The sequence below is a fragment of the Myxococcota bacterium genome, assembly GCA_040387835.1.
Taxonomy (GTDB): Bacteria; Myxococcota; UBA727; order UBA727; family JABDBI01; genus JAZKCZ01.
On the sequence record JAZKCZ010000001.1, the window covers coordinates 377,751 to 433,936 of the forward strand.

The 56,186-nt window shown below is 48.1% G+C and carries 60 protein-coding genes (2 of these 60 cut by a window edge); 42 read left to right on the plus strand and 18 right to left on the minus strand.

The features are described from left to right. The 4 genes from V4534_01850 to V4534_01865 all read left to right on the plus strand — a co-directional run. A protein-coding gene (locus V4534_01850) for an AmpG family muropeptide MFS transporter (protein MES2503599.1) crosses the window boundary here: on the plus strand, positions 1 to 1,101 show its 3' portion. It extends 162 nt beyond the left edge of the window; the window shows 1,101 of its 1,263 coding nt (coding positions 163–1,263); its start codon lies off the left edge, out of view; its stop codon occupies positions 1,099 to 1,101. Positions 1,102 to 1,104: 3 nt separating this feature from the next. Continuing rightward, on the plus strand, positions 1,105 to 1,593 hold the full coding sequence (locus tag V4534_01855) for a CbiX/SirB N-terminal domain-containing protein (protein ID MES2503600.1): 489 nt from the start codon (positions 1,105 to 1,107) through the stop codon (positions 1,591 to 1,593). 435 nt (positions 1,594 to 2,028) lie between these two features. Continuing rightward, a complete protein-coding gene (locus V4534_01860) occupies positions 2,029 to 3,285 on the plus strand; it encodes a pyridoxal phosphate-dependent aminotransferase (GenBank protein ID MES2503601.1) in 1,257 nt (418 codons plus the stop codon). A 70-nt stretch (positions 3,286 to 3,355) separates the two neighbouring features. Further along, on the plus strand, positions 3,356 to 3,709 hold the full coding sequence (locus V4534_01865) for an endonuclease domain-containing protein (protein ID MES2503602.1): 354 nt from the start codon (positions 3,356 to 3,358) through the stop codon (positions 3,707 to 3,709). 48 nt (positions 3,710 to 3,757) lie between these two features. Here V4534_01865 and V4534_01870 read toward each other — a convergent pair whose 3' ends face one another. Next, entirely contained in the window at positions 3,758 to 4,708 is a 951-nt protein-coding gene (locus tag V4534_01870; GenBank protein ID MES2503603.1) for an SDR family NAD(P)-dependent oxidoreductase, read from the minus strand. Positions 4,709 to 4,712: 4 nt separating this feature from the next. Beyond that, positions 4,713 to 5,981: a nucleotide sugar dehydrogenase gene (locus tag V4534_01875; GenBank protein MES2503604.1), complete on the minus strand. Its 1,269-nt coding sequence runs from the start codon at positions 5,979 to 5,981 to the stop codon at positions 4,713 to 4,715. A 57-nt stretch (positions 5,982 to 6,038) separates the two neighbouring features. On the opposite strand from V4534_01875, the gene V4534_01880 reads away from it, so the two are divergent. The 3 genes from V4534_01880 to V4534_01890 are packed head-to-tail and all read left to right on the plus strand — an operon-like array spanning position 6,039 to position 9,309. Continuing rightward, a complete protein-coding gene (locus V4534_01880) occupies positions 6,039 to 7,106 on the plus strand; it encodes a P-loop NTPase (protein ID MES2503605.1) in 1,068 nt (355 codons plus the stop codon). A gap of 12 nt (positions 7,107 to 7,118) precedes the next feature. Further along, the gene (locus tag V4534_01885) at positions 7,119 to 8,171 is read left to right on the plus strand and encodes a glutamine synthetase beta-grasp domain-containing protein (GenBank protein MES2503606.1); all 1,053 of its coding nucleotides are present in this window, start codon (positions 7,119 to 7,121) and stop codon (positions 8,169 to 8,171) included. Continuing rightward, on the plus strand, positions 8,158 to 9,309 hold the full coding sequence (locus V4534_01890; protein MES2503607.1) for a pyridoxal phosphate-dependent aminotransferase: 1,152 nt from the start codon (positions 8,158 to 8,160) through the stop codon (positions 9,307 to 9,309). Before V4534_01885 ends, V4534_01890 begins: the two co-directional genes overlap by 14 nt. Before the next feature lie 57 nt (positions 9,310 to 9,366). Here V4534_01890 and pheT read toward each other — a convergent pair whose 3' ends face one another. From pheT to infC, 5 genes are read right to left on the minus strand one after another with little or no spacing between them, the layout of a single operon-like run. Further along, positions 9,367 to 11,457 (minus strand): phenylalanine--tRNA ligase subunit beta, encoded by a 2,091-nt coding sequence (gene pheT, locus V4534_01895; GenBank protein MES2503608.1) that lies wholly within the window; start codon positions 11,455 to 11,457, stop codon positions 9,367 to 9,369. 4 nt (positions 11,458 to 11,461) lie between these two features. Beyond that, the gene (gene pheS / locus V4534_01900; GenBank protein MES2503609.1) at positions 11,462 to 12,481 is read right to left on the minus strand and encodes a phenylalanine--tRNA ligase subunit alpha; all 1,020 of its coding nucleotides are present in this window, start codon (positions 12,479 to 12,481) and stop codon (positions 11,462 to 11,464) included. Next, positions 12,471 to 12,821 (minus strand): 50S ribosomal protein L20, encoded by a 351-nt coding sequence (rplT, locus tag V4534_01905; GenBank protein ID MES2503610.1) that lies wholly within the window; start codon positions 12,819 to 12,821, stop codon positions 12,471 to 12,473. Before rplT ends, pheS begins: the two co-directional genes overlap by 11 nt. A 23-nt stretch (positions 12,822 to 12,844) precedes the next feature. Then, positions 12,845 to 13,078 carry a 50S ribosomal protein L35 gene (gene rpmI, locus V4534_01910; protein MES2503611.1) on the minus strand — a complete coding sequence of 78 codons (234 nt, stop codon included), beginning with the start codon at positions 13,076 to 13,078 and terminating at the stop codon, positions 12,845 to 12,847. A gap of 49 nt (positions 13,079 to 13,127) precedes the next feature. Next, positions 13,128 to 13,676 (minus strand): translation initiation factor IF-3, encoded by a 549-nt coding sequence (gene infC, locus V4534_01915; GenBank protein MES2503612.1) that lies wholly within the window; start codon positions 13,674 to 13,676, stop codon positions 13,128 to 13,130. Positions 13,677 to 13,776: 100 nt separating this feature from the next. Between infC and V4534_01920 the strand changes: the two genes are divergently transcribed. The 9 genes from V4534_01920 (at position 13,777) to V4534_01960 (ending at position 19,151) form a co-directional block, all read left to right on the plus strand. After that, complete coding sequence (locus V4534_01920; GenBank protein ID MES2503613.1) at positions 13,777 to 14,349, plus strand: SCO family protein; 573 nt, start codon at positions 13,777 to 13,779, stop codon at positions 14,347 to 14,349. A 29-nt stretch (positions 14,350 to 14,378) separates the two neighbouring features. Beyond that, positions 14,379 to 15,053 (plus strand): hypothetical protein, encoded by a 675-nt coding sequence (locus V4534_01925; protein ID MES2503614.1) that lies wholly within the window; start codon positions 14,379 to 14,381, stop codon positions 15,051 to 15,053. 5 nt (positions 15,054 to 15,058) lie between these two features. Beyond that, a complete protein-coding gene (locus V4534_01930; protein MES2503615.1) occupies positions 15,059 to 16,165 on the plus strand; it encodes a hypothetical protein in 1,107 nt (368 codons plus the stop codon). A gap of 14 nt (positions 16,166 to 16,179) precedes the next feature. Then, positions 16,180 to 16,470, plus strand: a complete 291-nt coding sequence (locus tag V4534_01935; protein MES2503616.1) for a hypothetical protein — start codon at positions 16,180 to 16,182, stop codon at positions 16,468 to 16,470. A 33-nt stretch (positions 16,471 to 16,503) separates the two neighbouring features. Then, positions 16,504 to 17,046 (plus strand): hypothetical protein, encoded by a 543-nt coding sequence (locus V4534_01940; GenBank protein ID MES2503617.1) that lies wholly within the window; start codon positions 16,504 to 16,506, stop codon positions 17,044 to 17,046. 63 nt (positions 17,047 to 17,109) lie between these two features. Continuing rightward, on the plus strand, positions 17,110 to 17,625 hold the full coding sequence (locus V4534_01945) for a hypothetical protein (GenBank protein MES2503618.1): 516 nt from the start codon (positions 17,110 to 17,112) through the stop codon (positions 17,623 to 17,625). Then, a complete protein-coding gene (locus tag V4534_01950; protein ID MES2503619.1) occupies positions 17,622 to 18,281 on the plus strand; it encodes a hypothetical protein in 660 nt (219 codons plus the stop codon). The genes V4534_01945 and V4534_01950 overlap by 4 nt, the downstream gene beginning before the upstream one ends. A gap of 128 nt (positions 18,282 to 18,409) precedes the next feature. Continuing rightward, positions 18,410 to 18,841, plus strand: a complete 432-nt coding sequence (locus tag V4534_01955) for a hypothetical protein (protein ID MES2503620.1) — start codon at positions 18,410 to 18,412, stop codon at positions 18,839 to 18,841. Between the two features lie 13 nt (positions 18,842 to 18,854). Next, positions 18,855 to 19,151 (plus strand): hypothetical protein, encoded by a 297-nt coding sequence (locus V4534_01960; GenBank protein MES2503621.1) that lies wholly within the window; start codon positions 18,855 to 18,857, stop codon positions 19,149 to 19,151. Between the two features lie 9 nt (positions 19,152 to 19,160). Here V4534_01960 and V4534_01965 read toward each other — a convergent pair whose 3' ends face one another. Continuing rightward, positions 19,161 to 19,868, minus strand: coding sequence for an MBL fold metallo-hydrolase (locus tag V4534_01965; protein ID MES2503622.1), 708 nt, complete (start codon positions 19,866 to 19,868; stop codon positions 19,161 to 19,163). Further along, positions 19,865 to 21,157, minus strand: a complete 1,293-nt coding sequence (gene asnS, locus V4534_01970; protein ID MES2503623.1) for an asparagine--tRNA ligase — start codon at positions 21,155 to 21,157, stop codon at positions 19,865 to 19,867. The genes V4534_01965 and asnS overlap by 4 nt, the downstream gene beginning before the upstream one ends. 27 nt (positions 21,158 to 21,184) lie before the next feature. On the opposite strand from asnS, the gene V4534_01975 reads away from it, so the two are divergent. From V4534_01975 to tatC, 10 genes are read left to right on the plus strand one after another with little or no spacing between them, the layout of a single operon-like run. Then, positions 21,185 to 21,757 carry a thymidine kinase gene (locus tag V4534_01975; GenBank protein MES2503624.1) on the plus strand — a complete coding sequence of 191 codons (573 nt, stop codon included), beginning with the start codon at positions 21,185 to 21,187 and terminating at the stop codon, positions 21,755 to 21,757. After that, positions 21,748 to 22,566, plus strand: a complete 819-nt coding sequence (locus V4534_01980; protein MES2503625.1) for a uracil phosphoribosyltransferase — start codon at positions 21,748 to 21,750, stop codon at positions 22,564 to 22,566. The genes V4534_01975 and V4534_01980 overlap by 10 nt, the downstream gene beginning before the upstream one ends. Further along, positions 22,553 to 23,074 carry a hypoxanthine phosphoribosyltransferase gene (gene hpt, locus V4534_01985; protein ID MES2503626.1) on the plus strand — a complete coding sequence of 174 codons (522 nt, stop codon included), beginning with the start codon at positions 22,553 to 22,555 and terminating at the stop codon, positions 23,072 to 23,074. Before V4534_01980 ends, hpt begins: the two co-directional genes overlap by 14 nt. 12 nt (positions 23,075 to 23,086) lie before the next feature. Further along, a complete protein-coding gene (locus V4534_01990; protein MES2503627.1) occupies positions 23,087 to 23,956 on the plus strand; it encodes a GGDEF domain-containing protein in 870 nt (289 codons plus the stop codon). Between the two features lie 18 nt (positions 23,957 to 23,974). Next, positions 23,975 to 24,517, plus strand: coding sequence for a DJ-1 family glyoxalase III (locus tag V4534_01995; GenBank protein MES2503628.1), 543 nt, complete (start codon positions 23,975 to 23,977; stop codon positions 24,515 to 24,517). Then, positions 24,511 to 25,353 carry an aldo/keto reductase gene (locus tag V4534_02000; GenBank protein MES2503629.1) on the plus strand — a complete coding sequence of 281 codons (843 nt, stop codon included), beginning with the start codon at positions 24,511 to 24,513 and terminating at the stop codon, positions 25,351 to 25,353. Before V4534_01995 ends, V4534_02000 begins: the two co-directional genes overlap by 7 nt. Further along, positions 25,354 to 25,542 carry a hypothetical protein gene (locus V4534_02005; GenBank protein ID MES2503630.1) on the plus strand — a complete coding sequence of 63 codons (189 nt, stop codon included), beginning with the start codon at positions 25,354 to 25,356 and terminating at the stop codon, positions 25,540 to 25,542. 16 nt (positions 25,543 to 25,558) lie between these two features. Then, on the plus strand, positions 25,559 to 26,344 hold the full coding sequence (gene truA / locus V4534_02010; GenBank protein MES2503631.1) for a tRNA pseudouridine(38-40) synthase TruA: 786 nt from the start codon (positions 25,559 to 25,561) through the stop codon (positions 26,342 to 26,344). Then, the gene (locus V4534_02015) at positions 26,338 to 26,553 is read left to right on the plus strand and encodes a twin-arginine translocase TatA/TatE family subunit (GenBank protein MES2503632.1); all 216 of its coding nucleotides are present in this window, start codon (positions 26,338 to 26,340) and stop codon (positions 26,551 to 26,553) included. The genes truA and V4534_02015 overlap by 7 nt, the downstream gene beginning before the upstream one ends. Next, complete coding sequence (tatC, locus tag V4534_02020) at positions 26,537 to 27,256, plus strand: twin-arginine translocase subunit TatC (GenBank protein ID MES2503633.1); 720 nt, start codon at positions 26,537 to 26,539, stop codon at positions 27,254 to 27,256. The genes V4534_02015 and tatC overlap by 17 nt, the downstream gene beginning before the upstream one ends. Here tatC and V4534_02025 read toward each other — a convergent pair. After that, on the minus strand, positions 27,200 to 27,553 hold the full coding sequence (locus tag V4534_02025; GenBank protein ID MES2503634.1) for a response regulator: 354 nt from the start codon (positions 27,551 to 27,553) through the stop codon (positions 27,200 to 27,202). The two genes, tatC and V4534_02025, sit on opposite strands and share 57 nt — an antisense overlap. A 62-nt stretch (positions 27,554 to 27,615) precedes the next feature. On the opposite strand from V4534_02025, the gene V4534_02030 reads away from it, so the two are divergent. From V4534_02030 to V4534_02055, 6 genes are all read left to right on the plus strand, one after another. Further along, entirely contained in the window at positions 27,616 to 28,470 is an 855-nt protein-coding gene (locus V4534_02030) for a PstS family phosphate ABC transporter substrate-binding protein (protein MES2503635.1), read from the plus strand. Next, positions 28,439 to 29,317 carry a phosphate ABC transporter permease subunit PstC gene (gene pstC / locus V4534_02035; GenBank protein MES2503636.1) on the plus strand — a complete coding sequence of 293 codons (879 nt, stop codon included), beginning with the start codon at positions 28,439 to 28,441 and terminating at the stop codon, positions 29,315 to 29,317. Before V4534_02030 ends, pstC begins: the two co-directional genes overlap by 32 nt. After that, positions 29,314 to 30,141 (plus strand): phosphate ABC transporter permease PstA, encoded by an 828-nt coding sequence (gene pstA / locus V4534_02040; GenBank protein ID MES2503637.1) that lies wholly within the window; start codon positions 29,314 to 29,316, stop codon positions 30,139 to 30,141. Before pstC ends, pstA begins: the two co-directional genes overlap by 4 nt. Continuing rightward, the gene (gene pstB, locus V4534_02045; GenBank protein ID MES2503638.1) at positions 30,138 to 30,902 is read left to right on the plus strand and encodes a phosphate ABC transporter ATP-binding protein PstB; all 765 of its coding nucleotides are present in this window, start codon (positions 30,138 to 30,140) and stop codon (positions 30,900 to 30,902) included. Before pstA ends, pstB begins: the two co-directional genes overlap by 4 nt. Further along, positions 30,899 to 31,576 (plus strand): phosphate signaling complex protein PhoU, encoded by a 678-nt coding sequence (gene phoU, locus V4534_02050; GenBank protein MES2503639.1) that lies wholly within the window; start codon positions 30,899 to 30,901, stop codon positions 31,574 to 31,576. Before pstB ends, phoU begins: the two co-directional genes overlap by 4 nt. A 350-nt stretch (positions 31,577 to 31,926) precedes the next feature. Beyond that, the gene (locus V4534_02055) at positions 31,927 to 32,847 is read left to right on the plus strand and encodes a hypothetical protein (GenBank protein MES2503640.1); all 921 of its coding nucleotides are present in this window, start codon (positions 31,927 to 31,929) and stop codon (positions 32,845 to 32,847) included. 19 nt (positions 32,848 to 32,866) lie between these two features. On the opposite strand, the gene V4534_02060 is transcribed toward V4534_02055, so the two are convergent. Beyond that, positions 32,867 to 33,820, minus strand: a complete 954-nt coding sequence (locus V4534_02060; protein MES2503641.1) for a hypothetical protein — start codon at positions 33,818 to 33,820, stop codon at positions 32,867 to 32,869. An 89-nt stretch (positions 33,821 to 33,909) separates the two neighbouring features. Here V4534_02060 and V4534_02065 point away from each other — a divergent pair, with 89 nt between their 5' ends. Next, a complete protein-coding gene (locus V4534_02065) occupies positions 33,910 to 35,073 on the plus strand; it encodes an acetyl-CoA C-acyltransferase (protein ID MES2503642.1) in 1,164 nt (387 codons plus the stop codon). Then, entirely contained in the window at positions 35,070 to 35,654 is a 585-nt protein-coding gene (locus tag V4534_02070) for a FliG C-terminal domain-containing protein (GenBank protein MES2503643.1), read from the plus strand. Before V4534_02065 ends, V4534_02070 begins: the two co-directional genes overlap by 4 nt. Here the strand turns inward: V4534_02070 and V4534_02075 are convergent. Genes V4534_02075 through mnmG form a run of 3 tightly spaced genes read right to left on the minus strand, consistent with a single transcriptional unit; the run spans position 35,635 to position 39,304 of the window. Continuing rightward, on the minus strand, positions 35,635 to 36,261 hold the full coding sequence (locus V4534_02075; GenBank protein MES2503644.1) for an L-threonylcarbamoyladenylate synthase: 627 nt from the start codon (positions 36,259 to 36,261) through the stop codon (positions 35,635 to 35,637). The genes V4534_02070 and V4534_02075 overlap by 20 nt on opposite strands. A 12-nt stretch (positions 36,262 to 36,273) precedes the next feature. Next, the gene (mnmE, locus tag V4534_02080; protein ID MES2503645.1) at positions 36,274 to 37,578 is read right to left on the minus strand and encodes a tRNA uridine-5-carboxymethylaminomethyl(34) synthesis GTPase MnmE; all 1,305 of its coding nucleotides are present in this window, start codon (positions 37,576 to 37,578) and stop codon (positions 36,274 to 36,276) included. Continuing rightward, positions 37,571 to 39,304 (minus strand): tRNA uridine-5-carboxymethylaminomethyl(34) synthesis enzyme MnmG, encoded by a 1,734-nt coding sequence (gene mnmG, locus V4534_02085; GenBank protein MES2503646.1) that lies wholly within the window; start codon positions 39,302 to 39,304, stop codon positions 37,571 to 37,573. The genes mnmE and mnmG overlap by 8 nt, the downstream gene beginning before the upstream one ends. 71 nt (positions 39,305 to 39,375) lie before the next feature. On the opposite strand from mnmG, the gene V4534_02090 reads away from it, so the two are divergent. Both V4534_02090 and V4534_02095 read left to right on the plus strand, forming a co-directional pair. Then, on the plus strand, positions 39,376 to 39,957 hold the full coding sequence (locus V4534_02090) for an outer membrane beta-barrel protein (GenBank protein ID MES2503647.1): 582 nt from the start codon (positions 39,376 to 39,378) through the stop codon (positions 39,955 to 39,957). Positions 39,958 to 39,963: 6 nt separating this feature from the next. After that, complete coding sequence (locus V4534_02095; protein MES2503648.1) at positions 39,964 to 42,162, plus strand: serine protein kinase PrkA; 2,199 nt, start codon at positions 39,964 to 39,966, stop codon at positions 42,160 to 42,162. On the opposite strand, the gene V4534_02100 is transcribed toward V4534_02095, so the two are convergent. Together V4534_02100 and V4534_02105 are read right to left on the minus strand one after the other, a co-directional pair. Beyond that, entirely contained in the window at positions 42,159 to 44,210 is a 2,052-nt protein-coding gene (locus tag V4534_02100) for a hypothetical protein (GenBank protein ID MES2503649.1), read from the minus strand. The two genes, V4534_02095 and V4534_02100, sit on opposite strands and share 4 nt — an antisense overlap. 13 nt (positions 44,211 to 44,223) lie before the next feature. Further along, entirely contained in the window at positions 44,224 to 44,484 is a 261-nt protein-coding gene (locus tag V4534_02105) for a hypothetical protein (GenBank protein ID MES2503650.1), read from the minus strand. A gap of 165 nt (positions 44,485 to 44,649) precedes the next feature. Between V4534_02105 and V4534_02110 the strand changes: the two genes are divergently transcribed. Then, positions 44,650 to 45,525, plus strand: coding sequence for a DNA-binding protein (locus V4534_02110; protein ID MES2503651.1), 876 nt, complete (start codon positions 44,650 to 44,652; stop codon positions 45,523 to 45,525). After that, on the plus strand, positions 45,522 to 46,601 hold the full coding sequence (locus V4534_02115; protein ID MES2503652.1) for a tyrosine-type recombinase/integrase: 1,080 nt from the start codon (positions 45,522 to 45,524) through the stop codon (positions 46,599 to 46,601). Before V4534_02110 ends, V4534_02115 begins: the two co-directional genes overlap by 4 nt. On the opposite strand, the gene V4534_02120 is transcribed toward V4534_02115, so the two are convergent. Together V4534_02120 and V4534_02125 are read right to left on the minus strand one after the other, a co-directional pair. Then, positions 46,590 to 47,297 carry a hypothetical protein gene (locus tag V4534_02120; GenBank protein ID MES2503653.1) on the minus strand — a complete coding sequence of 236 codons (708 nt, stop codon included), beginning with the start codon at positions 47,295 to 47,297 and terminating at the stop codon, positions 46,590 to 46,592. The two genes, V4534_02115 and V4534_02120, sit on opposite strands and share 12 nt — an antisense overlap. 9 nt (positions 47,298 to 47,306) lie before the next feature. Beyond that, positions 47,307 to 50,843, minus strand: coding sequence for a multifunctional oxoglutarate decarboxylase/oxoglutarate dehydrogenase thiamine pyrophosphate-binding subunit/dihydrolipoyllysine-residue succinyltransferase subunit (locus V4534_02125; GenBank protein ID MES2503654.1), 3,537 nt, complete (start codon positions 50,841 to 50,843; stop codon positions 47,307 to 47,309). A gap of 492 nt (positions 50,844 to 51,335) precedes the next feature. On the opposite strand from V4534_02125, the gene V4534_02130 reads away from it, so the two are divergent. The 4 genes in view from V4534_02130 to V4534_02145 are tightly spaced (each overlapping or abutting the next) and all read left to right on the plus strand, a layout consistent with a single transcriptional unit that may run on beyond the window. Next, positions 51,336 to 53,276, plus strand: coding sequence for a hypothetical protein (locus V4534_02130; protein MES2503655.1), 1,941 nt, complete (start codon positions 51,336 to 51,338; stop codon positions 53,274 to 53,276). Continuing rightward, positions 53,266 to 54,705 carry a hypothetical protein gene (locus tag V4534_02135; protein MES2503656.1) on the plus strand — a complete coding sequence of 480 codons (1,440 nt, stop codon included), beginning with the start codon at positions 53,266 to 53,268 and terminating at the stop codon, positions 54,703 to 54,705. Before V4534_02130 ends, V4534_02135 begins: the two co-directional genes overlap by 11 nt. Further along, on the plus strand, positions 54,693 to 55,796 hold the full coding sequence (gene rffA / locus V4534_02140; protein ID MES2503657.1) for a dTDP-4-amino-4,6-dideoxygalactose transaminase: 1,104 nt from the start codon (positions 54,693 to 54,695) through the stop codon (positions 55,794 to 55,796). The genes V4534_02135 and rffA overlap by 13 nt, the downstream gene beginning before the upstream one ends. After that, positions 55,762 to 56,186 carry the 5' portion of a 5-deoxy-glucuronate isomerase gene (locus V4534_02145; protein ID MES2503658.1) on the plus strand. The gene runs 160 nt beyond the window's last position, so 425 of the gene's 585 nt are visible here — the first part of the coding sequence; it begins with the start codon at positions 55,762 to 55,764; its stop codon lies beyond the right edge, outside the window. The genes rffA and V4534_02145 overlap by 35 nt, the downstream gene beginning before the upstream one ends.

The following is a 56,186-nucleotide window of genomic DNA, read 5'->3' on the forward strand; positions in this document are numbered from 1 at the left end:
TTCAAATTTCTGTGGTCACCTCTGATTGACCGGATGCCTCTCCCTTGTTTGACGCGTCTTTTGGGTAGGCGTAAAGCTTGGATGTTTTTGTCTCAGGCGTTGTTGGCAGGGGCATTGTTTGGTCTGTCTTTGAGTAGTCCGTCCGAAAATATTATTTGGACCGCTTGGCTTGCATTGGCTGTCTCTTTTTTATCCGCGACCCAAGATATTGTTATTGATGCTTACCGCGTAGATATCCTGGATGAGAAATCCTACGGCGCTGGCGCAGCCACCATCGTATTTGGCTATCGCATCGGCATGCTGGTCGCCGGCGCCGGTGCCCTCTATTTGGCAAGCTATTTCACCTGGGCAGTCGTCTACCAAACCATGGCTGCTCTCATGAGTGTCGGCCTAATCGCCACCTTACTATGCCAAGAGCCCAAGTCCCCTCTCCCACTCGTGGGAGAGGGAGATTTTGACTCGTCAAAATCGGGAGAGGGCTGGTTCTACGAATCCGCCATCGCCCCTTTCGCCGACTTCATCACCCGCCAAAACTGGGCCCTAATCCTGATCTTCGTCGTCTTCTACAAACTAGGCGACGCCTTCGTCTCGAACATGACCAGCCCTTTCTACTTAGCGGCGGGCTTCTCCAAAATAGAAATCGCCAACATCACGAAAGTATTCGGTGTCATCGCCAGCCTTTTCGGCGCCTTCCTAGGCGGCTGGATGGTATCCCGTGCTGGCATTTTGAAAGCCTTACTAATCTGCGGCCTGGTGCAAATGCTGTCAAACTTGGCGTTTATAGCGCAAGCTTACGTTGGCCATGATTTGGGCCTCTTGGTATTCACCATTGCCGCTGAAAACATCACTGGGGGAATGGGAACGGCAGCCTTGGTGGCTTATCTGTCCGGCCTTTGCCATGCTTCGTTTACGGCCACGCAATACGCCCTGCTATCATCGTTAACCGCTGTGGGACGAACTTTCCTAGCATCACCCTGCGGGATCTTGGCGGACATGGTGAGCTGGCCAGTCTATTTTGGCATTTCAACATTAATTGCTATTCCAGGGATGCTCATGCTGTTGTTTTTAATGCATGGTTCACGTTTTGCTGATAAATCCTGACGCATGAAAAAATCAGTCGTTCTAATTGGTCACGGTGGTATCCCTAAAGATTTTCCAAACGAAAAAGTAAGTCGGCTGAAAATACTAGAAAGTCAGCGGCAACGCGCTAAAACACCCATGACCGAAGAAGAAAGCACGCTCGATCATGAGATTCGAACTTGGCCCAGAACTCGCGAAAACGATCCTTTTTGCTTTGGCGTGCAGGCGATTGCGAAGCATCTAGCGCCCAAGCTGATGCCGACCAAGCTGGTTTTGGCCTATAACGAGTTTTGCGGCCCCAGCATTGATGAAGCGGTTGATCAACTGGTCAATGAGGGCTTTCAGCATATTACGTTGCTCACAACCATGTTTACGCCGGGTGGTGTGCACTCGGAAGTGGAAATTCCTGAGATAGCAGAGGCTTTGCAGGCTAAATACAGCCATGTGCAGATTGAATACCCTTGGCCATTCGATCTCAATCACGTCGCTGAGTTTTTGGCGGCACAGCTATAATATACCTTTTGGGTTGACGGAACGCTATCATTTCCGCTGGGCCAGACTCGTCCGATGATCGCGGGCTTAGAGCTGGCTCAGGTAAAGAAGGCATTAACGTGCTTATGATCCGGGTCACCTCCGCAAGCCCATTCCCATTTCTCTGAGTTCTATAGTAATTTTGTAAAACTCTGCCTGCGCTAACGCGAAGGCGAACATTTAATCTGGCATTTTGCAAGCGTGACTTAAACAATTCAACTTGATAGATAATATCTCCGCTTTCTTGATCTGGATTGATGTCGTCCCATGCTGCGAGCGTGGGTTGGGTCATACATAAAATTATGAAGTAAAACACGATTTGATGGAAGGCCATTATTTCTCCATCTTCCAGCAACAATCAATTTGAGCAATGCGTTCCTGCGGGATTAATTTGCTTTGGTACGGGTTGAAACGCTTATGACATCTGCTTTTCGTAATGTTCCTTTGACAGGCGTCATCTACGTTTCCTCCGAAGCGGAAAGGCGGGGATTTTCGCTGGCGTCTAAAGACTGGTGTAACTTAGGGCAAGGCCAGCCTGAGACGGGGCTGTTGCCCGGTTCACCCGCTCGATTAACGCAGATTGCTATTTCAGCTGAAGGTCAGGAGTATGCGCCCGTGGGTGGGATTAAGCCGCTGAGAGAGGCAGTGGCGGCATTCTACAATCGCCGGTTTAGGCAGGGCATGAAAAGCCAGTATACTGCAGACAACGTGGCCATTTCAGCGGGTGGAAGGCTAGCTGTGACGCGTGCGGCGGCTGCTTTGGGGCCTGTCAATCTTGGGCATTTTTTGCCGGATTATACGGCTTATGAAGAGCTGCTCGATGTGTTTCATGTGTTTTCACCCATTCCGATGTTGCTTCGGGCGGAACAGCACTATCAGTTTTCATTGGATAAGTTGGAAGAAGAAGTTCTAGGCAGGGGGCTGAGTGCCCTGCTCTTTTCGAACCCGTCCAATCCTACAGGTACAGTGCTTCAAGGTGATCGCCTTAAAGACTGGTTGAAGGTGTCTAAGCAGCTTGATTTGGCGCTGATTATTGACGAGTTTTATTCGCATTATATTTGGACGCCGGCTGCAAAGATTGTTTCAGCTGCGGCATATGTGGAGGATGTCGAAGAAGAAGCGGTGCTGGTCATTGATGGACTGACAAAGAATTGGCGCTACCCTGGCCTGCGTCTATCTTGGACATTGGGTCCGAAGTCGGTGATTGAGGCGATTAAATCCGCGGGATCTTTTCTGGACGGAGGCGCAAGCAGGCCTACGCAGGAGGCAGCGATTGAGCTTCTGGATGATAGCTATGTAGACGCAGAGAGCCGGGCGATTCATAATGTATTTAAAGCAAAACGTGATTTTTTGCTGCGTGAGCTGATGGCCATGGGAATTACCGTGGAATCGCCGCCTGAGGGCGGGTTCTACATTTGGGGTAAGCTGGATCAGCTGCCAAGCCATCTGCAAGGTGATATGAATTTCTTCCAAGCGGCTCTCGAGCACAAGGTGATCGTAGTTCCAGGGCGGTTTTTCGACATTAATCCGGGGAAAAAGCGACATCCTAGGCCATCGAGATTTGAAAACCACATACGCTTCAGCTTCGGCCCATCTATGGCAGTGCTGGAGGAAAGTTGTAGGCGACTGAGGCACATGATGGTTTCTCCTCCCCCTTTGAAAAAGGGGGATTGAGGGGGATTTTTCCAAAATGCTTCACTACGAACCACGTTTAATAACTAGTTCCCGCCAACTACGAAGCTCAATGACCGACTGCGAAGCATTGATCTGGTCAAGAATAAGACGAAAGCAACTTCTAGGCGTCCAGTTTTATCGTCAAAAGCCCATCGGTTCGTATATCGTTGATTTCTATGCGCCGAGTGTAAAGCTCGTGGTGGAATTGGACGGGTCTCAGCATTTTGACCCGAAGAGCCTCGACTACGACGCTAGGCGCGACGCCTTTTTAGGTTCTCAGGGTTTATCGGTTTTGAGGTTTAATAATATGCAGGTCCTGAAGGAAACCAGGGGAGTTTTAGAAACTATTTATGCGTATATTGAGGGAGCGGGAAAAATCCCCCCTGCCCCCCTTTTTCAAAGGGGGGGAATAAAGGGAAATTGATTTCTCCTCCCCCTTTGAAAAGGGGGATTGAGGGGGATTTTTCCCTTCTTACCCAAAATACTCTCTATACCAATCGACGAATTTCTTAACGCCTTCTCCAACTGATATTTGAGGCGTAAACCCTGTGGCATCTGTTAGTCGGTGCGTATCGGCGGGATTTTGGGCGACATCGCCGGGTTGCATGGGCAGATAGTTCAAGATGGCTTTTTTGCCAGCATTTTTTTCAATTTCCTGAATATAATCCAGTAAAGAAGTGCTCACTGGGCTGCCCAGGTTGAATACTCGGTAGTCTTCACCGGGATGTCTGATCAACCGAACTAAACCTTCAACGACATCATCTATATAAGTGAAGTTTCGAAGCATGTGCCCTTTGTTGTAGACGTCGATGGGTTTGCCTTCGAAGATGTTTTTGGTGAATTTGAATAGCGCCATGTCGGGCCTGCCCCAGGGGCCGTAGACGGTGAAGAAGCGCAGGCCCGTGGTGGGAAAGCCGTATAGATGTGTGTACGAATGCGCCATAAGTTCGTTGGCCCGCTTGGTGGCGCCGTATAGCGAGACTGGCCGGTCTGCGGAGTCATCTTCTGAAAAGGGATAATTGGTGCTGGAGCCGTACACGGAGCTGGTGGAGGCGTAAATCAGATGTTTTACCTGAGTTTGACGACAGCCTTCTAGAATATTCAAAAAGCCGACTAGGTTTGAGCTGACGTAATCGTGCGGATGACTGACCGAGTGGCGCACGCCTGCTTGGGCGGCAAGATTGATAACTTGGTCGAAGCCGTGCTTGGCAAAGAGAGACTCCATAGCCGCTCTATCGCTGATGTCGGCTTTTTCGAACTGCCAACCTTGGCCCGATAAGCGTTCTAGCCTGGCTTGCTTCAGCTTTGGGTCATAATAATTGTTAAGATTGTCCAGGCCTACCACTTGGTGGCCTTCTTTTAATAGGCGCTCACATAATGCTGCACCGATAAATCCGGCTGCGCCAGTTACCAAAATGGTCATGAACTTATAGTCTCCAAATTTTATAGTCGTCGCTTGGTGCTAAAATGCCTTTAATGTCCATCACTAAGCCCTTTTGTATCAGCTTTTCTGAAAAAGCCTCTGTAAAAAAGTGACGGTATTTATCATGCGCGACAGCGATAACGGCGGCTTCGACTCTAGGCAGCTGCTCCCAGTCTAATAGCTCGATGCCGTACTCGTGCAGAACCTCGCCCCGATTGGCCATGGGATCGTGGACCAGGGTCTGGATGCCGTAGCGATTAAGTTCTCGGATAATATCAATCACCCGACTATTTCTGATATCGGGGCAGTTTTCTTTAAAGGTAATGCCTAAAATGGCCACTTTGGCATTTTTGATCGAAATGTCTTGGTGAATCATCTGTAGGACGGTTTGTTGCGCGATATACGTGCCCATTTGGTCGTTGATTCGTCTGCCAGCTAAGATGACTTCAGGGTGGTAGCCCAACTGCTCTGCCTTATGGGTGAGATAGTATGGGTCTACGCTGATACAATGGCCGCCAACCAAACCAGGTTTGAAATCCAGGAAGTTCCATTTGGTGCCTGCGGCTTTGAGCACTTCGCCTGTGTCAATGGAGAGGCGATGGCATATTAACGCCAGCTCGTTCATCAGTGCCACGTTGACATCACGTTGAGTGTTTTCAAGCACTTTGGCTGCCTCAGCGACTTTGATACTAGGTGCCTCGTAGACGCCCGCTTCGATTATTTTTGCGTAAACCGAGGCGATTGTGCTCAAGCTGGCTGCGTCGAAACCCGATACAACTTTAATAACGCTTGCCAGCGTATGTTGTTTGTCGCCTGGATTAATGCGCTCGGGTGAATAGCCCAGGTAGAAATCAGTCCCTGCTTTGAGGCCAGATAGCGCCTCCAGTACAGGCAGGCATTCTTCTTCGGTTAGGCCAGGATAGACCGTGGATTCAAAGACTACGGTATCGAATCTTTTTAAATAGGCGCCTAGCAATTTGCAGGCCGATAGCAGATGGCTCAAATCAGGCTTTTTGGCAGAATCGATGGGCGTTGGTACGGTGACAATGTGAAAATTAGCCTCAGATAGCAGGCTGGATTCAGCGCTTAAAGTTATATTGGCATTTGAAAAATCAGCGCTTTCGGCTTGCTCTGTTCGGTCGAATCCATTTTGCAGCTCCGAGACACGATTGGCATTCGTGTCAAAACCAATGACTTTGTAGTGTTTTGCGAATGCCACCGCCAAAGGAAAGCCGACGTAGCCCAAGCCGATGACTGAAATAACAGGAACCATCGCCAAAAGGCTACCGGGGCCTTTGACTTCTTGCCTATACGACGATAGTCGGAAGCGATGTTGAAAGACCAGCTTCTAGACGCTTTTTCCAAAATCATTGTGCCTGAATTCGAACAAGATGTTGTCAAACTTGGCTGGGTTAGAGCCATTGAAATTGAAGGTCAGAAATTACGCATCGATTTAGTTTTGCCGAGCTTCGCGCTCAAATCGGAGCGCCAGTGCGCTTCAGCAGTCAAAGAAGCGGCTATTTTATTAGCCCCGACAGGCACAGCGGTCGACTTGAATGTTTTCGCGGAAGTTCAGCCAGCGGTTGAGCAAAGCGTGAAGAAAGAAGGCATTGCTGATGTTAAAAATATTATTTTGGTCCTATCGGGTAAAGGCGGCGTCGGCAAAAGCACAGTCGCATCCAATCTGGCTTTAGCGCTTTCGGGGATGGGATGCCGCGTGGGCCTTTTAGATGCTGATGTTTATGGACCGTCCATCCCGACACTGTTTGACGTTCCTAAAGATGCTGAAGTTTTTGGCATTGCCAAAGAAGGCAGCACTGAAAACTACATGATTCCCTTGGAAGCCAAGGGCATTAAACTGATGAGCATCGGCTTTTTGGTAGACACCAGCTCAGCCATGATCTGGCGCGGGCCTATGATAGCTTCAGCCGCCATGCAAATGTTCAATAACACCGCTTGGGGTGACGTGGATTACTTGATCGTGGATATGCCACCAGGAACCGGCGATATTCACTTGACGATTTCGCAGAAAGTCACTGTGGCAGGCGCATTGGTGGTCTCTACCCCTCAAGATTTAGCCTTAGCAGATGTAACCAGGGCCAAAGCGATGCTTGATAAAGTGAATATTCCGACATTCGGTTTGGTTGAGAATATGAGCTATTTCGTGTGCGACGGTTGCGATAAGCGTCATGAGATATTCTCTCACGGCGGCGCGCGTCAGCTGGCAGGCCAGTTAGGCGTGCCAGTGGTGGCCGAGATTCCGCTGGATGCGACTTTGAGCTTTCAGCATCCGGCCTACCAGGATTTGGCTCATGATTTGGCAACCCGGGTTGTCAAGGCAGCGATGGCGAAGCCTGCTCCGAAGAAAGAAAAAACGCGTTTGGCAATATTGGGATAGGAAGGAGTAAACATGTTCAGCTTTGTAGAATATATTTGGATCGACGGCGCGAAACCTTCTCAAGGTTTAAGATGTAAGACTCGAATCTTAGATTTTGGCGATTCAAGGCCTAACCTGTCTCTGTTTCCTGTTTGGGGCTACGATGGCTCATCTACCAACCAATCGACCGGCCATTTTTCGGACCTGGTGCTAAAACCAGTCAACTTTGTCAAAGACCCGATTCGAGGCGATGGGCACTATCTGGTTTTGTGTGAAGTTTTCAACGTGGATGGCACGCCTCACGAAAGCAACACCAGAGCCAAGCTGCGTGAAGAAATGCAGCGTGGTGCGCCTGATGAAGACGCATGGATTGGCTTCGAGCAAGAATACACCATGTATGAGCCAGATGGCAGAAGACCCTATAAATGGCCCGAGCACAAAGAACCAGAACCCCAAGGCCCTTACTATTGCTCCGTGGGCGCAGACAGAGCCTGGGGACGTAGCCTTTCGGAAGGCCACGCGGGTGCCTGTGTGATGGCTGGCCTTGCCATTTATGGAACGAACGCAGAAGTGATGCCTTCTCAATGGGAATTTCAAATAGGCTATCGAGGCGTCAAATCCGAAAGCGCGGACCCGCTCACCATCTCCGACCATTTGTGGCTAGCCCGTTGGCTGTTGCACCGCATCGGTGAGGATATTGGTATCAGTGTCAGTCTGTCGCAAAAGCCGATGAAAGGCGATTGGAACGGTGCCGGCATGCATACCAACTTCTCCACCAGAGCCATGCGAGATGAAAAGACTGGTTGGGGCGAAATCACCAAGCTGGTCGAAGGGCTTTCAACGCATCACAAAGAACATATTGCTGAGTACGGCGCTGGTTTGGAAGAACGACTGACAGGCCACCACGAAACCTGCGACATCAACACTTTCAAAATGGGCGAATGTGATCGAGGCGCCTCGATTCGAATTCCAGAGCCTGTGGTCCAAAAGCGCTGTGGCTATATCGAAGACCGGCGCCCAGGTGCCAATGCTGACCCTTATCGTATCTCAACTCGTTTATTGAAGACTTTGCATGAAATTAAGTAACCGCGTTTTAAACTTAGGCTCCTCCCCAACTTTGGCAATGAAAGCGCGAACCAAAGCGTTGCACGATCAAGGTATCGAAGTTATCTCGTTAAGTGCGGGCGAGCCTGATTTTGAAACACCCGCTTGTATTGTCGAAGTGGCGCACCGGGCACTCGATAAAGGCGTGAGCCGCTATACGGGCGTTCGGGGAAATGACGAACTGATTTCAGCCATGCGGCTTAAGTTTAAACGAGATCAAGGTTTGGACTACGCACCAGCGCAAGTGCTGTCTTCGGTCGGGGCGAAAGCGTGTTTATCGTTGGCTTTTGATGCGCTATTAGAGCCAGGTGATGAAGCGATTATCTTGGTGCCTTATTGGGTAAGTTACCCAGAAATGGTCAAGCTTTCCGGTGCAACGCCTGTTTTTGCAAAACCAACACTTGAATCTATCAACGCGGCGATTACGCCTAAAACCAAAGCAATTGTAGTCAACTCTCCGAACAACCCTGACGGGGCGGTGTATTCGAAAGAATTCTTCCAAGGCATGATGAAGCTTTTAGAAGGCACCGGCGTTTGGGTAATATCAGACGAGATATACGAGCACTTGGTATTCGATGGTTTGAAACACGTATCTCCGGCATCGGTGTCTGAAGACGCCTATGCTAGAACGATTGTGATTAACGGCGTATCCAAAGGCTACGCGATGACTGGCTGGCGCGTTGGTATTATCGGCGGGCCTGAGCCGGCGGTTTCGGCGATGGTTAAACTGCAAGAACAACGTATCAGCTGTATCCCTACGATCTGTCAGATGGCTGCTGCGTATGCGCTGACAGAGCCGGCGGAGCTGAAGGTTGAGATTGAAAAGATGCGCTTGGCGTATCAAGAACGCCGCGATCGATTCATGGAAGCGATTGTGCAGATTCCAGGTGTAACTTGTGAAAAGCCGCAAGGTGCGTTTTATACGTTCCCGAACTTCAGCGCTCGCTTTCCGGATGATACGGCGCTCGCTAATGCGTTACTGGCTGACGCTCACGTAGCAACCGTGCCCGGCACCCCCTTCGGCATGCCAGGGCATTTAAGGATCAGTCTAGCGTCAAAACTAGAAGAAATTCTAGCAGGCGTAGATAAAATCAAGCAATTCCTGTCATCCCGGCCTTGAGCCGGGATCCAGCGCTGTGTAAAACCCTGGACCCCGGGTCCGCGCCCGGGGTGACAACTAAGCGCGTAGTGTTGCGCCTAACGATTTTTCAAGCTCTTTGGTCAACTTTTCAATCAAAGGCTGCACTTCACTTTCAGTCAATGTCCGTTCAACGTCTCGCAAAGACAGCGATACGGCGACGGATTTCTTCCCAGCTTCAATGCCCTTACCTTGGTAAACGTCAAATATCCGAGCATCTTCCAATATCAACGCGAGCGGCTCAAACTTCCGAATGGCACTGAGCAATTCACCAGCCAAAATCTTTTCATCCAAAATCAGCGCCAAATCGCGTCCGATGCCTGGGAACTTCGGCAATACCTTCGCCTGAATCACTTGGAAGCAATGCGCTTTTAACGCTTCTAAATCAATTTCGAACACCGGCGATTGACCATGGTCACTCAAATCGGGGTGCAGATAGCCCATCTGGCCCACAAGTTTGTCCCCGACCAAAATATCCGCTGACTGCGCGGGATGCAAATAACTTGCAGGTGCCTGGGCCGGTATAAACTCAGCCTTAAGCTTTAAAGATTCAAGCAGCCCTTCCAAAATACCTTTAAGCACATAGAAATCCGCACCCTGCATCACACCTGCAAGCATCAGCTTTTCGGTCGCGTACGAATCAGCGCTCATATTGTCCAGCGTCAAACCATCCGTCTGTGGCTGAGCACCTGCCTTATTGAGGCCTAAAAAGACGCAGCCAATTTCGAAAAATGCAGGCCGTTGCGCTTGTTGTCGCAAATTATAGCCGACGTTTTGCATGAGGCCCGGCAACAGATTTGTTCGCATCGCCGACAACTCTTCGCCCAGAGGATTTTTAAGTTTTAGAGCTTCGACATTAGAAAAGCGTGCTAGCTCCGAAGGGGAGCTAAAAGCGTAATTAACCGCTTCGAAAAAGCCAGAGTTCGCCAGATGCGTTTTAATATGCCGTTCGAGCTTGTCTAAAGACTTATCAATTGAAACACCTTCAGCCTGCTTTTTAAAAGTTAGCTCTGACGGAATCGCATCAAAGCCTATCAAGCGCATGGCTTCTTCAATCAGATCGATTTCGCTGGTGATATCGGGCCTAAAAGTTGGCACTCTGAATTTTAAAGCATCATGAGCAGCGCGGCCAGCAGTCTCAATGCCGAGCGCTAAAAAGCGTGCTCTGATTTGCACTGGGTCCATCTGAGACTCTGAAAGTCCCGAAAGTGCTGCGAGCCTGGCGGGTCTAAGTGAAATTTCCAATGGCTGAATGGGGTTTGCGTAGATATCCACAACTTCACGTCGAATACGCCCGCCTGCAATTTCCTCAATTAGGCTGGCGGCTCTATCTAAAGCACCAATGACGCCATTGGGATCACAGCCGCGCTCGAAGCGATAACTTGAATCGGTGCTCATTTGTAAGCGTTTGGCTGTCTTGCGGACGCCAGATGGTTCAAAATAGGCTGACTCCAACAAAATATTTTGTGTGGTATTGGTCACTTCGCTGTTTTTACCGCCCATGACACCAGCAATGGCCAAGGCTTGTTCGTCGTCAGCGATGACCAGGTCAGTGCTCGTTAGGATGCGTTCTTTGCCATCCAAAGTCACTAATTTTTCGCCTTCTTCGGCAAAGCGTACTTTCACGCCAAAGCGCCCTTTGGCTTTGGATAGGATATCTAAATCAAACGCATGCAGCGGCTGGCCTCGCTCCATTAATACCCAGTTGGTGATATCAACCACGTTGTTGATGGGTTTGATATTAATTGCGAGCAGTTTTTTTTGCAGCCATTCGGGGCTTTCGGCGATTTGAACGCCTTCGATAATGCGAAGCGCATATCTTGGGCACGCTTCTTTAGCCTGCACATGCACTTGGATCAGATCATGAATCGATGCACCGAGCTCTTTGACTGAAGGCGCCAAGAAAGTTGTTCTAGACAGGTAGATCGCCGCTAATTCACGAGCAACGCCAAAGTGGCTTAAAGCATCGGGGCGGTTCGGAGTCACTTTGAGCTCTAAAATCGTGTCGTCTTCAAAGCTTTGAACTGACTCGATTTCAAGGCCAGCAAAAGTGAGTTTGCGGGCAAGTTCATCCGGCGATGCCCCGGTTAAATCAACGAGGCTGTGCAAAGTTTGAATGCTGACGTACATAATTTTAAAACTGTTTTAAGAATCTAAAGTCGTTTTCGAAAAAGAGCCGAATGTCTGAAATTCCATGGCGCAACATCGCAATGCGCTCAACGCCCATCCCGATGGCAAAGCCTGAGAACTTTTCCGGATCAACGCCCGCGGTTTTCAGCACATTGGGGTGCACCAGGCCGCAGCCGAGGATTTCAATCCAGCCGGTTTCTTTGCATAGTCTGCAACCGGTGCTGTTTTCGCCTTGGCAGGCAAAGCAGCTCATGTCTACTTCGGCAGAAGGTTCTGTAAAAGGAAAGAAGCTGGAGCGCAGTCTAACTTTCGATTTTTCTGAAAATAGGCGTTTGACCAAAAGCGTCAAAGTGCCTTTCAGGTCGGCGAAAGAAATGCCCTGGTCTACACAAAGTACTTCGATTTGGTGAAACATCGGGGAATGCGTGGCATCTTGGTCATGCCGGTAAACTTTACCGAAGCAAGCGACTCTAAAGGGCGGCTCTTTGAGCGCAAACATCGCGCGCAGCTGTACTGGGCTTGTCTGCGTTCTTAAAACCACATCGGGCGCCAGATGGAAGGTATCTTGCATCTCGCGTGCAGGGTGATCTGCCGGGAAGTTTAAGGCTTGAAAGTTATAAAAGTCGTGCTCGATTTCAGGGCCTCTGACCGACTCAAAGCCTAAATCGGATAGAATATCCAAGATCTCATAGGCAGTCTGGGTCAAAGGATGAATGGCGCCTAAGGCAGGCTTTTTGCCTGGTAAAGTGACATCGATGCTTTGTTTAAGAATCTCTTGCTTAGCCGAATCCTGGAGCCGAAGTTTGGCGGCTGCCAAGAGCTCTTCGAGTTCATCACGCAAAGCATTGGCTTCTTGCCCAAGAACTTTACGTTCTTCAGGTTTCAAAGAGCCCATGCTTTTTAAGATTTCGGAGAGCCGACCTTTTTTGCCTAAAAAGGCAACGCGCAAAGACTCTAGTTGTTCGAACGACTGAATGGCCGTCAAACTCTCCAGAGCGTTTGCGCGAATGTCTTTAAGCTGCATTGACCTTGGCCACCAAGCTTGCGAATGCAGAACTGTCCGCGATGGCCAGCTCCGACAAAGCGCGCCGGTCCAAGGTGATGTTTGCTGCTTTCAGTTTAGCCATCAAAACGCTGTAGCTTAGGCCATTTTCTCTGGCAGCTGCGTTTAGACGGGTAATCCAAAGACGTCTAAATTGTCTCTTCTTCGCTTTACGATCTCTGTATGCATACACCAAACCACGCTCAACGCTTTCTACCGCAGTACGGAAGAGGCGGTTACGGGTTCCAATGTGACCGGAAGCAAGCTTTAAAATGCGCTTACGACGATGACGGGCTTTAAAGCCTCGAGTTACACGTGCCATAATTCAAATCCTTCTTATACAAACTAAAATAGGTAGGGAATCGAGCGTTCTGCGCGAGCGGAATCGCCTTTATTCATATAACCAGCTTTCAATAGCTGACGTTTACGTTTGCGATTCTTATTGCTCAAACAATGTGACTTGCCCTTGGACGGAACTTTAATTTTTCCCGTACCAGTAACGCGAAGGCGTTTAGCTGCCGCACGATTCGTTTTCATTTTGGGACTGTTTTTGCCCCTTGCTTTGTTACAACCTGCCATAAGACCTTCCTAATTCCTTTCTTTTTGCAAAAACACAAGAGGGGCCGTGTTATTTCTTCTTGCCCGGACCCACGATCATTACCATTTGCCGGCCTTCCATACGGGCTGGCGATTCTACAACGCCTTCTTCCTGAATTCTCTCGGCAACGCGCTTAAGCACATCAAAGCCGATTTCAGGATGAACGATTTCCCGTCCTCTAAACATCACGGTCACTTTGCCCTTATTGCCTTCAACCAGAAAGCTTCTCAGGCGAGCGACTTTAACTTCAAAGTCATGGATATCCGTTTTAGGGCGAAATTTAACTTCTTTAAGCTCAATAACCTGCTGCTTTTTCTTAGCTTCATTGGCTTTACGCTTTTGCTGATACTTGAACTTACCGTAGTCCATGATCTTGCAAACAGGCGGTTTTGCCATCGGAGATACTTCTACCAGATCGAGTCCCATCGACTCTGCACGCCTTAGAGCGTCTATCGTTTGAAGAACGCCAAGTTGTTCGCCATCTTCAAGGATTACTCGAACTTCCGGAACTCTAATACGACGATTAACGCGTGGTTCCATTTGCTTGTGTCTAGGATTGTCCGGGGAATCGGGATTCATGCGTGGGGGGGGCTTTGGGAAAACGATGGCTATATCTCCTGGAGTAAATAAGTTAGACCGTCTTGCCTTAAAATAGAAGTTTTGACAAGAGAAACATACTTTGAAAAAAACATTCATTAATCCATTCTTGGTAGCATTTTTGTTCGGCATTTTAGGTTTGCACCTAGTTAGAGAATTCAACGCCCGCAGGCTTACTGCGCCCCCTGCCCTTGTCGAAGTGCCTGACTGGGAACTCACCAGTCATGAAAACAAGCCTTTTGGCAGCAAGGATCTGAAAGGCAAAGTCGTCATCACCAGCTTCTTCTTCACCAGATGCCCCACCATCTGCCCTAAAATGACCCAAAGTATGCTGGAGGTTCAAAAGCGATTTACCAAATTAAAAGATAAGTCGGCATTTTTAACCATTACTATAGATCCAGAGTTTGACACCCCTGAAGTGTTATCTGACTTCAGACTTAAATATGATACTAATTGGACTTATTTAACCGGCGCAAAAAAAGATATTTTAAGTGTAGTTGAAGGAAAAATGAAGCTACCAATGGGGGATGGGCACCATGTAGCTGAATTGGTCTTATTTGACCAAGTAGGCGATCTAAGAGGCAAATTCGGTACGGATCCAACCTCGTTGGCCGCCTTAGAAAGGGCAGCTAAGCACCTTATTGACAATCCATAAAAACAGGTTACTTTTACACAAGGTTTTAAATGAAAATATTATCTATACTATTTGCGACTGCTTCCTGCTTGGCTTTTGGCCAACCTGAGATTTTAATTGAAGCAACGGGTAAAAATCCAAACGAGCGTCACGTCAATGCAACCCCCGACTTGATTGAATTGCTTGTTGATATTGACCCGAAAGCATACGGCTATCGCGCACAATCACACGACATGGCTGTGAATATGACTGCGGATCCACTGCTGAACGGTCGCTTTACTTTGGACTATAACTATAAATTGAGCTCACACTGGAAGCTGGTATTCCCCGTATCGTTTGAGCACACGAGCCTGGTGCTGCCCTTCGCCCTTCCAGTAGGCATTAGCTCTAATAATAGGATCGACAGCCAATGGTCCCTATTAGCAGGAGTTGGCGCGAAGCTACGCCTTTCCGAATGGATGCAAAAATCCAGCTTCTTTATCGAAGGCTGGCTCCAATCCGGTGTATATGCCCAAAATGCCAAAGGTTTTAGCGACACCCGCTATGCCGCCCGCATCCGCCCTTCCCTATATGTAGGCTGGGAACGCATTTTTGAAAGTGGTCTAGTATTCGGTATTAAGACAGGAATTGAAGCGAATTTAAACATACTAACAGGCACCCCTCTTGCGTATTCAGACAATAATGTTAACTTTGTGCCTGCGATTAACTTAGGATTTGCTTGGTAACTAATATGAAATTAAATCTAATCATAGCAACCGGCCTTTTAAGCCTCATAAGCGCCTGCGGCGGTCGTAGTCTAAACATAGACGCGATTGACCTAAGCCGCTACACGCTAAACTTGAGCGAATCACAGGACCAGTTCCCGGCTTATGTAAAGCTGATGACGCGTACCAGCGCTGCCGCCAAATTCTGTTCGACGGTGAACACCCCTGTTTGTCGTTCAGAGCAAGATATCTGGACAAACAAGGTCGCTGAGATTTGCGTTGAGCATCTGTCCAACGTTTGCCATATGGCCAGCCAGGTAATACCTGGTGAAGTAGAGGAAATAGCGAAATTTTTTGCTGATAAAGAGCACGCAAAGCACTTATATGTTGTGGGTAAATCTAACGCAGATGTAGACGCCCGTATGTTCGCCATGGCCCGACAAGATAAGGGCTCTCACATTGTTAAGATCCTCTCAGATAGAATGACTGATGATGCGAAAGCGCAAGGTTGGACAGAGTCTGAATACAGCGCCGTATTGGCTGCGGTATTGAAAAAGTATCACACCAAGTCAACTATCTTTTATATTAAAGGCCACAGTACTGACTATGCTTCTTATAACGCGGTTATAAATGCTGAGTATTCAGAGAGTCAAGGACGGGAGCGCTTGTTGCTTCAGTTTGTGCCTTTACCGGAGCTAGTTGGGTATGCACAGGAGCTTGCTAAAGCTAAAGGTATTTCCCCATTAGATGCTTTCAGGGCTTCTCTACTGGTATTCGCTTTCCTTCCGCATTATGCGTTTTTAACTGAGATTGATCAGGTTTTAGAATCAAGTAAGATGATTAGAGGCGCCTCGGATGCAATCCTCGAAGCTGCTTTTGCTCAATATCAGTTAAAAGATCGATTGCAGAGAAACAACTTCGATGTGAAAAATAAAATGAAATTATTTGCATCAGAATATTCTCAGTTTACTTACGGCAAGATGAATACCGTCAGTGAAATGGTGAAAGAATACTCCGCTGCGTTTACTGATGAAAGCGCTCGTAATGTGAGCGATTTATATGAAATGATAATGTCACTAGACAAAACCATTGATGACATGGGAACTAGATTCCGAAAATTTGAAATTATTTAAAGGGAGAACTAAAAATGAAAACGATGAACTGGATGTTGCTATTAACTTTAACTGTTGCTGGATTCGCGGACGCTAAAACTTGGGCAGAAAGAAAAGCCGAAGCAAAGACCAAAATGGCTTTGACTGATACTAATCTTATGGCTGCCCTCGATGCCTTCGGCACACAAATGATTAATCTGAAAAACAGCAGGGAAGCGCATATGGACCAAACCGCTGAGAACGGAGTTATGGCGGAGCATGCGGTAGATGGCGTTCGCAAAATAGCTGCCAAACTGGAAAGTGTTGACCTAAGCGAAAGTAAATAGTCGTTACAATGATTTGACTTAAAATAGGACTTTATGAGAAAACTGGCTGTAACATCTTTAACATTAATAATGCTGACGAGTACTCTTTCTTTTGCTGCTACTTGGGAAGAAAGAAAAAGTGCGGCTAAAGCTAGATTAGCTTTGAGTAACAAGCCACTTGAGGATGCTTTGCAGCAGTTTTCCGGTTCTATGACTACCGAATTTGGTAAGGTCAAAGGCGAGTTTGATAAGAAAGTGAACGTTTTAACTAAAGAAAATGAAGATTTACGCAAGAAAATAGGACAGCTATCTTCTTCCTTTGATGTTCAAGTGGGTAACACGCCGCTTGCTAGGACTATTATTTCTGATGAGGAAAAGGTCGGGCGCCCTCGGCCCGAGTTTCTGGATAAGAATATATGTAGTACTTTGAGCGCAAGGTATCTTTCTTCGTTGCCTTCCGGCAAATTTCTAGTCCAATGCACTACTGAAACTGACACAGCATGTCTGAAAATTGAAAACAATTTTTTAGATCAGGATTGGCCGGCAGTGCTAGAAATTGACTTGCCCTATCATTGTATACGTTTTGAATCTCAATAGAATTTTTAGCTAATAGACTTTTTGCAAAGCCTAATTGTTTTGCATTCGCACAATTACAATATTATGAAATATATATTTATTATCAACCTAGTTCTAATGTCATTTTCTGCAGACGCCATTAAATGCGCGAAAGGCTACGAGCCTTACGAACATTTGGGTAAGGAAAAGTGTCGGTCGAAATGCGAATCTGGCGAACGCAATGCTGAGGGAACTTGTGTTTCACCAGTAAAAGAGAAAGCCTGCCCGCCTTCGCAGCATTTGTCCGGCAGTGAGTGTGTTGACAGATGCCGTGCGCAGTCAAATCAAGTATTTGATGCAGATAGTAAATCATGCGTCTGCTCGACTGGTTTTGAACGAATCGAAGGGGACTGTTTGGTTCTTTGCCCTGCGGGCACGAAGCGCCATCTAAAGGATTGTGCATTAATTCCCGTGGAAACGAGAGCTATTTCTGCCACAACGATAGGTGTTGTCGCAGCTGCCGCTACTGTTCTTAGTTTTATAGGGGCTGCAGTTTGGGCTGATATTGCGCGGGCAAATAAAATTGAAAAGGCTTTGCAAAATATGGGGAAACAACAATGAAATATTTATTATTAATCACCTGCTTAACTTCTTCCTCCTTTCTATTTTCTAATCCAGACGAAGCGAGGCGCCTGGCTGAGCGAGCTAGTGGTGCCATGGAAGATGGCGATGTCGAATCAGCTATGGATATGTGGGCTCAGGCGGTTAGTTTAGACCCCACGATCGCTGGAGCATTTCCCTTGCTTGCTTCGACCACACAGATCTTGCCAAAAGGCGGCAGTGCCTTTGCATATTTAGGCGGCATAATCCGCAAATTGGTAGGACGAAAAAATTCGCGTGATGCGGCTAGAAGACTAGGCGCTGCCTACAAAGAAAGAGTTGGTAAACATAGAACTGTGAGCGGGTTCTTAAGCCAATTCGTGTCAGGTTTGCAATTACCTGTCAGAAGAGCGGCCGTGGATTCTGCAAATATGCATTTGCCAATGGGGTGGCAAATTAGCGCAGCGCAACAAAGAGGTGGCCAGCGAACGCCTTTCGTTTTAAGTGGAGATAGCCAACTAGACCCAGTGTTATGGAGCCAGATTCAAGCTGCTCTTGCTGCCGGTAGCACTACAGGCGCTAGAGCCTCAACTGGTTCAAATCAAGATGCTCAATCAACTCGTGCTTTAAATAGCACCGACTCGGGTGAGGACTCTGACGAAGATCATACACGTTAAGAGTTGAGCCCCACTTGTGGGGCTTTTTTGAATCCGCAAAAAACTTCTTGTAAAGCCGTTTTCAACGCTCTATCTTTTGGGAAGAAGTCGAGATGTATTAGTTCACTTAAAAATCGATGGAGATTTATATGAAAAATTTACTGTTCAAAGTTATCCCTTTCGCACTAGTTGCAACTGCTGGTTATTCTCAAACTCAGTTGGAAACTCATCTAGATCATGCTTTGAAAGATGCGCAAGAGTTAACAAAAACTGCGCAAACTGCTCAAGCCGATCTTGCTAAAGCGCAAAAAGAGATTGCTGAGTTAAAAAAGCAAAACCAGTCTTATGGAGACGAAGTTAAGACACTTAAGTCAAAATCGGCTAGATCGAAAAAGGAAGCTGCCGAATTTGAGCAATTACGTCGGCAAAATGAAGCTTTGACTAATCATAATGAATCTTTGAAGCAGAAGTTAAGCAAAGCGAATGAATTTTTTAAAAGTTTTAATTCAGACGCTGTAGAAGCACAAGATAACGCTCAGGAAGCTGTCAAATCTACTGAAGACAGTTCGGTGGAAAAGTAATAAGAGAGTTGAAATGAAACTTAATTTATTCTCGTCACTTGTGCTAATTGCTTTCGTCTCTTCAGTTTCGGTTGCGGATAACAATCTGCCCAAAACAGAACCTGAGGTGACCGAGGTATCTGCCAAAGAGTGGAAAAAGTCGGCGGCAGAAACTAAAGATGCTCTCGCGCATTTGGGCGGTACGCTGCGCGTGCTTGCCCAAAATGTTTACCAAGAAGAAGTCAAACCTGCCGGCCACGCGGTTAAAGAAACCGCTTTAAAGTTCTGGAAAAAGGTTGAGAAGATATTTGGTAAAGACGCAGAGCTCTAAGGGCTATCTTTAAAAACCCCTTACACGTTTCCAGGTGGGCAGATCTTTGATGCTCATCATGGGGTTATTCGCGCGCACTACCCCAAGAGATGCCTGTTCTCCTCCGTAGGCGTGACCTGGGTAAAGTGTCATATTGTCTGGCAGCGAGCTAAAGCGCTGCGTTAAAGTCTCATACATTTGTTCAGAGTTGCCGCCGGGTAGGTCTACTCGGCCGCAGCCTTCTAGAAATAACGTATCACCTGAAATTAGACTGTCTTTTAGCCGAAAGCACATGGAGCCAGGCGTATGGCCCGGGGTGTGTAGTAGCTCGATGGAAATGCTGCCTACCTGAACGACATCGCCGGATTCATGCAAAGCGAGATCCGATTTAGACATTCCGGTGATTTGGGTGATGCCAGGCGCTTCTAGTTTATGAGCGTGGCATTTGCACGGATTTAAGCGCATGAGCTCAGCCAGACCTTCGATGTTCAGGCCGTAGGCGCTGCCGCCGATGTGATCGGGATGATAATGGGTGGCCAATGCGCCGGTGATTTTCATGCCGTCGGTGGCTGCGATGTCTAAGATTTCTTGGATTTCCCAGGCTGGGTCTACCACCACGCATTCGCGGGTGGTTTTATCACCTATCAAATAGATGAAGTTCTCCATTTGAGCAGCGAAGGGGTTGTTCTGGCCAAAGTCTCGGCCACCTAAGAGCTGCTTAAAGTAGAGCTCGCTCACGGGCTAAGCCTGTCGAGCGTTCTAGCAAACGGGATGGTCTCTCGCACGTGATGCAGGCCGCAGACCCAGGCGACGCAGCGCTCGATGCCCATGCCAAAGCCTGCGTGGGGGACGGAGCCGTAGCGGCGCAGGTCTAAGAACCATTCAAAATCAGATTGATTGAGGCCATGGCGCTTGATTTCGGCTAGGAGCAGCTCAAGGTTGTCTTCACGCTGCCCGCCTCCGATGATTTCACCGTAGCCTTCAGGGGCTAAGATATCCATGCATTTGGCGTAGGTTGGATTTTCCGGGTCTTTCTTCATATAGAAGGCTTTGATCGCAGAGGGGAAATGGGTCACGACCAAGGGTCTATCGTATTGTTTGGTCAGCTCGGTTTCATGCGGAGAACCAAAATCGCCGCCCACGTCGATTTCCATGCCGAGTTCTTGGATTTTCTTGCAGGCATCCAAGTAATGCAGGCGTGGGAACGGCTTTCTTGTGTTTTTTAAGATCGTTAGGTCGCGTTCTAGGATGGTCGTTAGGTCTTTTTCGTGCTGGTTTAATACCCTGTCCACCACGAAGCATAGAAAGTCTTCTGCCAGGTTAATATCGCCTTCTAGGTCCATGAAGGCGGCTTCGGGCTCGACCATCCAGAATTCGTTTAAGTGGCGCCTGGTTTTGCTTTTTTCAGCTCTAAAGGTTGGGCCGAAGCAATAAGTTTTACCGAAAGCCATGCAGGTGGCTTCTTGATAAAGCTGGCCGGATTGAGACAAAAAGGCTTTTCGGTCATCGAACCATTTGGTCTCAAACAAAGTTGAAGTGCCTTCACAGGCATTAGGCGTGAAAATTGGGCTGTCGACTAACAGATAGCCATTTGAGTCGAAATAATCGCGGGTGGCTTTCACGATGGTGGCACGAATTCTTAAAATAGCGTGCTGACGCATGGAGCGTAGCCATAGGTGCCTGTTATCCATCAAGAAGGCATCTCCATGGTCTTTTTTGGAGATGGGGTATTCTTCGGAGCGGCTAACTACCTGAAAGCCAGTGACTTGCAGTTCATAGCCGCAAAAGGGCGCCCGGTCGTCTTTTTTGACCATGCCGGTGATGGTGAGCGAAGATTCTTGGCTGAGGCCTTTGGCAGCTTCAAATTCGGCTTCAGAAACGTCCGCTTGGCTCATGACAGCTTGGATAAAACCAGAGCCATCCCGAATTTGTAGAAACAGAATTTTTCCCGAGCCACGCTTATTGTAAAGCCAGCCATTTAGGGTTACCTGCTGCCCTTCACTATTTGAAATATCTGCAATTGTCATAAAAGGACTTATTAAACCATGGAAAGAATGCGTCAACTCAATACTGGAATCATCGAAGTTATTTGCGGCCCTATGTTTTCGGGGAAAACCGAGGAGTTAATTCGCCGCCTTCGCCGCGCTAAGATTGCTAAACAGAGAGTTGTCGTTTTCAAACCTTCAATCGACAAGCGATTTGATGAAGTTCAAATTGTTTCTCATTCAGCGCAAAAGATTCCGTCTATCCCTGTTGAGGACGTTGAATCGATTCAGCACTGCCTGGATCAATTGGATGCACCGCCTGATTTAGTGGGGATCGATGAAGCGCAGTTTTTTGATGCTTCTTTGGTTAACTTCGTGGAAGGTTTGGCCGATTCAGGTGTTCGCGTGATCTTATCTGGTCTGGATCAAGATTCGACCGGAAAGCCTTTTGGTCCGATGCCTGAACTATTGGCTGTTGCTGAGATCGTGACAAAGCAGTATGCCGTGTGTGTGGTGTGTGGAGCATTTGCCAGTAAGAGTTTCCGTTTAAAATCCGAGGCTACCCAAGTTTTGGTTGGTGCGAGCGACAGCTATGAAGCGCGCTGCAGAGCTTGCTACCACCAAGGGACTTCATGCCAGTAGACATCGCTTACCAAAAAATTCCGCATCGCCAGAGTGAAATTGAGCACCTCTACGGTCCTCAGGTGCATATTTTAGCGGACCCTTTTTTGCTCTCTCATTTGGCTTTTTTGTGTGAACAGCACACGGGCCAACCGGCCATCAATAGCGTGGTGAGAGATCTTTATCAGTATTTGATTAAAGCTGTTTTAAACGGCGAGTTTCCCCGGGCGCAAACTCAGGTGAACACCCGCATGATCGAGCATTCTCCTTTGGGTGTTTGGTGCGGAGAAGTGTTAGAGCGGCAGGTTAAAACTGTAACGGTTAATATCTTGCGCGCGGGTACCATGCCGAGCCAAGTATGCTTTGATTATTTGAATAAGACTTTGGAGCCCTCAGGCGTCCGCCAGGATCATGTGGTGATGTCGCGGGTAACTGACGGTAAGAACCAGGTAACGGGCTCGCATTTGGGCGATAGCAAGATCGGTGGCACGGTAGATAATGCGATTGTTATCTTCCCAGACCCGATGGGCGCTACAGGCAGCTCGCTGAGCACCGTGATTTCGCATTACAAAAAAAATGTCGTTGGCAATGCGGCCAAGTTCATTGCGGTGAACTTGATTGTTACGCCGGAATATTTAAGGCGCTTAAAGACCGATCATCCGGAAGTTATCGTCTATGCGCTTAGACTCGATCGGGGCGCTTCTTCGGAGCGAATTTTAAATGAAACACCAGGTCGGTTTTGGGACGAAGAAAGCGGCCTCAGTGAAAATCAATACATCTTGCCGGGCGGCGGCGGATTTGGGGAGATAATGAATAATGCCTACTGTTAATACACTGTTGTCAGCTGAAGTAATTGCTAATCGCATTGCAGAGCTTGGGAAGGAAATTTCCGAGCGCTATGCACATTTGGAACAGCCTTTGATGCTGGTTGGCGTTTTAAAGGGCTCGTTTATCTTTTTAGCGGATTTGTGCCGGCAGATATCCATCCCTTTGGAGGTCGAGTTTATCGGTGTTTCTTCCTATGGCGAGGCGACAAAATCTTCAGGTGTGGTCCAAATCACTCAAGATTTGACTAAGCCTATCAAAGAACGCGCTGTGCTTTTGGTGGAAGATATCGTAGACACCGGTTTAACCGCTCGGTATCTGCTGGATAATTTTAAGACCCGGGAGCCATCTAGCATTGCGCTTTGCTCTTTGCTTGAAAAGCCGACCCAAAATCAGGGTACAATACCGGTAGACTTTTGTGGGTTTCAAATACCTGACCAGTTTGTCGTCGGCTACGGACTAGATTGGGCGCAGAAAATGCGCAACCTCCCATATGTTGGAGTGGTGGAGTGATGCTTGAAAGACGTGCTGCTATTTTCGAAGGTCGGTCGAAATAAGAACGGCTTCAATGAGAAAAGCCTAACGGTTTACCTCTTGGAGCTAAGCTTACTGATCGCCCAGTCACGGTTACCAGAAGCAGCCAATTTAGTTGCTCAAATTACTGGATCCGATGCCGTTTTATTAAAGCTGTCGCCCGAGATCTTTTCGACGAGTTTAAGCGAAGTCGATCAGTCCTTTCTAAGGGGTGAAGTTAAGCCCAAAGTCGGGCAGCTCAATAAGCTTAACTCCCTTTTGGAAACTGACTTGATGAACCTGGGTAGGCTTGAAGTCGGCGCTTATGCAGAAAACGATGTTTTGATTGCGGGTAAAATCGAACGGCATTTGAGCGAAGATCTTGCCAGGCGAGCGCGTTATGAAGAAGCGATTAAAGACGCGCAAACTGGTTTCTTTGGACGTGAACTGTTTTTTGATTTTCTGGAACACGAGTTTAACCGCTCGCTTCGATACCAGGCGCCCATGTCGCTGATATTGATGGATATCGATGGTTTTTCCAAGGTCTCCAATGCTGATCTTGTATTAAGTAAAACGGCGATGAGGATTCGGGCGGAAACCCGGCAGGGTGATTTTATTGCGCGGCTTTCGGAAAAGACGTTTGCATTGATTGAACCTATTACGACCATTCAAAATGCGAGTGAAGCGGCTTCTAGAATTCTGGCTAAATTCAAGCACTTACCGGTGCTTATTCAAGAGACACCTTTGCAAATCCATCTGTCGATTGGCGTTGCCAGTTTGTCTCCTCAAGATGAATCACCAGTTGCCTTGATTGAAAAAGCGGATGTGGCATTGCAGGCCGCCAAACGCCTGGGCGGAAACCAGATTGTGGTTTTCGACTAATGCGTTATGACGACGAGAATGACATCCATCTTGATCCCTATCGCAGACGGCAGCGAAGAAATAGAGGCCGTCACTTTAATTAACGTCCTTCGCAGAGCCGGCTTTGACGTGACCGTTGCCAGCGTCTCTCAGCTTGAAATCAAAGGCGCTCGGCAAATCAAATTAACCGCAGACAAGAAGTTGGAGGAATGCCAGCACGAATCTTTCGATGGCATCTTTTTGCCCGGCGGAATGCCTGGAGCCACCAACCTTGCTGCCTGCGAGCCTTTAATCGCCATGCTCAAAAAGCATGCGGGTGCAGACAAATATTATGGGGCTATTTGCGCCTCCCCCGCGGTGGTCTTAGCTGCCAATGGCCTTTTAGATGGAAAGAAAGCGACCACATATCCTGGCTTTGAAGCAAAGTTGCCTGACCAAACTTGCGCACAGGAACGCGTTGTCGCTGATGGCAACTGCATTACGGCGCAAAGCCCAGGTTCAGCGCAGGAATTCGCCCTGCGTATCATCGCTCACTTGGCCGGTGAAGGTAAATCAAAGGAAATTAGAGGCGATTTGTGCTGAACGTCAGCCGAATTGGCCTAGGTGGCATGCCGCTGTCTATCAGTGGCAGGCCTTTTGAAGCAGATGCCCTGGCTGTCATTCGAGCCGCTTTAGAGCTGGGCGTTGATTTTATCGATACGGCCAATGTCTATTGTCAAAGCGATGAAGATATTGGTCACAACGAACGATTGATTGCTAAAGCTTTGAAAAACTGGCGGGGCGACCACACAGTTTACATTGCCACCAAGGGTGGCCTGGAGCGCCCAGATGGCGCCTGGACCCAAAATGCCAGACCGAAGGCATTGCGCCTCGCTTGCGAGAAGAGCTTAAAAGCTTTGGAGGTCGAAAGGATATTTCTGTATCAATTGCATGCGGTTGATGCGCAGGTGCCTTTGGAAGATTCGGTTGGTGAAATCATGAGACTGCAAGAAGAAGGCAAAGTTCAGCATATCGGCCTATCTAATGTAGTTGTGGATGACATTAAAAGGGCGTTGGCCATGACACCTATTATGAGTGTTCAAAATCGTTTTAACCCACTTTGTCAGCGTGACATTGAAAATGGCGTGATTGAAACCTGTTTAAAATATAAGTTAACTTACCTTGCTTATAGCCCGGTTGGAGGCGGAAACTGGCATAAGGCCTTGGGAAATCACCCGACCTTACTTGATATTGCCAAGAAATATGGTATTAGCTCCTTCCAGGTCATGTTGGCTTTTGCCTTAGGTCAGGGACCTCATGTCGTAGCCATTCCGGGCGCCAGTAAGATTGCGAGCATAAAAGATAGCGTTCAAGCGTTACAAGTAATCATAGAGCCGACGGATATGAAACGAATCAGTGACTTGGAAATGGTGGTTTAGATGACAGACAAAAAAAAGAACGATCCGCTACAATTCGACAAACGTGTGATGCACAGATTTGTGCAAAATCATAAAATGACTGCCGCTGAAGTTCAGCAGCATTTGACCAAATTACCTGATTTGGAAAGTCAAAGTGAAGACATTGCTTCGCGAATTTTTACTGAGAAAAAGGGGCATGGAAGCCGTTAAGACGTGGCGATTGTGGGTGTCCTATCTCGGCACCCCATTTGCTGGCTTTCAAGCTCAGGCCGGCGTTAAAACCGTTGAGTCGGCTTTTCACGATGCCTTCGCCAAATTAGTTCCTGAGCCGCCCGATATCACGGGTGCAGGTCGCACCGATGCGGGCGTTCATGCAAAAGGCCAAGTCCTATCTTGCCGCTTTGCCAGTCGCTTTGAGGCTAACACGCTTCCTAAAGCGCTGTCGCATTTTTTGAATCCCGAAATCATTGTCTATCGCGCAGATGAAATGCATGCTGATTTTGACGCTCAAAGGCAGTCTATCGGTAAAAGGTACGTTTATCGCCTGGCACTATCCGCGCGGGAGCAGCCTTTTAAGCACCTATACACTTGGCGCATCAAGAAGCCGCTCGATATTCAGGCCATGCGACTGGCTGCGCAGTGCTTGGTGGGTGAGCACGATTATGAGAGCTTTCGTTCATCCCAATGCGGCGCCGCACATGCCAGGCGCTATATCTGGCAAATTTCTATCAATGATGATTGGGAAATCGATATTAGGGGCAATGCTTTTTGTCATAATATGGTGCGCATTATCGTGGGCTCCCTTGTCGAAGTGGGTTTGGGTAAGCTAAAGGCTTTGGATATGCAAAGCATTCTAGATGCCAAAGACCGAACGCGCGCCGGGCGCACTGCCCCGCCTCACGGTTTAACTTTAGAAGAAGTTTATTATCCTGACGATTTAACTCAGGCGGGAATTCCCGAAGGTGCGAAATTTCCTAGATACCCGGTGAGCCTTGAGACTTGGCCATGTTAGGGGTCGGGATATTTGAACTTTTGATGATTTTCACCGTTGCGTTGTTGGTGCTTGGACCAGACCAGCTGCCTAAGGCGGCCCGGGGCCTGGCCAAAATGTTATTTGAATTTCGCAAAGCCAGCGAAGATTTGCGTCTGACCGTCATGGGCGTGAGCGAAGAGAAACAAAATGGACCCGATAAGCTACCCCTTCATGACTCATCTATCTGATTTGCGCCGCATGCTGGTGCGTGCCCTGTGGGGCGTACTGGTTGGCCTTATCGCTTGCTTTTGGGCCGCTGAGCATCTGCTCGCTTGGCTACTGGCGCCGATACAAAAGTCGATGGGCGAGAACGCTCGATTAATCGTTTTGAGCCCTCACGAATATTTTTTCACGGAAATGAAAGCGGCATTTATCGGGGGTGTTCTGCTTTCCAGCCCTTGGATATTTTATCAAATTTGGCTTTTTGTGGCGCCTGGGCTTTATAAGACCGAAAAGAAGATGGCGGCGGTTTTTGTTGGCGTGACCGCGTTTTGTTTTGTTGGCGGGGTGATGTTCGCGCAGTATTGCGTGTTTCCATCCATGTTTAGTTTCTTCTTGGGAACTTTGCCTGCTTATATTGAAGGGCAATACTCGATTGGGCTTTTGTTCGCGTTTTCCAGTAACTTGTTGCTGGTTTTCGGGCTGGTATTTGAAACACCGGTGTTGGTATTTATGCTGGCGTTCATGGACTTGGTGGCGCTGAGCACGCTCAAATCGGTCAGGCGTTATGTGATTGTGGTGGCGTTTATTGTGGCAGCCATTTTGACGCCTACGCCTGATCCGATGACGCAGACCATGATGGCCGTGCCAATGATTCTACTTTATGAGCTGGGCTTATTTTTGGCGCGGCTCGCCAAAATGCGTCTTAATCAGGTCGCTGACCTCGTTTAGGCGATAGGGCTTACGCACATGGTGATAGCTGGCATCAACCGCTTCGTTATCCCCAAAGCCGCTGGTTAAGATGATGGGAATCTCAATTTTTTTCTCTTTAATTACCGCGATAGTGTCGTAACCGCCCAGCTTCGGCATTTTGAGGTCCATGAGAATTAGATCTGGTAAGGTCTGGCTCAAAAATTCAACGCATTCGACGCCATTTTCGACTTCGCTTACTTCATACTGCAAGGCTGCCAGGTGCTCAGCTAAAGCACGCCGGATAAAGTGCTCATCCTCGCAGATTAAAATATGCATATTATAAGTCTATTATATTTTATATAAAAATCCAATTATCTTGGCCTGAGGATAGAGGAAACATGCGGCAAATCATGGGCCTGGGAGCGATCTTGCTTCTAGCTGGGTGTTATTCTTCTGAAAAATCGATCCAAATAGACGGATCTAGTACTGTTTTTCCAATTTCGGAGGCGGTCGCTGAAGAATTTCAGAAAATCGATAAAGCCAAAGTCACCATCGGGGTGTCTGGAACAGGCGGAGGCTTCAAGAAGTTTTGCGCAGGCAAATTAGCCATTGCCATGGCCTCTCGGCTGATTTCGGTCTCCGAGAAGGCACATTGCTTAGAGCAAGGCATTCGATATCGGGAACTGAAGATTGCCATGGATGGCATTGTCATTGCCGTTCATCCTAAAAATAGCTGGATTTCGGCCATTAGCTTGGATGAGCTGAAGGCGTTATGGGAACCGGAGGCTGAGTACAAAGTAACTAAATGGCAGCAAATCAACCCCTCTTGGCCAGCAAAACCTGTGCATTTGTTTGCTCCGGGTGTGGATTCTGGGACCTATGACCACTTTACCAAGGTGGTTGTTGGCAAGGAGCATGCGTCCAGGGGGGATATAACTTCAAGCGAGGATGACAACGTGTTGGTACAAGGCATTTCTACCGATCCGCTAGCCTTGGGATTTATGGGATTTGGATATTATTTGGAAAATAAGGACAAATTGAAGGCCCTATCCGTCAACGGGGTGATGCCAACCTATGAGTCAATCCTTAATAAGACCTATGTGCCTTTATCAAGACCCCTGTTTCTGTACGTGGCTGAAAGGGAGTTTGCCAACCCTAAAGTGCTTCGACTGATCAAATTCTACTTAAATGACAGCGATGGTTTAATCAAAGAGGTAGGTTATGTTCCACTGCCACAAAAAACTATGCTGTGAAAATTTCTTCTTGGCCTTCTTGATGGCATCTGCGCTAATTAGCGTGGGCATTACGCTTGGCGTTTTGGTGGTCTTATTCACTGAGACGTTTATCTTTTTTGAGCAAGTATCTTGGCGAGATTTTTTGTTCGATACGAAGTGGACGCCGCTTTTTGCCAGCAAGCATTTTGGCATTTGGCCGCTGCTAGCAGGCACTTTTCTCACTTCGGCTATTGCGATGGCGGTGGCATTGCCTTTTGGTATTTTGGCGGCCGTTTATTTAAGTGAATTTGCCACCAGCAAGACCCGGCGTATTTTAAAGCCGCTTTTGGAAATTCTTTCTGGGGTGCCAACGGTCGTTTATGGGTACTTCGCGTTGGTATTTTTAACGCCTCTGCTGCAGCAGTTCGTGCCGGGATTGTCCGGATTTAACGCTTTAAGCCCTGGGCTTATCATGGGGATGATGATTATCCCTTTAGTATGCTCTTTAAGCGAAGATGCTCTCTATGCCGTGCCAATGCATCTGCGAGAAGCTGCCTACGCGTTAGGAGCGGGTAAAGTGACAACAATTTGCAGGGTGGTAATTCCGGCGGCTTATTCGGGGATTAAGGCTTCGGTTGTATTGGCGATTTCTAGAGCCATCGGGGAAACCATGATTGTAACACTGGCAGCAGGTCAACAGCCGCAGCTGACGTTGGATCCGCGTGTGCCCATAGAAACCATGACGGCTTATATTGTCCAGGTGAGTATGGGCGATACGCCCAGGGGTACGATTGAATATCAAAGTATTTTCGTTGTGGGGGCCACGCTTTTTGCCATTACCTTTATAATTAACTACCTGTTGGGCGCTAAGCGGAGAACATCGTGAGAGCGCAAACGATATTTCGTTGGGTATGCCTGAGTGCCCTTTTGCTGCCGCTGGTGGTTTTGCTGCTTTTACTTGCTCAGTTGCTCTTTCAAGGGAGCGGCAGACTTGGTTTAGATTTTGTGACCAGCTTTCCCTCGCGCAAGGCTGAGCTGGCAGGCATCTATCCAGCGCTGGTAGGCAGCGTGATGCTGATGGCTATTGCAACTGCGGTGGCGATTCCGTTGGGCATCGGTGCAGCCATCTATTTGGAGGAGTACGCAAGCCATAATCTTTTTGCCCGCATGGTTGAGCTCAATGTGAGTAACTTGGCAGGCATTCCGTCGGTTATTTATGGACTTTTAGGACTCGAGTTATTCGTCCGGTTGATGGGCCTCAAACAAAGCCTGCTCGCTGGCGCGCTCACGCTTGCTCTACTCATGCTGCCGATTATTATCACCGCGTGTCGGGAAGCTTTGAAAACGGTGCCAAGATCTTATCAGGAGGCTTGTTACGCCTTAGGCAGCACAAAATTTGTAGCCATTATTAAAGTAATTATCCCGTTGGCGATGCCAGGCATATTAACCGGATCAATCTTAGCGATTTCCAGAGCCATCGGGGAAACGGCGCCTCTCATCGTTTTGGGTGCAGCCACTTATATTGCCTTCGTTCCGGATGGATTGGATTCGGAATTTACCGCCTTGCCCATTCAAATATTTAACTGGGTATCGAGGCCGCAAAAAGCCTTTTGGAATGATGCGGCCGCTGGGATCATTGTACTGTTGCTAACTTTATTGATTTTAAACCTTTTGGCCATTTTCCTCAGAAACCGGTTCGAGCGCCGATGATGCAAGTAAAACAATTTGAAGTTCAAAAGTTATCTGCTTGGTTCAACGATACCAGGGTCTTGAACGAAATTTCGCTCGATATCTGTGCGCGGCAAGTAACGGCCGTGATTGGCCCATCAGGCTGCGGCAAATCAACCTTCGTTCGCTGCTTGAACCGCATGCATGAGCTATCCGAAGGTGCCAAACTCGAGGGCAGCATCTTTTTAGACGGCCAAGATATCCATGACGACCGCATCGATCCAGTGCTATTAAGACGCCGCGTCGGCATGGTCTTTCAAAAGCCAAACCCTTTCCCTCATTGGTCTATCTTAGACAACGCGCTGAGCGGGCTCAAACTGACCCAACGCTTAAACCGCTCCAAAGCCATGGAAATCGCCGAATCTGCATTGACCAAAGCCGCTCTATGGGACGAAGTCAAAGACAGACTCTCCAAACCCGGTATCAGCCTTTCTGGTGGCCAACAACAGCGTCTGTGCATTGCCAGAGCCTTGGCGGTTGAGCCAGAGGTGATTCTAATGGACGAGCCCTGCTCTGCCTTAGATCCCATTGCCACGGCCAGAATCGAAGACTTGATACATGAACTCAAGAAAAATTATACCATTGTGATTGTGACGCATAGCATGCAGCAAGCCGCCAGAGTCTCGGACCAAACGGCATTTTTCTTGAGCGGTGTTTTGGTTGAATACGCAGACACTCGCCAACTGTTCACTTCGCCCAAAGACAATCGAACGGAAGATTACATTACAGGTAAATTCGGATGAGCAAACTCCACACTGACCGCGGCTACGAAAACGAATTAATCGACCTCAAATCAAGGCTTGCCGCCATGGCCTACGATGTTCAAAAGATGATCCAAAAATCGATACTCTCTTTGGAAACTAAGGACACGAAGCTGGCCGAAGAAGTCATCCTGAAAGACCATGAAATCAACCGTGAAGAAATCGAAATCGACGAGCTATGCCTGTTCCTCCTAGCCAGACGTCAGCCCCTAGGTATGGATCTAAGATTCGTAACCATTCTGCTCAAAATGGTAACCGACCTAGAGCGCATCGGAGATTTAGCCGCGAGCATTGCTAATAAAACACTGAAGCTACAAAAGATGCCGAGCATTGACATGCCGCCCTTAATCTTCGATTTGGCCAAAGGCGTCCAAAAAATGCTGCAACTAGCCATCGAAGCTTTCTTGGATGGCGATGCTGTCAAAGCATCAAGCATTCTGAAAAAAGACGACGACATAGACGAGCTCTACCATCAGGTGTTTAGAGCCCTATTAAAAGATATGGCCAAGAACGAAAATCTGATTGAGCCGCTAGTACAAGTGCAATCAATAGCCAAATGGTTAGAGCGCATTGGTGACCACTGCACAAACTTGGCCGAATTCGTAGTGTTCATGGTAAGCGGCGAAAACATCCGGCACCTAGCGAAACTAAAATAACCAAGACCGTCGTCATTGCGAGGAGCGCAGCGACGTGGCAATCCATCCCCCACCCGCCGCATCGCGTCCGCCCGGGCAAGAACGTCCGCCTCCGGCGTACAAAGCCCGGGCTGTCTGCGCTTGTGCGCCAAAATGGCGCGTGGAATCAACGGCCTCCCCTTTGTCATCCCGGGGTGACATGGTTTCTCGGCCCGAAGGGCAGATAATACCCAGCAGCCCAGGTCAGAGTGAGCGTAGTGAACGTCGGCCTGGGTAGGCACGTCTCCCCACCAATTGAGCCCTGAAGGGGCGCCCCAGCTCCGCGTCCGACCCGTTGACCGATCCTCTTATTTAATACATATTATCGGCCAATGTTAACACTTCGTATAGTATTTATAACTGCATTTGCGTTAATCTCTGGCTGCGGTGGGCAAGATCCCGGAACGCCTTTTGAAATCGGGCAACCATACGTTCGTGCTGTGTTTGAAGACAACAGCTCTGGAAGGCTAAAGATGTCCGCTAAAACTTTCGTGCCCCTAAGTGGCGAAGGACCCAAAGTCACCCTGATGGGAATGATCCATATTGGTGAGTCCGATTTCTATAAAAATGTTCAAGACAAGATCGATGGCGCCGATTTGGTCCTATTTGAAAGTATCGGAAATCCTTATGGTGATTCTTATAGCGCAACTGCGTTCTTTGCGCCCGCATGTAGAACGCTATTTGGGATGACCGATTATACTACAACGGCTAGCGCTCTCAGGCTGTCAAACCAATATTTACAATACCCTCATGAGAGATCCATATGGGCTGATTTGAGTTTAGAGGGTTTCTTAGACCAGTTCTTACGAACAGAATTTGCTAATGGGCTGCGCCGTGAACTACCGAACGGCATTTGGGATTCTAAATGTTATCAACTTCTATGGTTAATTAATAAAGGAATTAAGGCACAGCCAGACCACGAGTTTAAAGATATCGATTTTTTAGCCGATCCATCTATCGTTGCCTCGAAACTTCGAAATATAACTCTATCTGAACTCACGCGAAGAGCCATCGCTGAGGGCGTAGCAACTCTAAGCGAACGTTCGGAGTATTTTCCCGGCTTTAGAGAAGTATTAATTGAACGCCGCAATGACGTGGTGCTACACAGATTAAGAGACCACTTAAATTTTGGTGGCGGTGAAATCCTGATCGTATACGGAGCCGCTCACATGCCCGACATTGAAGCGCGCTTTACGAAGCAATTTAACTACGTGCCCGATAGAGAACGTCTATTAACCGCATTTGAGTTTTAAGAGCCCGTCTTAGACCAATCTATCGTCTTCCAGAATTAGTCCCTGCCCCTTGTGAGCCGGACTGACCGACTACTGTACGATTTCGTCGTTCCTCAGCCTTCAAAGCAGCAATTTGCTGTTTACAGTTGGCTATCTGTTTCTGCAAATTAGGATCATTTTGCCCTTGCGGCGTGCTAGCCATTGCCTCTAAGCGGTCTAGAATATTCGTTAATCGATCGAGCCTCACAGCAATGGGAGCTGGAGGTGAATTTTGGATAGCGCTCAATATCGCCTGGGCGTTTTGTGTAATCACAGGCAACATGCGGCGTATGGAATCTGCCGTTTTAGCCTCTTGAAGCGTCGTTTCAGCTTTTTTAACACGCTGTTCTGCATTCTGTGCAACTTGCTCCCACTCGGGGTCGCCCTGGTGCTGTGCCGCATCGCTTATCTGGCGGGCAGCATTGTTCTTTTGATACAAAACTTCCAACAGGGCTTTATCTGAATCTGAAAGACCTTTAGTTAACTCAGCCAGGTCCTTCTCATTCGGTTTCATAATAAGCGCGCCCAAGCTCTCTTCTTTAACTTCCGCCATACTTTCTTTACCGGTCAAAGCTTGCATGCTTTCTTTCGACTTCAGGTATCGGGCATTTAATGCTTCAGGAATCTGCTCGCCGTACTGCTTTTGAATTGCCGCGTGTGCCGCCTCTAGATTTTGTGCATGTTTGTCGATTTGAAAAGTTAAGCCAGCTTCATCAGGCGACCTTGCCTTAAGGGACAACAACTTATTTGTTCTACCTTCAAGTTTATCCAAAAGCGCGATCTGCGAGGCCAAAGTTTCAGGCACCTTCGTCACTTCAGTTCGGCTTGGGGGGTCCATTCCCAAGACATTTAACCCTTTTGGTGAATCATCCTTTGGTTCACCCATTTTCGGCGCATCATCTGGTGCGTTAACCTGGCGGTGAATGGACGCATTAGGCAGTTCAAATTCTGGCATGCATTGCTCCTATTTATATATAATATCATTCTCAAGTTCTGATTTTCAAGTTCATTTACTTTTCCCTAAAATCATTTATAAATAGCCCCATGCTTCACGACGTAGTCATTCTTTCTCGCGCTCGGACGCCTATTGGTAGTTTCAATGGCGGCTTGAGCCGGTTTTCGGCGCCCGAGTTAGGGGCCGCGGCTTTGAAGGTGGCGGTTGAACGGGCGGGTCTAAGTGGAAATGATATCGGCGAAGTCTTGATGGGTCAGGTGCTAACGGCTGGTGTTGGGCAGGCGCCGGCTCGGCAGGCGGCTTTGCGGGCGGAGATTCCTGCCTCGGTTCCCTGTACGACTGTTAATAAGGTCTGTGGTTCGGGGCTTAAAGCAGTCATGTTGGGTGCGCAGGCGATTTTATTGGGAGAGGCGCAAATTGTGGCGGCAGGGGGCATGGAGTCTATGACTCAGGCGCCTTATCTTTTACCTAAGGCCAGGTTTGGATATCGACTTGGCAGCGGGCAGGTTTTGGATGCCATCTTACAAGATGGCTTGTCGGATCCTTATACGCAGGCTCATATGGGAACTTTTGGGGACCAATGCGCGGCTGAATTCGCATTCTCGCGCGCGGACCAAGATGATTTTGCAAAGATTTCTTATGAAAGAGCTTTGAATGCTCATAAGAATGGCTATTTCAAGAACGAACTTGCTTTCATTGGTATCGAAGAAGATGAAGAGCCCAAGAATTACAAGCCGGAAAAGATGCCAGTATTAAAGCCCGCTTTCGGACCAAGCGGCACGGTTACGGTCGCAAACGCTTCAAAAATAAACGATGGTGCGGCAGCGTTGGTGCTTGCTAGCGGCACAGAAGCTCAAAAGCGTGGTTTAAAGCCCCTGGCTAAGATTATTGGCACAGGCACTTTCGCGCAGGAGCCAGCTAGATTTACAACCGCACCGATTGGGGCGATTCAAAAGGCCGTTCAAAATGCCGGCATATTGCTGAGCGATATTGAATATTTTGAGATTAACGAAGCGTTTTCAACTGTCACCATGGCCTGCACTAAAGAATTGAATCTTAGCGCAGAGCGAGTCAATGTTTGGGGCGGCGCGGTGGCTTTGGGGCATCCTATTGGGAGCTCTGGGGCACGAATTTTATGTACTTTGATTTCTGTTTTGCAGCACCATCAGGCAAAATATGGCTGTGCGGCCATTTGCTTAGGCGGTGGTGAAGCGGTCGCGGTTATTGTTGAGAATATGCTGTTATCAAAATGAGTCAGACCCTTTTACACGACCAGTCTTTCGAAATTGTTGAGCCGCCTCAGGCGGTGGCGATACCTATGGTTCACCCTCAGATTGATCAAGATTTGACCTGGTGGATTGCAGGCGGCGCGGCTGGTTTTTTTGTATTGCTGGCGCTTTTGCTAATGCTGCGGCCTAAAAAGCGCCCAAAAAAGCCCGCTCCAGTTAAGCAGGCCGATATACTGCCGCTGCCTAAGGCGCCGGAGCCAATGCCAATTACCGCCATGCCAAGACCGCCAGTGGTTAAAAAGCCGAATTCGAAAGTTCAGTCTTTGTTAGATAAATACGATTTTAATTTGGCAAATATCGAAAGTCTGGCGCCGCAGCAGATTGTTAATGCGGCCAAAGAAGTCACCGCGGAACGCCTCGCGCTAGCGCTGCTGGGCTGCACGCCTGAAATTGCCGACGGCATTTTAAACGCCTTTGAACTATCTGAGCGTGAACTCATCAAAAATCAGATGGCGGAGCTTTCTGAAGCGCCGGTACAGAAAGTGATCGAGGCGAAGAAGGATTTGCTCGCAAGGCTTAAGAAACTTAAACCGCAATCCAGCTAACATCGCCTGCGCCTTCTCTGATTACCACAGGATACGGACCGCTGAGGTCAACCACCGAAGAGTCAGAGCCATCTAAAATACCGGCATCCAAAATCAAATCCAAATCGTAGCCCATGTGCTCCACGATTTCTTGCGCACCAAAGAGCGTGCGTTCACCGACTTTGGCGCTACTGGAAACAATCGGCTTTTTATACGTTCTTGCCAAAGCCAAAGTCACTGGGTGATTGGGAACACGGATGCCGACGGTGTTACGCTTACTTTGAAATATGCGTGGCACTTCAGGCGTCGCTCTCAAAATAAATGTGTAGGGGCCAGGCAAGTAGCGCTTCATAATGCGATAAGCATCGCTTTCAATCAGCGCATATCTAGCGATATCTGACAGGTCAGGCACCACAAATGACAACAAGTGTTCAGGATCGATGGCACGAAGTTTATAAATGCGGTCGATGGCCTTCTTATCTAGGATACCGCAGCCTATTCCGTAGTTGGTATCGGTGGGATAAGCGATCACGCCTCCGCGCTCCAAAGTCGCGACAGCGTGAGCAATCATGCGTGGTTCGGGAAATTCAGAGTCTATCCTGAGCCGTAGATAAGAACTATGGGCCATGGCCGCAGTGTACTACTTTCCAATGCAAAATCGACTAAAAATTAAATCTAAGACGTCTTCATTCAGGCTTTTGCCCAGCAAACGGTCCAAAGCCTGCCCTGCACCACGTAATTCGAAGGCAACGATTTCATCAGGTTCAGCCCGGTTTAAAGCATAGAGCGCTTCCATCAAAAACTCTTTGGCCTTTTGCACTTCGTCTTTTTGCCGAATCTTGGTGAGCATGGTCTCGTTGAGATCTGTGCCAGAGCCTACCAACAGCTCCGCCAGCCGGGTTTTTAATTCGCTTAGGCCATCGCCTGTCTTGGCTGAGATGCTCAAAGTGCTAACGGAAGCGGTTACCTGATCAGCTTTGGTTGAGACTTTTAAGATCGGCGTGGCAATGCCTGCCGGGATAATATCAGCTTCTTGACCCGGTTCTTCAAGCCATAAAATTAAGTCGGCGCGCTCTAACTCACGTTTCGCTTTTTCAATGCCGAGGCGCTCGACTGGATCTAAATCCGCGGCTTCTCGAATGCCGGCAACGTCCACCAATGTGACTGGTATGCCACCTAAAACCCAGGCGGCTTCTATAACATCGCGAGTGGTACCCGGCATATCGTGCACCAAGGCTTTATCTTCGCCCAGGAGGGCATTTAGCAGTGTGGATTTGCCCGCATTAGGAAGACCAACCAAAACAATGCGCGCGCCGTCCATTAAGCGCCTGCCGATTTTAGCGCTGCTGAGCAGCTTTGCTAAAGTTTCAATTGCCCCAGTGAGTGCTTGTTCTAAACGGTCTCTTTGAGCGCTGCCTAAATCTTCGTCGGGGAAATCAAGCCTGGCTTCGATTTCACAAAGAGCATCCACCAAGGTGATGCGGGTGGGCTCTAAGTATTCGGCTAAAGCGCCTTTGAGGTTTTTAAGCGCTGCTTTGGCTGCTTGCTCTGAACGTGCGTGGATTAAGTCAGCGATGGCTTCGGCTTCGCATAAGTCGATTTTGCCAGACAAAAACGCTCGGAGGCTGAACTCACCAGGGTTTGCCGTTCGAACGCCTAGGCGTCTGAGTTGCTCTAAAACTTGCTGGATGACCACAGGGCTTCCGTGGAGCGTGTATTCCACGCAGGGCTCCCCGGTGAAGCTTTTGCCCTCTGGAAAAGTTATGCAAATGCCGTCGTCTAAATCGGCGACATCGCCCCTGGTGGCGACAAAATGCTTTTGGGGGGCAGATTTGGGCTTGAATAGACGAGCATTAATATTGAGCGCTTCGGGGCCGCTCATTCGAATAATCGCTAGGGCGCTTTGGCCTGGTGGCGTTGCCAATGCGCAAATGGTGTCACGCATGGAGATCCTGGGCAGCAGCATAGGCTGCTCGTTTGATGGCAACCAAGATAAGACTTTGCGCGGCTGGGGTAATGCCGCTGATGCGGGAGGCATGACCTAAGGTGCGCGGCCTATGGGTTTTTAGCTTCTCGAATACCTCGTTGCTGATGCCAGCGATTTGTTGTTCGAACACGTGTTCGGGGATTAAATGACTTTCCAGATCAATTTGTTGTTTCAGCTCTCGCTCTAGTCTTGCCACGTAGCCAGCATATTTTTGTTCGATTTCAGCTCGGCGGCGCACGCGTGGGTTGGCATTTTCTTGAGCTTTCTGGTCTGCGGCGGCAGCTTCGAAGGCTTGCATTGCTTGGTGTCTTTCGCTGGATAAAAGGCCAGTTCTAGCGCCGACATCCATTAGCCGCGCGTACACGTTGTCTTCTCTTAGGGCTAAACGATGCTCAGCGCGAGAGGTGAACATGCGATAGGGCTCTTCGGTGCCTAGTGTGATTAAATCGTCTATGAGCACGCCGGCGTAGGCTTGATGGCGGCCGAGGATGACCGGCTCTTGCTCTTTCAGGGCCTTCGCTGCGTTTAAGCCAGCGATGAGGCCTTGAACGGCGGCTTCTTCATAGCCGGTGGTGCCGTTAATTTGGCCAGCACAATAGAGGCCCTTGATGTTTTTGGTTTCTAAGGTGTGGTGCAGTTGCGTCGGTTTGACAAAGTCGTATTCGACCGCATAACCCCACCTGGTGACTTCGACTTGCGACAAGCCTTTCATGCTGCGCAAGAAATCTAGTTGAACGGCGGGAGGCAGCGAAGTTGATAGGCCGTTTGGGTAAACTTCATAGGTATCTAGACCTTGAGGTTCTAGAAAGATTAGGTGCGACTCTTTCTGCGCAAAGCGAACCACTTTGTCTTCGATGCTCGGGCAATATCTGGGTCCGGCGCCCCCGATTTGGCCGTTATAAAGAGGTGCTCTGCCGGAGTTAATGGCATCGGTAATAACCCCATGAGTCTCAGCGTTTGTGTAAGTGATGTGGCAGGAAATCTGCGGCAAAACAGGCGCTTCACTTTCGAAAGAAAACATCGGCGCAGGTGCATCGGGTGCTTGTTCTTCTAACAATGAGTAGTCGATGGTGCGGCTGTCGATACGAGGACAGGTACCGGTTTTCAAACGGCCTAACTCTAAACCTAAGTTGGCTAGAGAGGCAGATAGGCCTGAGGTGGGTGCTTCCCCTGCTCTACCGCCGGGCATCATGGCGTGGCCGAGGTGCAACTGGCCGCCCATGAACGTTCCGGTGGTGATAATAACGGTTCGTGCGTGGATTTGCCCGGAGTGCTTGGTGGACACGCCGGTGATTTTGTTGCCTTCAGACATGAGGCCCACCACGTCATCTTGACGTAGGTGCAAATTGGGCGTGGCAAAGATGCGTTCGGTCATGCGGCGGCGGTAGCGCTCCATGTCGCTTTGACACCGGGTGGCTTGAACCGCTGGACCTCTGGATGCGTTGAGTGTTCTGAAATGAATGCCGGTCAGATCGGCGATTTTTGCCATCTCACCACCGAGTGCGTCTATCTCTTTGACCAAGTGGCCTTTGCCGACGCCGCCAATGGCAGGGTTACAACTCATGGCCGCCATGCGGTCGAGTGACCCCGTAATGAGCAAGGTTTTTAAACCCAAACGCGCTGTGCATAAGGCGGCCTCGCAGCCAGCATGGCCACCGCCTACCACTAAAACATCGAAAAGCATGTGTATTTTTTATCAAATAGCTTGATTTCATCAAGTGGGTGGGGGTAATTGCCTGAGGAAGAGGTTTTTAGATGAAAAAGCATTTTCTCTTCGCGTGTTTATTCGCCTGCATAGGCCATGCGCAGTACTTCAATAATAACGCGTTTCAGCTCAGCGTGGGTTGGATGGGCATGGATTCGACCGCAAGTTTTATGACCCCTACCAATGCGACCAACCCTTGGCCGACATCCGACCAACTCCAGATTGGGCTCGGTTATCAATACGCTTTGTCCGGTTATAATCTCTGGTGGGTGACTCAAAGTGAGCTGGCTTTAGGCTACGCAAAAAACTATGGCCTTTCGGACTCACAGATTTTGACTGGGATTACCGCATTTACGGGCCTACGATATAATTTTGCCACTTTAGCTTGGCGGCCATTTGTTATGGGCGGCGTTGGTTTGTTAACGCTTTTTACCGACCCTAACAGCGTGACGTCCACCAATGGGACCACCTCGAGATCTTGGATGACCTTTCAAGTGGGGCCAGGCATCGAGTGGATTTTTACTGACGAAATGAGCTTTCAGCTAGAAACCGGTGGGCTGGCATTTTTGGATTTTCAGCGTGCCGCAAGATTTTCTTACGTGGCCCGGCTATCTTACCTAATCTATTTCTAGGAGCCTATGGAACGCTGGATTGAAGAAAGCAAAGATGAATTCAAACAGCATCGGATGATTCTGTCATTCGATGATTATTTGGCTGAACTCAAAAAGTATCCAAGGCGGCATTTGCGAAATGCTGCTCAGTATTTTTTAGACGTCATTGATCACTTTGGTTCATACGAAGTTTATCCTTCTACCGGCGCGCTAAAACGTTACAAAGTTTTTGATGCGGAGTTCAATCAGCACGAAGGCCAAGTTTTAGGTCAGGAAACCGTCCAAGATGAGCTCGTTCGCTTAATCCGGAACTTTGTAAGAGCCGGCCGCATCGACCGTCTCATCTTGCTGCATGGCCCCAACGGGTCAGCCAAAACCAGTCTAATCCAAGCACTTACTCGCGGCGCTGAGTATTTTAGTCACCAAGATGACGGCGCGTTGTATCGCTTTAATTGGGTTTTTCCGCCAAAAACAACTGTCCAAGGCGGTATCGGCTTTTTTTCTGCGGGCGGCAGTGAATCGAGCTCTTATGCCTATCTAGACAGCACGCAAATGGAATCAAAAATCCTTTGCGAGTACAAAGACCATCCTATCTTACTGCTGCCGTTGGAACTTAGAAGCAAACTATTTGAAGAGCTTGAACTCACCTCCAACGTGGCAGACATTTTTAGGAAAGGCGATTTATCCAGCAAAAACAAGAAAGTCTTTGATGCCCTGCTAGCCAGCTACCAAGGCGATTACAAACAAGTTTACAAACATATCCAAGTTGAAAGGTTTTATCTTTCAAAACGATACCGCAAAGGCATTGGCACCGTTGAGCCTCAAATGGCTGTGGACGCCTACTCGCGTCAAATCACCGCAGACCAGTCCATGGGTCAGCTACCAGCTTCGCTGCAACATATTACGTTATACGAGTCTGCCGGGCCACTGTCTGACGGCAATCGCGGCCTCATCGAATATAATGACCTGCTGAAGCGGCCGATTGAAAGTTGGAAATACTTGCTTGCCGCCACTGAGCAAGCGCAAGCAAGCCTAGACACCATGTCTTTAGCGCTTGATACGCTGATGATTGCCTCTTCCAACGAACTTCACTTGAATGGCTTTAGAGAATACCCCGATTGGCAGTCGTTTAAAGGCAGGTTCGAGTTAATTCGAGTGCCCTATTTGCTCAGATATTCGGACGAGCTAAAAATCTATCAAAGCCAAATCCCCAAAGCACTTCATGGCATTCATATTGCACCGCATGCACTGGAGCTTATTGCGCGCTGGGCTATTTTAACCCGCCTTGAAAGCCCTAAGATGGGCCAGCTTGCAGGAATCCAAGAAGAAATTGTCAAATCGCTAACGCCGCTGGAAAAACTCGAACTGTATGACTCAGGCATTCCATCTGAACGCTTCACCCAAAGAGAATCCAAAGAGCTAAAACAACTCATACCTACGCTGTTTCACCAGTATGCCGATGATTTGGAGTACGAAGGCCGCTATGGCGCTTCGCCTCGTGAAATCCGAATGATTCTGCTGAACTCAGCCCAAGCACCTAATTATGACCATCTGTCACCCATTGCCGTGATAGACGAGCTCAGAGAATTTGTACGCGAAAAAACTTCCTATGAGTTTTTAAGACGAGAACCAGTCGGCGAGTACCGAAACCCAGTGCAATTTGTCGAGCTGGTTCGTGAGCAATATCTTAAGCAATTGGACGAAGAGATTAAGAACTCTCTAGGCTTGGTAGAAGCAGGCTCGCATTTCGAGATGTTCGAGAGATATGTCAGACATGTCTCTGCCTGGACCAAAAAAGAAAAAATGCTGAGCCCCATCACCGGCAAGCTTGCAGATCCAGACGCTGAGCTCATGAACCAAGTCGAGTCTGTGCTACTGGCGCGCGGCGAAAGCGCCGAAGAATTCAGGCAGTCCATGATTACCCGCATCGGCTCCTTCCGACTGGAACATCCTGATCAGCCGGTTGATTATCATACGCTGTTTAGTAACCACTTAAGAAGATTGAAAGAGGACTACTACGGTAAACAAAGTAAGACGGTAAATCACATCCTTACTTGCTATCTGAAGATGGAAGAAGGCGACACCAAGGGAATCAGCGCCAAAGATATCGAACAAGCGCAAGTGCTGAAGAATAACCTGCTTGCCCTGGGATACACCGAATCTTCCGCCCGCCAGGCGGTTGCCTACTCGTTCAACAACTCCCACCCCTTGTCACCCCGGGCTTAGCCCAATTTCGCCAAAGTATCCCGTATATCGTCTCTGATGATTTGCGTTAGCCAAGTAGGATGTTGATGGGCCTTGTGTAATTTGGCGGCTTCCTCCGCGTAATCTTTAAGCAACTCCCTGCCCATGGGTGTTAAATGATACTCGCATAAACCGTAGCTAAAATTGCCCTCTGTCCCCGGCGGCAAAGGTTCAATGCCCAGCATGGACAGCACTTCATCGGTTCGCAAGCGACAATACCAATTCGCGGCAATCCAAGGCATCGCACGTTTCTGCGCTTCAAAAGATAGCAACTTGGTAGCGCCCCGATGCTGGACCGCCTCACGGATTAAGTGGTTTTCTTCCAAGACAAGATGATGGCTTTCTTTAAGCTCTTTCCATTTTGAAAGCAGCGGATGATGCCTTGGCGTATGGGCTGCTGATTTACGCACTAGGTGCGAAGGAAATAGCTTCTGCAATTCGATCTCAGCTTCTTGCACCGGCACATCTTGCTTAACTTCTTCATGGATATCGAGCGGTGACTGCTTTAGGATTTCCAAAGCAGCGCTCATTTTAGACAGCTGTATCTCCATTTCGGTGTGGCGATGAATCACCTCAACCTCATGCTCCAGCCGCTGGCGGTCATGCACCATGGGTATATTTTCTTGAAAGTGCTGAACACAACGAAAACGTTCAGTGGCATTGGGAAGATTGCGCAATTGAATTGGCAGATGCTGAATGCCTTTTTTTACCAGAGTTGTTTGCGCAATGCTTTGAGCTTTACTTCTTAGATACCCTTTGCAGTTAATTAATTCTTCTGGAAGCTGGGCAATCTGCTTTAGCTTATCCTGCAGGCCGTACTGAATTAGCTCATCCTCCATCGAAATCAGTGCCTCTTCGTTCCAGTCTTTCAACAGAACCCGTTCATGACCCTGCGCAACGTCAATTTCTCGCAGCACTTCTTGATAGTGGTGCTGAACGGGAAGTTTTAACTCTTGGTATTCAGTTCCTAACTTGGCCATGATTTCGGCAAAGAGCTTTTCCCTCTCAGGGAGGCTTTGAGCGATTAGCGGAAAAAATGATAACTGCCCAACTAGCTCTCGATACAAAGGCGCAATTTCCTGCTGCCTTTTAATCTTCAGCATGCTCTTTTCGTAAAGTACCGTTGCTTGCATGATAAACTCGGTGCAGAGAGCAGCATCCTTGCCATATTGTAGCGGAATCAAATCCAATATTTGTCCAAAGCAGCCGGAAAGCTCTTCCTGTGTACCTAAATTCAGATGTCGATAGTCGAGCTTTGTAAGTTCTTGGCTTTCGAAAGCCAGGCGTTCGATTTGCAGATACTTTCTATCTATTTGATGTCTCAAATCATATTTCAACTCGTACTTAAACGGCATGAGCTCAAGCCGACCTAAGATGCTTTGATATTGCCATTTACGTTTAGCAAAATCATCCGATTTCAACTTTTCAAACGAAAACGGTGTGATTTGCGTGTCCGTAAAGACTTGCTCCATCTTTTGGCAATAGAGGCGCTCCAGCGAGGCCTTTAAACTCGTTTTGGCCTCAGGCAGAAGGAGCTGGCTTTTATCCAACGCGCGAACAATTTGTTCGTGCGTTTTTTCGCAGCTTTCTAAACTTGTTTCACTTTGTAGCGCGGGGAAAATCTCGCGCTCAAAACGCATGGCCTCCAAAGCAGACTGGGCTTTTACCAGCTCAGCCTGAAGGTGCTCTGAAGTTTCATTGGGCCCAATGCCCGCTTCTGCAAACTTTCGCTCCAGCCTGGCCACGTTTTGCTGAGCTTTCTCGAGGCTTTCCTGAGCCTTTTTAAAATCAGGCCCCCGCACCACGGCAACGGTCTTGGCAAGTTTTGCATAGGCTTTGTGCGCGTCCGTGTAGCCATTCCAGGCATCGAGCGCCTGCGTCCGCTCGGCACGCGCCGAATCCAGCTCAGCATGCGGATGCGCCTTCAAAAACTGAAGCTTTCGCTCCAAATCCTCTGCGAGCAGCGCTTGCTCTTCAATCTCATCAACATGCTTTAAAACTGGCTTCGCACTACATAAGTCAACGGGCATATTGACAATACGCCTAACTATCGAGGTTTGGCCGCGGGCCGGATTCGTCGTCAGAAGAATCATTGTAACCGGTCCGAGGAAGCATAGGTGGTGGCAGCGTGGCGAAGGCTACGCCAAGCAGCTGCGCGAGCGGTACATCCTGCGGTCGATCCTGAGGCGCTGGAGGCGCCTCGCCTCTGTAAACTGATAGTCCACACGGCGGCGGCTTATCTGGCTGCGCTATCGTTGCAAGGGAAATCAAGTAACTCGCAATGAGAAGTTTAACTAAATTCATTCAGATTTCTTTTTGAGACCTCAGCCCTTTCTCGTCAATAGCGCCCAGGCTTCTTCTGATAATGTTAGTTATCAGCGCAAACCATATCAAAACACATCATACTATTTAATACTACGATATAGTACGACCTTGATTTTCATCTCGATACTGTGCTAAACAACGAGAATGAACGGTATGAACACGGCGAGAACACGCAGAGAGAACGAAGTTTGGCAGGCATGTGACGACTTATGGGCGCTAAACGCGAACCATGATGCGTTGAAGGGCGATGAAATTCGCACACAGCTCATTAAGCTTGGCTATAAAAAAGGCAGCCCTAACGAAATCTATAAATACCGCCAAACCTGGAAAGAAAGCCGGGGTATTTCTGAAATGGCCGTGGTAGAAGCTGGACAGCAGTCAGACCCCATCTCCAGGGCTGTTAGTTTGGTATACGAGCAGATTCAGCTGGAAGCTGCACAGAAGATAACCGCCATCCAAACTGACTCCGAAAGCCAAGTTCAAATTCTGAAAGAACAAAACCAAGAGCTAATTTTAGCGTGCGAAACCACCCTGCAGAAACACGAAGCGCTATCAGAAGACCACGAGGGCTTAAACATTGCCCACGAAACCCTCAGGGAGGCGCTGGCTAAAGAACAGTCAGAGCATAAAGAAACCAGGATTAAGCTAGAGGGCTCTGAATTTCTATTATCGGAAATCAAAGCCGTATATGTTGGTCAAGTTGCCAAACTTGAACAAAGCAGCAAGCAACAAGCGGTATTTTTAAGCGATGAAATCTCAGCGCTTAAATTAGAACTGCGCTTAGAGCGAGATTTAAGAATGAAGTTGGAAGCTGATAAAATACGTTTGGAACGCACGGTACATTTGCACCAAGAGCGGTCAGACAAAGCGGCTCTCAAAACAAAACTGCAAGAAGCTGCCTTGTTGAAGAAGGAATTCCAAAAAATCGGCTCTTTAATTAAAGCCGCCGTCAAAACTGCATCCCGCGTGAAAAAGTCAAAAAAGCTGGCTAAAAAGCCTATCGAGGTCGCTTCTCTATGACCCGTGGATTGCTTCGCTTCGCTCGCAATGACGAGGCTTTATGCGGCGCTTCAGGTAGCAATCGTTGCCAGACCCGTAAGTGCCAAATTGCGGCGCAACATGACCGTGAGGCAATCGACGCCTGGTTGGTGGAATATGCTCATAAAGAAACAACCCATCGGGCCTATAAAAAAGAATCCGAGCGATTGCTGCTATGGGCGGTCGCACAAAAACGTAAAGCGTTCTCTTCACTAGACCGCCAAGACTTCGAAGAGTATTTTGCCTTCTTATTAAACCCAAGCCCAAAAGACTTATGGTGCGGGCCTAAAGGCAAGCATTTCGAATGGAAGCCCTTTGTCGGCCCCTTAAGCCAGTCTGCTCAAAAAACCGCCATTGCCATTATTGACTCACTGCTCAACTACTTAGTTCAAGCAGCTTATCTAGATTTCAACCCCATCTCATTAATGCGCAGACAACTCGGGCGCTTTAGCCCAACGATTCAAACCGAACGCATGCTAAACGATACCGAATGGTCGGCTTTCCTAGGCGTCCTGCAAGAACTACCAGAAGATTTAGACAAAGCCCGACTTCGATTCTTGGTAGCCTTGCTATTTCTGCTAGGCCTTCGCATCCAAGAAGTGGAAAATCATGTATTCGGCGATTTCAGGCAAATCGCCGGTGACTGGTGGTTTTTCGTCACTGGCAAAGGGGACAAAAAAGCAAAAATCCCGGTGAATGAAGATTTGATCGCTGAAATGATGCGCTTTAGAAGATGGCTGAGACTCAGTGAGCTGCCAAACCCCGATGAGCGCTACCCTCTCATACCTTCATGGCGCAGCAACGGCGCCTTAAGCACCCGTCAAATGAGCGCATTAATTAAGTCTTTGGCTCTAAAAACTGGCCTTGCCGGTCTTGAAAAACTATCGCCGCATTGGCTGAGACATCATTCAGCAACAATGCAGGACAAAGCAGGCGTGCGCTTTACGCATATTAAAGCCAATCACCGTCATGAAAATGAGCAGACCACCAGGCGTTATGTGCACAGCTTGGACAAAGAGCGCCATGAAGATATGCAAAAACTCAGATTAGCCCTCTAACCCGCCACGGAAATTAACGCCCAACATCAAGCTAAGATTGGTGGCATTTTGAATATTGCCAAAGCCGGCCAATCCAATGACATCTATTTCAGAAGTGATGCCATAAAGCGCTTCCAGGTAAAGCGGCGTCTTTTTAATTAGATGCTCATGGTGACCTGAAGTGTTAAATTCTGCGAGCTCGGTCTTGAAGTTCAGACAGATGGCGGGGTTAACCTGCCAAGAGAGTCTGATGGGAAAATGAAAAGTCGCCTGCGTCTCAGCTTCATACCAATTTAAAGTCATGAGTTGGTCAAAAAGCACCACGTTCATCAACCCGCGCTTCACCGGCACAAATAAAGCAAAGCCGACAAACAACTCCTGCAAAACCATCCTGTCAAAGTTAAACGGCAAAATAAAATTCGCTCGGCCGCTAATATAAGGGCTGTTAAAGGCCCAATATGCACCGGTCAAATTAATGCGCCTTTTAGGTACAGGCGTTGCCCCTGAAGGCGCTTCCATCCCATCCCACGAAATACCAAGCTGCATGTTATCGGAAAAGCCATAGCCCATGCCCAGCTGCATCAGGCTCTTTTGGTCGAAGCGCAGTGTGCTCTCAAAAGAATTACGAGGCATGGTGAGCGGCCTATCTACTAAAGCAATCGGATAGGATTCCGCCAACAAGGCGCTTGCAAGCAAAAGACTTAACAAAACTTTCATCAACAGCTCCTAAGCAACGTCAATATCAGCCGACTGGTCTTTAGAAAAATCAAAGGCCGCTTCCATAATGGCCTGTTGCTGACGAGCATGAACTTTCGGCGACCCGGTTGCTGGGGATGCATTTTCCCTACGCCCAATATAACGAGCCATAACGCCTAATTCTTTCAGCTTGCTCTGCGCAAACAAGTAAGCGCCGCAGTTTTTGGGCTCTTCTTGCAACCAGACGATATCTTTTACCGCAGGCAATTTAGGCAAGTTCAGCGGGTAGAGTTGTTCCAAACGCCAAATGCTTACTTCAGAGCCCAACTTGTTTTGCTGACGCCATCGATCCAGATCCCAGTAAACTTTGCCCGAGCATAAAATCAGCCGCTTCGTCTTTTTAGAAATCGGCGCTCTAGGATCCAGCAATACTTCATCAAATTGACCCGAAGTCAGCTCAGAAAGCTGGGATGCGGCATCTTCTGCTCGAAGTAAACTTTTATGCGTGAACACTACCAATGGCTTTTTAACATCTTTGGCTTGGCGTCTAAGCAAGTGATAAAACTGTGCCGGCGTGGTGCAATTCGCAATGCGCCAGTTATCCTGAGCGCAAAGCTGTAAAAAGCGCTCCAATCGCGCGGAACTATGCTCAGGCCCCTGCCCGTCATATCCATGAGGCAAAAACAGCGTCAACCGGCAAGTCTTGCCCCATTTGGCTTCAGACGAAGCAATAAATTGGTCAATCTGGATCTGTGCACCGTTAAAGAAGTCACCAAACTGCGCTTCCCAAATCACCAACGCTTCGGGATTCTGCAGTGAGTAACCATATTCAAAACCCAACACACCTTCTTCGCTTAATGGCGAGTCATAAATCTGGAAGTTACCAAATTGCTGCAAAGGGATATAAGGCTTACCGGTATTAACATCGTACAAAACAGCATGGCGATGCGCAAAGGTACCCCGCCCACAATCCTGCCCGCTGATGCGCACAGGCGTTTTTTCCTGCAGCAGAGTCGCATAAGCCAAAGTCTCTGCCATCCCAAAATCAATGCCCGGCTTACCTTCAAAAATCATCGCCCGGCGCTTGTCCAAGACTTGCGCTTTAACACGAGGATGAAGCTCTATGCCCTCTGGCTCAAAAACCAAAGCTTCGGTCATGCGCTCCAGCTCTTTTTTCGGAAAGAGAGGCACAGCTTGCCGAGTGAACTCAGGAGCAGGGATAAAGTCAGCCAACGCCCCCTGACCCTTTTCGCGCACCGCACTCAAGGCATTTTCAAACACCTGGGTATGGCTTTCTTCCATGGCCCGCAGTTCATCTTGCTGCAAATCGCCGCGTCGCATCAGCAGCTCTGCATATAAAGTCGCTACCGACGGATGTTTTTGAATAGCCGCATATAAAATTGGTTGGGTGAAACTTGGCTCATCGCCCTCGTTATGTCCATAACGCCGGTAGCAGACCAAATCGATCACCACATCGCGCTTAAACATCGTGCGATATTCGGTAGCCATCTTAATCGCTCGCAGGCAGGCCTCTGGGTCATCCCCATTTACCCTAAACACTGGCGCATTAATAGCGCGCGCAATATCCGTGCAGTTTAGCGAGCTACGCGCCTTTTCAGGTGCTGTGGTGTAGCCAATCTGATTATTGACCACAATGTGAATGGTCCCGCCAGTTCGATACCCTTCCAAAGTAGACATCTGTAAGACTTCGTAAACCACGCCCTGCATGGCAAACGCAGCGTCACCATGAATCAAAATCGGGACGACTTTTTCGCGCTCGACATCTTCCAACCAATCTTGTTTCGCGCGCGCTTGCCCTTCGACCACAGGGTTAACCGCCTCTAAATGTGACGGGTTACAGGCCAGTTCAACCTGCATCTCTTTACCATCCAAAGTCAGCTTGCCTTTAGCGCCTAAGTGATACTTGACGTCCCCAGAGCCCTGAAAGCTCTTGGGGTCAATGTCATCAAATTCTGCAAAAATAGCCGCGTGCGGCTTACCCACAACGTTCGCAAGCACATTCAAACGGCCACGATGCGCCATACCGATAATGGCATGCTCAGCGCCAGCTTTAGAAATTTGCTCCAACAAGCTCTGCAGCATCGGAATCAAAACTTCAGCGCCTTCAATACTAAAACGCTTATGCCCAATAAACCGCTTGTGCAAAAAGTGCTCAAACCCTTCCGCCTGCAACAGCTTGGTCAAAATCTGCTTCTTCTCCAACAGATTAAAGGGCTCCTGCTCGTGCTCAATACGTTTTTGCAACGAAGCTTTTTGCGCCACTTCGTGCATGTACATATACTCAACGCCCATGCGGCGGCAATAAGCATTGCGAAGTTGCTTCAAGATCAGCCGCAGTGGTGCACTCTTTTGCGGTAGCGTGCCCAAAGTGTCAAAATCCCGGTCCAGATCCCAAATGGTCAACCCATAATTTTGCAAATCAAGCTCAGGATGCTGACGAGGGCTTAAATGCAATGGATCCGTATGCGCGAGCAAACACCCCCGCACGCGATAAGCATGAATCAGCTGACTCACCCGCATCGCTCGTTCCGTCTGAATGGAGTCAGCATTCTGACCCAAAACCACCGCCTGGTCAGCTTTTAATACATAGGGGTGATGCGGAATGCGAAGCGCCTCAAAAACCTGGTCATAAAAGTTGTCCGCGCCAATTAACAGCTCATGCAGCTGTGCCAAAAAGTGCCCAGACTCAGCACCCTGAATCACGCGGTGATCGTAAGTCGAAGTCACCGTCATGACTTTGCCGATACCCAGCCCCCTCAAAGTTTCAGGTGAAGTCGCCTCAAACTGCGCTGGATAGCCAATGCGTCCGGTCGCAATAATGCAACCCTGCCCCGGCATCAAACGAGGCGTAGACGAAACCGTCCCAATGCCACCCGGATTGGTCAACGTGACTGTAGTGCCGTCAAAATCTTCAGGCTTCAGCTGATTCTTACGAGCCATATCAATCAGCGCATTGTAAGCCTTAAAAAAGGTCCAGAAGTCCATGTTCTGGCAAGCTTTCAGATTAGGCACCACCAAAGTCCGCCCGCCATCGCGTGCGGGCAAATCAATCGCTAAGCCCAAATTAATATCCGGCCGGGTTACCTTGAAAATGCGCGTGTCTTCGCGCGAAAAACCGTTATTCAAAGCCGGATTGGTCTTCAGGGCTTGCACGATGGCAAAAGCAATTAAATGCGTAAAAGAGCATTTCGGATAAGCTTCATCGATCAAATAATCGTTGATCATCTCCCGATTTTCTTCGAGAACTTTAACCGGAATATCTTTAAGCGAGGTAGCCGTCGGCACCTGCAAACTCAACTCCATGTTTTCGACAATCTTACTGGCAATACCAACCAAAGGCGTTTTGGTCTTACTTGCACTGGCAGTTTCCGGCTCAATCTTCTTAGTAACCGGCGCAGGTTCTGCCTTTGCGACTACAGCAGGCGTACCGTCCGAAAAATAAGCCCGCCACTCTTCCGGCACACTCACCGGGTCTGCTTGCCACTGACTCCTTAAGATTTCGACATAAGTTGCATTCAGTCCGAAAGAATTGAGAGCTTCTGCCATTTAGACTGCCTACTACGCTTCTATTTGAAAGCCAAGTTGTAGTAGCTTTGAACGAGTGAGAAATTTGACCCCCGGTAGTCGATGTGTGACCGAAATGGGCGGAGCCTGTCTCTGAAGACTTTTCAGGCGACACTTATCTATTCGGCCGTAGCGCTTTGTTTTACCATTGGTGTCTTTACTGCTGGCCAATCGCTACTCCCTGAACACTTCATCGAAGATGCGTTAACGCCCGACACGGAAAAAACTCAAGGTATTCGCTCATTCGACGATCCAACGCCTGTCCTGCTTGAACTAGGCCGCGAACGCTTAGTCGCTGAAGGACTCCACAAAGGAAAACTCTATAAGTGGAACCCCTACTCGGGCGGCGGTGCACCATTATGGGCGGAACAGGGAAGCCCTTTCTTCCCTACCAAGTGGATCTACTACGCCGCTCCTTCCAGAACCACGTATCATATCAGTTTAATTGCAAGGTTAGTCCTATCAGCCTTGGGCATGCTGTTTTTACTACGTGCTCTTGGTCTAAAGGAGAGATGGTCTCTAGCTGGCGGCATGTTTTGGGAGGGCTCAGGCTCTTTATTTGCTCAACTAGCCTTTAATAACACTGGCGCCATCTTCATGATGCCCTGGGCGTTGTGGAGCGCTCATCGCCTTGTAAATGAACCGAGCTCAAAAACAGCGGCCGTAGCGGCGTTCATCATTGGCATAACAGCACTGGGTGGCCATCCCGTATTAACTACATTGGCGTTTATCGCTTTTGCTTTATATTGGATTGGCAGCGTTGTTGTTTTACCAAATCGTAAGAGCTATTTACCAATCGTCGGATGGTCAATTTTAGCGGTGATTTTGGGGTTAATGATTAGCGCGGTTGCTACCCTACCCTTATTAGAGCTAATCCAAAACGGTATTTCATATAAATCTGGCGCTGCGGGGGAAAAAGCCTGGGAATTTAGACTATTTGCAGCCAGATATATGCTGCCTTTGGCGCTATTTACACCTAGCATACTTGCAGCGACTAGAGATATGCTGCCAGCTGGATTTTGGCCTACGGCTCAAGGTGCTTCTATTGGTTTAACGGTGCTTTTCTTGGCTCTGTCGAGCTTTTTAAAAATGGAGCGAAAGCTAGTCCCTCTAGTTTTTGTACTGCTGATAGGAATCGCGTTAACATTAGTTCCAATCGGAACCTCTTGGATACACAGTATTCCAATTATCAAAACCATTTTACCTTGGTATGGCTATCCGCTGATTACCCTTCCTTTATGTGCTTTTGCAGCGGTTGCTCTTAACCGACTGGATGAAAACAGGAGACTCTCCTCTCAATATACGGCGCCTGCACTTTTGATTCTCGCTGGGTTCGTCGTGACCGCTGGCGCTAATTTTGGCGCAAACTGGGTGAAGTTACCTCCTACCGCATTCCTAAGTCTGCTAGCGGTACCAGTGATACTTATACTGCTCTTACGATGCAAGACATACCCTCGACTAATTAACTCTTTTATAGCACTCGCATTCTTGGAAATTCTGATTCTTAGAGTAACGACCATCTTTCATCCGCAGTCTGTTGCCCTGACAGAATGTTATAGTGAAAAGTGCTCTGCTCGAGGGTCGATATTATCATCCTCCGACCAATATCGATTTATCGCGCCTAGTTTCACTTTTCTTATGCCCAATGCAAGCATTTTATTTGAGCAGAGGGACTTCAGAAGTTGCTCGCCACTACCCATAAGTAGATATACAAAATATCTGGATCTGATTGGCCCCTGGGATCATAATACATTTCAATACCCTGGCGCACTACAAATCCCACTTTTAAGCAAGGCAGCTGTAAGTAAAGTTATCAATGTCACAAGAAAATATCCACAAAGCGGAGTTCTGTTAAACGGTTACGAAAATACCCATGACGATGGTTTGGTCCAGCTTTGGAATGATAGTAATGTGGCGCTATTTGAAAACCAGTTAACATTGCAGCGGATTCGCGTTAGCCAAAATGTGGAGAGGGCATTCGGCCAGAATGATGCGATTAACAAGCTTAACGGCTTAAAAAATGCTGATTTATGGGCTCAAACCACTGTTATTGAGCTACCTGAAATTTGGACTGATACTCTCCCAACTCCTACCCCTGGCATATCAAACCAGATTGTAGCATCCGAGGATGTGAGTCCCGATCTACTGAAGATAAGTGTAAATTTTAAACAAAAGGGTTTCCTGGTGATTTCGGATACTTTCTATCCAGGGTGGAAAACATATCTAGATGGCAGGGAAACTCAAATTTTTCCAGCAGACTTAATGTTTAGGGCCATTTCCAGTCCTATAGGCAAACATCAAATAGAACTAATCTATGACCCCATATCCTTTAAAATTGCCGCTTGGGTGACCGTTTTAGGTCTTCTCTTTGCCTTCGCTGCATTATTCCTTCGCAAACGAAATGTTGCCATCTAATAAACACTCTCAGGAACGGCTAGAAAATTTTGGCAGATTCTGCCTGTGGCTCGTGAATGGTTACCTATTAGGCACGGTTGTAAAACTATATTGGAACGCCTTATTTTATGCTCCAGTCAACAATGATGCTGGAACATTTCTATCGCTTGTCGAAAAAATACGTGAGGGGCACATCCTATTCAAAGATTATAGAAACGGATATGCACCTTTAGCGTTCCACATTCTCGCATGGATAAGAGAGGTCACTCCGAAAGCTTGGCCTGATTACAACGTATATTTAGGAACAGTCCTACTCTTTCTGCTTGCACAAGGCCTCCTAGTCTACCTAACTCTACGCCATTTCCGAATCAGCCATATACTTTGTATATTTGCCGGTTTATGGACGACATTAGCTTTAGGTAGGTACGAAGGCTTCTTCATATTTCTAGAACCGTTCGTCGCATTCTTTACTCTGCTCGGAACCTGGCTAATGTTGCAAAGCCAGCGAAGAGTTCTGTTTATTGTTCTAGCGGGTGTTTCGTTTAGCCTAAGCGCCCTATCCAAGCAGTACGGCATTTTAGCGCTCCCGGCAGTCGGCTTTTATCTTCTGTATTTTTCTAACAGTCCCAAGGAGCGGCTAACGAAAGCAGCTTTGTTTACTGTCGGCTTTGTTTTGCCCCTGACAGCCTTTCTAATATACTACTGCGTCGTACAAGGAGTTTCGGTCGCAAATCTCTTTCAGCAACTCGCAATGAATGGATACGCAAATAACCCAAACATTTCTATTAACCACCGCTCTATGGTCTTAAAATTTAGCCGCCAAATTGGCTTACTACTATCTATCGCACCTTTCTTTTTTTTGGTTTTGTTCTCATGGACCAAAACCAACGTACTATTTTTGTTATTCAGTCTATCTTTAGGCCTGTCCACTTTAGTCCGGCCATTTCAACATTACTTCGGTTTAATAATATCATTTATCATCATATTTCAAATAATCGTTTTTGCTGGCTTAGTGGGCCGCCATCGAATTGCTAGAGCATGTCTTGTTTTATACATCGGTTGGGTCAGCTTTCAAACAATAGCCCTTAGCCAGTTTTCATTTGCAGAGCAAAGCAGACTAGCTCAATATGAATTAGCTCATAAAATTAATAGCAAATGGCCCGCGGACACGGAGTCCTTGGTTTATGCCGCCCCTGAATATATGTATTTGGCGAGGTTAAAACAACCTGACGACTCTTTCGCATTTCTTGCCAACTTTTCGGGAGCCGAACAGATTGCGCTCATAGGTAAGAGTCACCATATCCTGGTAGACACCCAAAATTTTGAATATTTCTTCAGGGAAAAAGATAAGGTTGAACGACTAGGTAAACCTTTCTACACTGTTTTGACCGAAAACGGATTCAAACAAATCGATTTTTTCTACAATCGTTTCCAACTATGGCAAAGATAGAGTTCAATAAGCCCTATATAGCCCCAATGACGGCTGATTATATTGGGCAAGCTCTGCGCTCAGGGTCAATCGTTGGTAATGGGCCATTTACCAAGAAATGCCACTCATTTTTCCAAGAACGTTACGGATTTTCAAAAGTACTATTAACGAGCTCATGTACGGACGCATTAGAAATGTCTGCTCTCTTATGTGATATTCGGCCGGGCGATGAAGTCATCATGCCTACCTATACATTTGTATCGACGGCCAATGCGTTTGCGTTAAGAGGGGCAGTAATTCGCTTTGCCGATTCCGAGCGGGAAACGCCATCAATATCCGCAGACGAAATCGAAGCGTTAATTACTCCCAAGACTAAAGCGGTAGTTGTCGTGCATTACGGCGGTGTAGCTTGCGATTTAGATCGAATTTGCGATATTGTTCGCCAACACAAGCTTTTTCTAATTGAAGATGCAGCACACGCCATTGACTCATATTGGAATGGAAAACCCTTAGGCTCATTTGGAGATTTAGCAACCTTCTCTTTTCATGAAACCAAAAATATTGGTTGCGGTGAGGGAGGCATGCTGGTGATTAATAACGCAAAAATGCATGAAACGGCGGAAATCGTCTGGGAGAAAGGCACTAATCGTTCTCAATTCTATCGAGGACAGGTGAATAAATACAACTGGCAAACTCTCGGCTCCTCATTTCTTCCCTCAGATCTCACAGCGGCCTGCCTTTATGCTCAGTTGCAAGAATTAGATTCCATTCAAACTCAGCGTAAGGAAATATGGCATCGGTACCAGAATGCCCTCGCTAGCTTTCCTGTCAGATACGGAGCCTCAGCAAATGGGCATTTATATTACATAGAAAGCAGCCGCGAAAACGTGCTCGAAGATTTTGCGGCGGCTGGAATTCAAGCTTTATCCCACTATATCACCCTACATGACAGTCCTTTTTATGCTGACAAGCATGATGGCAGGGAATTGCCTAACGCGACACGCTATCAAAAGACGTTAATACGACTTCCAATTTACGTTGGTTTAACCACCGCGGAACAAAATGAGATAACAGAACATGTATTCTTACTGCAAAAAAATCCCTCTACCTAATCTCCAAGCAACAGGTCAAAATTCCTTGCTTGAGTTTAAAACCCCCGCTGAACAAGCTAAGGTTTACCTGTCTGATTCGGGTATAATTAAAGAAGTTATTTATACCAACCTGGTGACAGGCGAAAAAAAGGCAATTTCTGCCTCTGACGCTACGGAAATAACCGTCGGCTCAGGCAATTGTCAGCGACAGGTTCTGCACTTTCTATTGCCTTCGTCTCTGCCAAGCATGCAACTTCGCCTAGGATTAACCACGCATACAGGTATAGGAACGTGGTCCAGTCTTCCCCATGGGTTTGAGCATAATCTAGAGCCTGATTTCGAGGAAGTTTTCTTTTACGTACTTTCTGGCGCAACAGAAAAGGCTATTCAAGTAGGCAAAGGTGTTTGGGC

Bases quoted from the DNA above. Each gene is read 5' to 3' on its own strand.
- V4534_01855 (MES2503600.1), top strand. From the start codon at position 1,105: ATGAAAAAATCAGTCGTTCTAATTGGTCACGGTGGTATCCCTAAAGAT.
- V4534_01860 (MES2503601.1), top strand. From the start codon at position 2,029: ATGACATCTGCTTTTCGTAATGTTCCTTTGACAGGCGTCATCTACGTT.
- V4534_01865 (MES2503602.1), top strand. From the start codon at position 3,356: ATGACCGACTGCGAAGCATTGATCTGGTCAAGAATAAGACGAAAGCAA.
- V4534_01870 (MES2503603.1), bottom strand. From the start codon at position 4,708: ATGACCATTTTGGTAACTGGCGCAGCCGGATTTATCGGTGCAGCATTA.
- V4534_01875 (MES2503604.1), bottom strand. From the start codon at position 5,981: ATGGTTCCTGTTATTTCAGTCATCGGCTTGGGCTACGTCGGCTTTCCT.
- V4534_01880 (MES2503605.1), top strand. From the start codon at position 6,039: ATGTTGAAAGACCAGCTTCTAGACGCTTTTTCCAAAATCATTGTGCCT.
- V4534_01885 (MES2503606.1), top strand. From the start codon at position 7,119: ATGTTCAGCTTTGTAGAATATATTTGGATCGACGGCGCGAAACCTTCT.
- V4534_01890 (MES2503607.1), top strand. From the start codon at position 8,158: ATGAAATTAAGTAACCGCGTTTTAAACTTAGGCTCCTCCCCAACTTTG.
- pheT (MES2503608.1), bottom strand. From the start codon at position 11,457: ATGTACGTCAGCATTCAAACTTTGCACAGCCTCGTTGATTTAACCGGG.
- pheS (MES2503609.1), bottom strand. From the start codon at position 12,481: ATGCAGCTTAAAGACATTCGCGCAAACGCTCTGGAGAGTTTGACGGCC.
- rplT (MES2503610.1), bottom strand. From the start codon at position 12,821: ATGGCACGTGTAACTCGAGGCTTTAAAGCCCGTCATCGTCGTAAGCGC.
- rpmI (MES2503611.1), bottom strand. From the start codon at position 13,078: ATGGCAGGTTGTAACAAAGCAAGGGGCAAAAACAGTCCCAAAATGAAA.
- infC (MES2503612.1), bottom strand. From the start codon at position 13,676: ATGAATCCCGATTCCCCGGACAATCCTAGACACAAGCAAATGGAACCA.
- V4534_01925 (MES2503614.1), top strand. From the start codon at position 14,379: ATGAAAATATTATCTATACTATTTGCGACTGCTTCCTGCTTGGCTTTT.
- V4534_01930 (MES2503615.1), top strand. From the start codon at position 15,059: ATGAAATTAAATCTAATCATAGCAACCGGCCTTTTAAGCCTCATAAGC.
- V4534_01935 (MES2503616.1), top strand. From the start codon at position 16,180: ATGAAAACGATGAACTGGATGTTGCTATTAACTTTAACTGTTGCTGGA.
- V4534_01940 (MES2503617.1), top strand. From the start codon at position 16,504: ATGAGAAAACTGGCTGTAACATCTTTAACATTAATAATGCTGACGAGT.
- V4534_01945 (MES2503618.1), top strand. From the start codon at position 17,110: ATGAAATATATATTTATTATCAACCTAGTTCTAATGTCATTTTCTGCA.
- V4534_01950 (MES2503619.1), top strand. From the start codon at position 17,622: ATGAAATATTTATTATTAATCACCTGCTTAACTTCTTCCTCCTTTCTA.
- V4534_01955 (MES2503620.1), top strand. From the start codon at position 18,410: ATGAAAAATTTACTGTTCAAAGTTATCCCTTTCGCACTAGTTGCAACT.
- V4534_01960 (MES2503621.1), top strand. From the start codon at position 18,855: ATGAAACTTAATTTATTCTCGTCACTTGTGCTAATTGCTTTCGTCTCT.
- asnS (MES2503623.1), bottom strand. From the start codon at position 21,157: ATGACAATTGCAGATATTTCAAATAGTGAAGGGCAGCAGGTAACCCTA.
- V4534_01975 (MES2503624.1), top strand. From the start codon at position 21,185: ATGCGTCAACTCAATACTGGAATCATCGAAGTTATTTGCGGCCCTATG.
- V4534_01980 (MES2503625.1), top strand. From the start codon at position 21,748: ATGCCAGTAGACATCGCTTACCAAAAAATTCCGCATCGCCAGAGTGAA.
- hpt (MES2503626.1), top strand. From the start codon at position 22,553: ATGCCTACTGTTAATACACTGTTGTCAGCTGAAGTAATTGCTAATCGC.
- V4534_01995 (MES2503628.1), top strand. From the start codon at position 23,975: ATGACATCCATCTTGATCCCTATCGCAGACGGCAGCGAAGAAATAGAG.
- V4534_02005 (MES2503630.1), top strand. From the start codon at position 25,354: ATGACAGACAAAAAAAAGAACGATCCGCTACAATTCGACAAACGTGTG.
- V4534_02015 (MES2503632.1), top strand. From the start codon at position 26,338: ATGTTAGGGGTCGGGATATTTGAACTTTTGATGATTTTCACCGTTGCG.
- tatC (MES2503633.1), top strand. From the start codon at position 26,537: ATGACTCATCTATCTGATTTGCGCCGCATGCTGGTGCGTGCCCTGTGG.
- V4534_02025 (MES2503634.1), bottom strand. From the start codon at position 27,553: ATGCATATTTTAATCTGCGAGGATGAGCACTTTATCCGGCGTGCTTTA.
- V4534_02030 (MES2503635.1), top strand. From the start codon at position 27,616: ATGCGGCAAATCATGGGCCTGGGAGCGATCTTGCTTCTAGCTGGGTGT.
- pstC (MES2503636.1), top strand. From the start codon at position 28,439: ATGTTCCACTGCCACAAAAAACTATGCTGTGAAAATTTCTTCTTGGCC.
- pstB (MES2503638.1), top strand. From the start codon at position 30,138: ATGATGCAAGTAAAACAATTTGAAGTTCAAAAGTTATCTGCTTGGTTC.
- phoU (MES2503639.1), top strand. From the start codon at position 30,899: ATGAGCAAACTCCACACTGACCGCGGCTACGAAAACGAATTAATCGAC.
- V4534_02055 (MES2503640.1), top strand. From the start codon at position 31,927: ATGTTAACACTTCGTATAGTATTTATAACTGCATTTGCGTTAATCTCT.
- V4534_02060 (MES2503641.1), bottom strand. From the start codon at position 33,820: ATGCCAGAATTTGAACTGCCTAATGCGTCCATTCACCGCCAGGTTAAC.
- V4534_02065 (MES2503642.1), top strand. From the start codon at position 33,910: ATGCTTCACGACGTAGTCATTCTTTCTCGCGCTCGGACGCCTATTGGT.
- V4534_02070 (MES2503643.1), top strand. From the start codon at position 35,070: ATGAGTCAGACCCTTTTACACGACCAGTCTTTCGAAATTGTTGAGCCG.
- V4534_02075 (MES2503644.1), bottom strand. From the start codon at position 36,261: ATGGCCCATAGTTCTTATCTACGGCTCAGGATAGACTCTGAATTTCCC.
- mnmE (MES2503645.1), bottom strand. From the start codon at position 37,578: ATGCGTGACACCATTTGCGCATTGGCAACGCCACCAGGCCAAAGCGCC.
- mnmG (MES2503646.1), bottom strand. From the start codon at position 39,304: ATGCTTTTCGATGTTTTAGTGGTAGGCGGTGGCCATGCTGGCTGCGAG.
- V4534_02090 (MES2503647.1), top strand. From the start codon at position 39,376: ATGAAAAAGCATTTTCTCTTCGCGTGTTTATTCGCCTGCATAGGCCAT.
- V4534_02095 (MES2503648.1), top strand. From the start codon at position 39,964: ATGGAACGCTGGATTGAAGAAAGCAAAGATGAATTCAAACAGCATCGG.
- V4534_02100 (MES2503649.1), bottom strand. From the start codon at position 44,210: ATGCCCGTTGACTTATGTAGTGCGAAGCCAGTTTTAAAGCATGTTGAT.
- V4534_02105 (MES2503650.1), bottom strand. From the start codon at position 44,484: ATGAATTTAGTTAAACTTCTCATTGCGAGTTACTTGATTTCCCTTGCA.
- V4534_02110 (MES2503651.1), top strand. From the start codon at position 44,650: ATGAACGGTATGAACACGGCGAGAACACGCAGAGAGAACGAAGTTTGG.
- V4534_02115 (MES2503652.1), top strand. From the start codon at position 45,522: ATGACCCGTGGATTGCTTCGCTTCGCTCGCAATGACGAGGCTTTATGC.
- V4534_02120 (MES2503653.1), bottom strand. From the start codon at position 47,297: ATGAAAGTTTTGTTAAGTCTTTTGCTTGCAAGCGCCTTGTTGGCGGAA.
- V4534_02125 (MES2503654.1), bottom strand. From the start codon at position 50,843: ATGGCAGAAGCTCTCAATTCTTTCGGACTGAATGCAACTTATGTCGAA.
- V4534_02130 (MES2503655.1), top strand. From the start codon at position 51,336: ATGCTGTTTTTACTACGTGCTCTTGGTCTAAAGGAGAGATGGTCTCTA.
- rffA (MES2503657.1), top strand. From the start codon at position 54,693: ATGGCAAAGATAGAGTTCAATAAGCCCTATATAGCCCCAATGACGGCT.